Raw genomic sequence first — 56,754 nt, 5'->3', positions numbered from 1 at the left:
ACGACGGCATCGTCCGCGAACAGGGCGAGCCAGCGCTCGGTGTCGGTGGCAATGAACGCGAGGTGATCGTCGAGCACGGCGGCTGCCGTGCGGGAAGCTTGGGGGGTCTCCATGAGCAACGTCTCCTGGCTGCGAGGTGAAGGCAGCATGCCGCGCAGCCGCGGAACCCTCCATGTGCGGGCGTCCAGGAGTCCTGCTCCGGCGTCCAGCCGGGTGACTCAGGCAGCGTGGGACACGGCTGGGCGCGGTGACTCAGGCAGCGTGGGACACGGCGGGCTGTACGCCAGGCTCGCCGCGGCTCTCGCGGGTGAGGCGCGCTCTGTGCGTGGCGACGAGGCGCTCCAGAGCGATGGCGGCGGCGCGCTCTTCTTTGAGCTGACGGATCTCGGCGGCGGCGCGGCGGGCGCGGTCGCGCATGGCGTCGTCGGCGAGCAGGGTGCGCAGCTCGGCGCGGATGGTGTCGGGGGTGGCCTTGGAGAGCGGGAGGTGGCGACCGAGGCCAGCGCCCTCGACGAGCACGGCGTTGAGAGGCTGATCGCCGAAGAGCGGGATGACCAGCATCGGGAGGCCGTGGAGGAGGGCGCGGCCCACCGTGCCCCAGCCGCCGTGGGTGATCAGCGCCCGGGCCTCGGGGAACACCAGGTCGTGGGGGACGTACTGCTCGATGCGGATGGTGGGGCGGAGGCCCGCCGGGATGTCCTCGGCGCTCGCGGCGGTGGCGAGGACGGGGACGTCGAGGGGGGCCATGGCTTCGAGCACGCGCCGGAACAGGCCGCCATCCCTGCCGGTGGTGGTGGTGCTGACGACGACGGTGCCAGGGGCGAGGTGCGGCGTGTCCGTGTGCGGGGCGGCGGGCTTGTTGAAGGTGGTCGGGCCGATGAAGACCTGGCGGTCGCGCAGGGGCACCTGGCCGGCGAAGCCGCGGTGGGCGGTGACGAGGTGGAGCATGGGGACACCATGGCCTGCGCCATGGCGGAGACGCGCTCGCGGTAGGGGGGAAGGCCGAGGGCCTCGCGGTCGGCGCGGACGGGGAGGAACTTGTCCATGAGCGCGTGGGCCAGCGCGGGGATGCGGGCGACGTGCTTGAAGGGGGGGACGAGGCCGAAGAGAAGGGGAAGCTCGTCGCGGGTGAGGGAGGTGCCCATGTTGCCGGCGCTCGCGAAGGGGATGCCGGCGCGCTCGGCGGCCCAGCCGGCGCCGTACTCGAAGAAGTCGTGGACCACGCAGTCCACCTTCTCGCGGCGCAGGATGGGCTCGACCTCGCGGGCGAGCGGCGCGCCGTTGCCCCGGAGCATGCCGCTGGCGACCGCGATGCCGAGGGGGACCTTCGGGAACCACGACGGCGGCTCCACCCTCCGCAGGGCGGCGATGCGGTCGTGCATGTCGAGGTACTCGGTGTAGGGGATGTGCTCGGCGCCGGCGCGCTTCACCTCGTCGGCAGCGCTGGACCTCGCGAGGAACAGCACCCGGTGGCCGCGGGAGGAGAGCTGCTGCGCGATGTCGAGGACGCGCAGGAAGTGTCCCGTCGCGCTCGAGCTGGTCAACAGGAAGGTGAAGGAGCGGGGTGAAGCGTCGGGCATCGAGGTCATGCGCGTCCTGCTCGGCTCTGGGGTTCGGAGCGTTCGCGCGGAGAGCCCCCGTCGCGCGACGCAGCTTGAAACAGGGCCTGAGGTGTAGCCCGGGCGGCGGGCATCGCAACTGGAAGTTGCAGTGTCGACGCCGGGGTGATGCGGTGAGTCTTCGCGCCAGGTGTGCGATGCCGTGGGCAGCGCGCCGAGGATCAGAGAGGCGGCTGAAGAGGCGCCGCCTCCCTCTCTGTGGAGCGGCTCAGGGCGTGCAGCCGTGGCCGTTGCCGCCGTGGCCGTTGCCGCCGTCGTAGCCGCCGCCGCCGTAGCCGCCGCCGTAGCCGTTGCCACCGTGGCCGTTGCCGTCGTAGCCGCCGGGGTAGTGCTCCGCGGCCATGGGATCGGCGGCCCAGGAGGCTGCCGCGTGCTGTCCGCACACCTCCATGGAGGTGCCGCCCATGGTGCAGACGATGAACTCGGCGTCGATGCGGTGGCGCAGCATCGCCCAGCGCATCCCGGTCACCTCACCGCGGAGCATGTCGTCGTGCACGTGCGGGAGCATGTGGGTGTCGATGAGGTCGAGCATGGCGAGGTGGAGGGCGATCTGGCCGTCGAGGTACGCGTGCGCGTAGGTGCTGCCCGAGGTCGCGCCCACGCCGGTGAACAGGAGCTCGGCGTCGTCCATGAACTCGTGGCAGTGGGCGCTGCCGGCCGGGGTCACACCGATCTGGGTGAACAGCGCGTCGTACCGCGCGGCGGCGCCGGTGTAGTAGTGGATCATCCGCCCGGAGAAGCCGAGCACCTCGCCCCCTCCGACGAGGTTCTGTGCCGTCTGGCAGTGCCCCAGCTCCGCGGCGGCGAAGGTATCCATGAGCCAGGCGATCTCGTGATCGGAGCCGAAGAAGGTGGTGCCAGGTCCACCTGTGCCTCCGCCTTCGGTGTGCCCGCCGGAGTCTGCTCCGGCGCCCTCGACGAGGCTCTCGTCGGAGCCCACCTGGTCGGCTCCTCCGAGATCGTCGTTGCTGCCGACGCACGCCGTCGAGGCGCACAGGCCGACGGCGGCGGTGAAGGCGAGAGACGCGTGTCGAACTGCTGAAGCGAGACGTGACATGACTTCCTCCCCTGCTCCGCAGGCGCTCTGTTCGGCGGCTCCTGAACGGGCCGTGGTGTGCAGAGCGCCTCGTTCTTCGCGCCAGCGCGACGGTTTCCCTGACGCGCTGGCGCGCTGCAGGGAAGAGCAACCCGCGCTCCACGCGAAGAAGCACCAGGGTTGCACGCACGCCCGCTGCCTCTGAACGAGGGACGTGCGGCGCGTCGCGGCGCCGTTCGCGCCTGTGAAGCAGCTATCCGAGCACGCAGGCGGGTGAAGCGCGGCGCTGGTCTGGATTTCTCCACTGCGTCGAGCGTCTCTCCTGGATCGAAGGAATCTTCTGCGGAGGTTGCGCTGTCGTGGGCGGCGTCGAGATCCGAACGTGGAGCGCGTGACGCTCGCCGCTGGCGGCAGACGCGGGGAGCGGATACCGGAGCATCAGAAACAGGTTCTTTCCAGGTCCCGGATCTCTGGAAGAGAAGGAAGGTATCCCGATGAAGAAGGCTCATGCTCTCGTCGCGCTGCTCGCGCTGGCCCCGGTGGTGGCTCCCGGAGAGGAGGTCGCGGAGGCGGCTTCCAGCGGCGCCCTCGCCGCGTCTCGCTGCTCGCAGAGCGCGCTCAAGGTCACCTGCGCGAGGCAGACGCTCTACGTCACCACGGCGCCCGCGATCCAGCGCAAGGTCCACTACCAGACGCCGCTCGGCACCCCGCCTGCCGGGGGGTGGCCGGTGGTGTTCATGTTCCAGGGCTCGCTGTTCTCCTCGGAGCTGAGCTTCGACGCCTCGCGGCTCCATCCCTTCGGCGCGTACTACCAGACGCTCACCCTGAAGAAGCTGCTCGACGCCGGGTACGCCGTGGTCGCACCGGAGGCGCACCTCGGGGGCAACACGTTCTGGGACACGAACGTGCCGCCCTGGAGCGTGGCCTGGTCGGGGTCGCCGGACGACCGGTTCATGCTCGCCATCTTCGACGCCATCGAGGCGGGCACGTTCGGGCAGCTCGATCCGGACCGGCTCTACGCCACGGGGATCTCGAGCGGCGGGTACATGACGAGCCGGATGGCGGTGAGCTATCCCGGGCGCTTCAAGGCGCTCGCGATCCAGTCGGCCTCGTACGCGACCTGCTCGGGGCCGCTGTGCGCAGTGCCCCAGACCTTGCCGGCGGACCATCCGCCGACGCTCTTCCTGCACGGCGCGATCGACGCGACAGTGCCGATCTGGACGATGTACCCGTACCGCGACGCGCTCGAAGACGCGGGCCACGTGGTCTCGACCGTGGTGCACACCACGGCAGGGCACGAGTGGATCCCCGAGGCGCCCGACGCGGTGGTCGCGTGGTTCGACGCCTCACCGTGAAGGAGAGGCCGGTGCACGGGATCGCGCGCGGCGCGCCCTGAACCCCTCGCGAACTCTGCGTCATGCGCGCGGCGCGTGGTAGCGTGCGCGCATGGCGGGTGACGTCCTCGCGTTCACGTCCGAGGCAGGTGTCTCGGTGCTCGTCCAGAAGGAGATCGCGTCGGACGAGGCCTGGAACGCGTACCTGGCCTTCTCCATGCGCGTTCACCAGGGCACGCCGCGGGCGCGGAGCCTGGTGGTGAGCGGGGGGGCGACGCCCACCGTCGCGCAGCGGGGGCGCATGGCCGAGGTCCTGAAGGCGCTGGGGCCTGGCGCGCACAAGCTCGCGCTGGTCACGGACGCCACGTTCCCGCGCGGGGTGATGGTGGGGATGCAGGCGATGGAGTTCGGCGCCGCGAGCTGGGTGGTGCGGGCGTTCGGGAGCGCGGAGATGGGCGAGGCGCTCACGTTCCTGGACGTCCCTGTGGGGCAGCAGCCGGACGTGGAGCGGGCCGTGGCGACGCTGGTGAAGCAGCTCTGGGGGTGAGCGGCGAGATCCCTGGCGCGCCCCTGCGGGAGAAAGGGGTGGGCGAGCTGCGCGAGGTAGCCGCGGGGCCAGGGCTCGGTGAGGCCGAGCGGGTAGGTCTCCGGGTCCTCGGGGCAGTGGTAGGTGCCGAAGATGCGGTCGAGGTAGGGGGCGAGGTTCGCGAAGTTGTGCGCGGTGCGCTCGACCCGGGCGTGGTGCCAGTGGTGAAGCTCGGGGGCGCCCAGGATCCAGCGCAGCGGACCGAGGGGGAGGCGCACGTTGGCATGGATGAAGATCGCCCAGAGGCTGCGCAGGACCACCAGCGCGCCCATGGCCTCGAAGGGGAGGCCGAGGACGACGCCCGGCAGGTTGAGGCAGAGCTGGGTGAGGAAGCCGTCGAGGGGGTGCTCGCGGTGGGCGGCGAGCCAGTCGAGGTGCTCGACGCTGTGGTGCACGGCGTGGAAGCGCCAGAGCAGGTCGACGCGGTGGCAGGCGCGGTGGAACCAGTAGACGACGAGGTCGCCGAGGACGAGCGCGGCGAGGGCCTGGAGCGCGAGGGGCCAGGCGTCGACGGAGGCGCGGAGCCGGGCGAGGGCCTGGAGGTCGAGGGCGCCGGCGACGGTGGTGAGGGCGGCGGTGACGAGGGCCGCGAAGACGAGGCGCTGACCGAGGAAGAAGCAGAGGTCGACAGCAATGGCGGGGCGGCGCAGGCGCTGGCCGGGACGGGCCGGGAAGGCACGTTCGAGGGGCACGAAGACGAGCGCGAGCACGGCGAGGCTGGTGAGCGTGGCCCACGCGAGGTGCGCGGCGGAGGTCACGGCGTGCCCTGAGGGCGGGTGACGGTGACCGCGGGCTCGGAGGTGGGCCTGGTGCCGGCGGTGCCGAAGCCGGGATCCGGCACGGGGAAGACGCCGGACTTGGAGCCGGGGAAGAAGCTTGGAGGCGGTGGCGTCTGGGAGGCAGCGGGCTGGGCGGGCTGCGCGCCGGGGAGCTGCGCGCCCGAGGGCTGCTGGGCGGCGTTCGCGGGGGACGGCGCGGGGAGGATGGGATCGGCAGGGGTAGGTGAGGGGGCAGGGGATGCGCTCCTCGGCTCGGGATCCGCGGTGGTGGTACTGGTGCATCCGCCGAGGCCGGCCTGGGCGACGAGGAGCCCGGCCGTGCCGAGCGAGAGGATCAGGGCGCCGATGCGGGCGAGGACGTGCGGCGTGGTGCTGGGGGATGGGGAGCGCTGCTCGGGATCCATGAAAAGCCTCCGGGGCGGGGGTCGGCGCGTCGAGGGTAGGGCACCGGCGGACCGCGGAGGGGTGAGACGCACGGGGTGGGCCGATCGGGTGATGGGCCACGTCGAATCTGGGCAGAAGAGGGCCAGGTTCCGGCAGGGCTCAGGAGAGCTGGAACCTGGCGCGCCAGGTTTTGATGCTCTGGCGCGGGTCGTCGAGGCGGAAGGCGAGCTTCAGGGTGCCCTTGGGGAGGAGGTGCTGCGGTTGGCCTCGTCGTTGATGCGCGCCGGGTCGATGCCGTCGCCCACGCGGCCCCAGAAGCCGTGGCGCAGGCCGAAGGCGCCCTCGGCGACCAGATGGAAGAGGTCGTGGGGGAGAAAGTGCCCGGCGCTCGGGAAGGTCCAGGAGACCTCACTCCCGTCGCCGCGGTGGACGTAGATGCGGTCGTGCTGGCCCTGCACGCGCACGAACGAGGCTTCGAGGAGGGCCGTCATGGGGAGGGGCTTCCCTGGCGCGGAAGCCGGCGGGTATTTGCATCCCAACTCACCTGCCGGACAAGTCGGAATTCCGCTCCCCCCGTCTCGCCTGCTTGCTGCCCCCTTTTTCCCAGGGACACCGACCGTGGTATCTAGCCACGACCTTTCCCTTGCCCCGCATCCTAGGAGAGCTGCTCGATGGCCTTGCGCATCTTCAACACCGCCACCCGACAGCAGGAGCTGTTCGTCACCGCCCAGCCCAAGGTGGTGCGCATGTACGTCTGCGGCTTGACCGTGTACGCGCCGATGCACATCGGTCACGCCCGCACCTACTGCTTCTGGGACACGTTCCGGCGGTGGATGGAGTACCGCGGCTACCACGTGATCGGGGTCATCAACTACACGGACATCGACGACCGGATCATCGCCGGGGGTGAGGGGGGCCTCGGGTGCGTGGATCTCGCAGAGCGGATGATCGCCGGATTCCGGCGCGACTGCCGGGCGCTGTGCATCAAGGACTATGCGGCGTACACGCGGGCCACGGACTTCATCGAGGAGCAGGTGTCCATGGTGGCGCGGCTCATCGAGAAGGGGCACGCCTACGTGCAGGATGGCGAGGTGTTCTACTCCGTGAGCTCGTTCCCGCGGTACGGCGAGCTGTCGCGGCGCGCGGTGGACGAGCTGGAGGTGGGCGCGAGCGGTCGGGTGGAGGAGGACGTGGCGCGCAAGCGGCACCCGGCGGACTTCACCCTGTGGAAGCCCTCGGAGCCCGGCAAGCCCGCGTGGTCGACGGGGCACGAAGCGTGGCCTTCGGGCCGGCCCGGGTGGCACATCGAGTGCTCGGCGATGAGCACGGCGCTGCTCGGCGAGCACTTCGACGTGCACGGGGGCGGCATCGACAACCTCTTCCCGCACCACGAGAACGAGGTGGCCCAGAGCGAGCCGCTCTGCGGGCACCCCTGGGTGCGCTACTGGCTGCACCCGGAGCACCTCGATCTGCGCGGGGTGAAGATGAGCAAGAGCCTGGGCAACGTGGTGGGGGTGCCGGACCTGCTCGCGCGCCACACCGCCGACGAGGTGCGGTGGTTCTACGCGACGCACCACTACCGGACGAAGCTGCCGTTCGGCTGGGATCTGCTGGAGCAGGCGGCCGCCGGGTACGCGCGGATCAAGCGGCTCGTGGACGTGCTCGCGGAGAAGCTCGTCACCGCCTCGTGCACGGGGGCGGCGCTGCCGCTCGGGGATTATTCGAGCCAGCGGGAGCCGGAGCACCGGGCGGCGCGGCTGCGGCACACGTTCACCTCGGGGGCCTTCGCGGAGCTGAGCGAGAAGTTCATCGAGAAGTTCGCGGCGGCGATGGACGACGACCTGAACGCGCCCGAGGCGATGGCGGCGATGTTCGACTACGTGAACAAGCTCTACGCGGCAGGCGTGGAGTCGCGCACAGACGCTGCCGACCTCCTGCCCGCCTACCGCTGCCTCACGGCGCACCTCGCGGTGTTCGGGGTGGAGGTGGCGCGCCCCGAGCTGTACCCGGAGCTGTGCGTGGACTACGCGGTGCCCCCGACGACCGCGGCCGCGGCCGGGCGAGGCGGCGACGGGGTGGTGGACAAACTGCTGACGATGCGGACCGAGGCGCGCAAGGCGAAGGACTTCGCCAAGGGCGACATGATCCGGAAGCTGCTCATCGAGGCGGGCGTCGAGGTGGAAGACTCGCCGCAGGGGACGCGCTGGTCGGCGAAGTAGCGGGGTCGCACCTTGATGCGCAGCGTCGCTACTTGATGCGCATGTGGAAGTTGAGCGATGGCCTGGAGTCGCCGAACCGCTCGATGAGGATGCTCCACTCGTTGTGGTCCGCTCCGGACGAGGAGCGGGCGATGCGCACCAGGTAGGCAGGGCCGAGCTTCGAGGTCACCTCGGATCCGAACTCGCTGGCTGCGCCCTCGAAGTCGCTCATGGTGGCCTCCTCCTCGCCCGGCGTGAGTCGATCGCCGTAGCCGGTGGTGTAACAGCCGACGCGCCTGTCGCTCTGCCACCGGTCGAAAGCCTCCTTGAGAGCTTCCAGGATCTCCTTCCGACAGGGCATGCGTCCTCCTCGGGGTCGTGGTTGTGCAGTGTCGCCCTTTGGACGAAGGGCAGCGCCGCTGGTTCTTTTCACCTCTCGTGCCAGCGACGATGTCACCGGGGACGGAGGGAAAAGGTCGAGGATAGCGGGTACGGCTGCCGATGGACTGCGCGGCGCAGACCCGCGGATGCGGGGGTCCATCGATGCCTCGCGGGGCGATGCTCTCCGGGCTGGGGGATCCTCGTCTGGTGGCATGATCGGCGACCTCCTGCGCAAACCATCCACGTTGCGCGCTGGATCTGTTGCGCGATGGATCTCTAGGGAACGCCGGCACCCTCGAACAGCACCGGGGCCGCGATGCGCGGCAGGCCCTCGGTGATGAACCCGCGGCAGGCGCGCTCGCCTTCCGGGACGATGCGTACCCCCATCCGCTGGTGCGAACCCGCGTCGCCAGCGGCGATGATCCCGCCGCTCAAGGTGACGCGCTCCACACCGCCGCGGATCTCCAGGCCACCGACGTCGACGCGGACCGCGCGGCCGTTGTCGTGGATCAGGGCGTTGAGGAGGCGAATGCCGGCCGTCCTGGGAGCGCCTGGCGCATGCCCCGGGAGCACCACGTCGCGCACGAGGATGCCCTGGGCGCCGTTGCCGGTGACGACCGCGCCGTCGAGGGTGATCGCTTCCCCGGCCTCGATGAGGATGCCGGTGCCGCGGTTGTCGCGCGCGAGCACGTCGGTGAGGGTGATGTCGCGGGGGACCTCGGGGTAGGCGCTGCCGATGACGACGCCGGTGCCGCCCTCGTCGCCGTTGTCCGAGAACGAGCCGCCGAGGACGCGGATGCGGGTGGCCGGGCCGTGCGCCTGTGCGGCCGGGTAGTAGGCGCCATACGCGGTGGCGGGCAGGCCAGGGACGCGGACTGGTGGGGCGCCGTTGACGCCGATGAGCAACCCTGCGCCGCGGTTGTGGTGGGCGTGGTGGTCGATGACCGTGATGTCGTGCGCGTCGGAGATGGAGAGGCCCGGAGGCGGGGCGTTGATGGGTGGGGTGTTCCAGGCGTGGAGGGTCTCGGAGCTGCGGACGGTGAGGTGGTGGGTGCCGCTCGCGAGGTAGATGCCTGCCTTGCTCACGCCATCGACGTGGAGGTGCTCGAGCAGGCCGCTCGTGCCCTGCGAGGTGGCGAGGCCCGACATCTTGAGGCCGCGCGCGACCTGGGCGCGGGCGTCCATGCGGATGCGGATGTCGTCGACGTGAACGTCGGGGCAGTGGTTGAGCTGGATGGCGCTCGCGTCGCTGAGGCCATGGCCGCCGGTGACCTCGATGGTGAGGTGGCGGAGGGTGAGGCCCTGGACGGGCTGGAGGGGCGCGCGGTCGCCCTTGTTGACCAGGATGGCGAAGGTGTCGGCTTCGAGGACGATGCGGGAGGTGCCGTCGGGCGCCCCGTGGAAGGTGAGGCCGTCCACCTCGGGGCGGATGGGGACGTCGAGGAGCGGCTGCCCCGGGGCGCGGCGGACGACGTACGTGCCAGGGGGCAGGTAGACGCAGGGCTCAGGGTGGGCGCTGGCCGCGCGGATGGCGCGCTGGAGGGCGGGGGCATCACCCTCCGGGGCGCCACGTCCGGCGCCGAAGTCGCGGGCATCGAGGGGCGCGCGGCAGGGAGACTCGGGGGCGAGGGCGCCCGGGCGCGCGACGGCAGGGCGCTCCGGAGGTGGGTGGGGCGTCGTGGTGGGGCGTGCCTCCGGGGAGACGGCGCAGCCTGCAGCGAGGTGGAGGGCCGTGGCGAGGTGGAGGGCCGTGGCGAGCGCGCACGACCCCGCGGCACGGTGATGCCGGAGCGGCAACGGGACGCGGCTGGGCGCGTGGGGCGTCAGGGTGGCGCGGCGAGGCGCGTGGGGCGTCAGGGTGGCGCGGCGGGGCGCGTGGGGCGTCAGGGTGCAGGGGAGGGGAGGCCTTGCCACGAGCGGTCCGGGGAGGGAGGCACTGTAGCGCTGCGCCGCGGGGGGCGGAGGTCCGATGCGACGCGGCAAAGCTGGGACCGGTGGTCGTCCACGATGCCCCGGGCGGGGGGCGCGCGGCTGTCCGGAGGACATCGGCGTGCTGACCCGGGACGGGCGAGGCTGCGCGAGGTAGAGTGAGGCGTGAGTTCCGAAACGCCGACCGAGACGACACAGGAGACCAGTTACCTGGACGCCATCTTCGCCGCCCTGCGCAGCGCCGGGCAGAAGCTCGACGCCACGAGGACCTGGCTGGCGAGCGCGGAGGCCGCAGGGACGCCAGGCTGGCGCCTCCAGGCGCTGTCCGCCGCACGCAACGCCCACGGCGAAGCGCGCGCGTACGTTGCAGATCTGGAGGCGCGCCTCGGGCGGCTCGGGTCCGGGCCCGAGCTGCCGCCCCCCCTCGACGTGCTGCCCGCGCGGCTGGACGCCATCCGCACGGACCTGAAGGCCACCGACGAGCGCCTGCTGCGGGTGGCCGCCGACGCGGCCTCGCAGCCCGTCGGGCAAGCCTGATCGACGCGCTCAGCCGCCGGCAAAGCCCAGGCGGCTGGTGGCGGTGGCGCGCACGGCGTCACCGAAGCGACGCACCTCTTCCAGCCGCTGCTCGTGAAGAGGACCCTCCAGCACCCCCGCGACGTTCTCGCGCAGCTCGGCGAGCGAGCCCGCCCCGCAGAGGGTCGTGTCCACCGCCGGGTGGCCGAGCGCGAAGCGGTAGCACTCCGGCGCCGTCATGGGACCCAGCCCGTCCTTCGGCTTGAGCAGGCCGCCCCAGCGCGTGGCGGTGTAGGAGAGGATGGCGGGGCGCTGCGCGCCGAGGGTCGCGAAGATCTCGCGCTCGGCGCCGCGGTGGGCGGCGTTGTAGCGGCACATCAGGACGTCGAGGGGGTACTCGTCGAGGAGGGCGCGGGCGAGGGGCCGATCGTGCGCGCTGATGCCGAGCGCGCGGACCTTCCCCTGCTCCTTGAGGCGCTGCATGGCAGGCCAGGTGCGGCCGCCGATGTGCCAGCGTCCGCGCACCCAGCCGAGGAGGAAGACGTCGATGACGTCGACGTCGAGGGCCTTCACGCACGCCTTCCACGCGGCCTCGGTGCGGAAGCCGAAGGGGACGCTGGGGGTGGTGGCGAGGACGATGCGGTCGCGGTGCCCGGCGCGGATGAGGCGGCGGATGCCCTCGATGCCGGGAGCCATGCGGGGCGTGACGAAGAAGAGGTTGATGCCGTGGTCGTGGAAGGCGCGCTCCACGCCGTCGGCGTCGATGCCGTAGTTGCAGGCGAGCCCCAGCGGGGTGGCGTGGAGGCCGGTGGAACCGAAGGGGCGAGGGGTGAGCCGGGGAGCTTCGGGCATGCGGGTGGGACGAGAATAGGAGGGGCGGGAGAGCGGCGGAAGAGGCCTCAGGCCACCCTGCCGAGCAGCTCCTTCAGCACCTTCCCGGTCGCCGTCTTCTTTTTCGCGACCTCCCGCGGTGTCCCCTCGGCCACGAGCTGCCCGCCCCCCGACCCTCCCTCCGGCCCCAGCTCCACGATGTGGTCGGCGCGCGCGATCACGGCCGGGTGGTGCTCGACCACGACCAGCGTGTCGCCGCGATCGACGAGACGGTCCAGCACGTCGAGCAGGCGCGCCACGTCGGCAAGGTGGAGGCCCGTCGTGGGCTCGTCGAGCACGTAGAGGGTGGGCTTGGGGCGGATGCCGGCGGTCAGCTCGGTGGCAAGCTTGAGGCGCTGCGCCTCGCCGCCAGACAGGGTGTGGCTGCCCTGGCCGAGGTGGAGGTACCCGACGCCGAGATCGCACATGGTCGCGAGCGGAGCGCGGATCTTCATGTGGTTCGCGAACAGCTCCACGGCCTCCTCGGCGCTCATGGCGAGGACGTCGCCGATGCTGCGGCCGTTGTAGTGGACGTCGAGGGTGGCCGGCTCGAAGCGGCCGCCGCGGCAGGCCTCGCAGACGGTGACGGCGTCGGGGAGGAAGGCCATCTCGTGGCTGATCACGCCCTGGCCTTCACAGGTGGGGCAGCGGCCTCCCTTGGCGGTGTTGAACGAGAAGCGTCCGGCGTCGTAGCCGCGCACCTGGGCGTCCGGGGTGGCGGCGAAGATGCGGCGGATCTCGTCCCAGATGCCGAGGAAGGTGGCGGGGACCGAGCGCGAGGTGCGGCCGATGGGCGACTGGTCGACGGCGAGGGCGCGGGTGAGGCCGCGGGGGATGCGCAGGGCCTCGTGGGGGCCGGGCTCGGGGGCTTCGAGGCCGAGGCCGCGGCGGATGGCCGGGTAGAGGACCTTCTGGACGAGGGTGCTCTTGCCGGAGCCGCTCACGCCGGCGACGACGGTCATCCGGCCGACGGGGATGTGGAGGCGGTCGACGCGCAGGTTGTGGGCGCGGGCGCCGGTGAGCTCGATGTGGGCGTCGGCCGGGGGGCGCGGCGGGCGCGCGGGAGAGGCGAGGGTGGCCTCGGCGGCGAGGGCGCGGCCGGTGGGGGAGGCAGGGGTGGCGAGGACCTCAGCGGGGGGGCCGGCGGCGACGATGCGGCCGCCGCTGCGGCCTCCGGAAGGACCGAGGTCGATGAGGTGATCGGCGGCGCGGATGGTGTCGGCGTCGTGCTCGACCATGAGGATGGTGCTGCCCGTGTCGGCGAGCTTGCGGAGGTTGCCGAGGAGGCGCTGGGTGTCGCGCGGGTGCAGGCCGATGGTGGGCTCGTCGAGCACGTAGAGGGCGCCGGTGAGGCCGCTGCCGAGCTGGGCGGCGAGGCGGAGGCGCTGCATCTCGCCGCCGGAGAGGGTACCCGCGGGGCGGTCGAGGGTGAGGTAGTCGAGGCCGACCTCGCTCACGAAGTCGAGGCGGCGGCACAGCTCCTTGTGCGGGGCCTCGGCGATGAGGGCGCGGTCGCCGGTGAACGTGAGGGTGCGGGCCCATGCGGCGGCGTCTTCCACGGAGTGCGCCGCCGCTTCGTGGTAGCGCTGGCCGGCGAGGCGGACGGCGCGGGGGATGGGGGCGAGGCGGGAGCCCTCGCACACCTCGCAGGGCTCGGGGGTCTCCAGGGCATCGTCGGCGTGACCGGAGACGCCCGTGCCTTCGCACGACTCGCAGCGGCCCTGCTTGGTGTTGAAGGAGAACCAGCGGGGGTCCAGCTCGGGGACGCTCTCGCCGCACCGCGGGCAGGAGCGGGAGGTGGAGTGGAGCTGGGTGTCGCCCTTGGCGTCGAGCACCTTCACCGCCCCCTTGCCGAAGCGGAGGGCGCTCTCGAAGAGGGGCCGGTCGAGATCGGCAAGGCGTCCCTCGTACATCACCAGGTCGATGGTGTGCTCCTTGCGCTTGTCGAGCTTGGGCGGGACGTCGGTCGAGCACGCCACGCCGTCGGCGATGGCGCGCTGGATGCCGGCGCGCGCAGCCGCGGTGAAGACGTCGAGGTAGGTGCCCTTGCGGGCGACGACGGCCGGCGCGAGGAGGGTGCGCTTGCCACGGAGGGCGCGGAGGCTGTCGTAGACCTCGTCGGGAGCGCGGCCCTGGATGGGGATGTCGCAGCGCGGGCAGTGGGCGTCGCCGACCTTGGCGTAGAGGAGGCGCAGGTAGTGGGCGATCTCGGTGACCGTGGCGACAGTGGAGTTGGCACCGGAGCGGGTGCTGCGCTGTTCGAGGGCAATCGACGGCGGGACACCGGCGACGCGGTCGACGTCAGGGCGCGGAAGGGTGGGAAGGAACTGGCGCGCGTAGGGCGTGAGGGTTTCCAGGAAGCGGCGCTGCCCCTCGGCGAAGACCACGTCGAACGCGAGGGTGCTCTTGCCGGAGCCGCTCGGGCCAGTGACCACCACGAGCTTGCCGTGGGGAATGGAGACCGAGACCTCGTGGAGGTTGTGCTCGCGAGCGCCGGTCACGGTGATCTCTCTGGCAGGGCTGGCAGGGCTGGCAGGGCTGGCAGGGCTGGCAGGGCTGGCAGGGCCAGGGCCCAAGAGGGGGCTCCGCCCCCTACGCTCCCGATGGTCGCTACCCTGCGGAGACGTCTCGCCAGCAGCAGGGTTGGTCTCCGTGGCACCGGAGACACGTCGTGCGCGCTTTGAGGTGCTCCCGTTGATGGTTGCGCTCTTCCTCTCGTCGCTCTGCTTCGCCTCTGGCGCTCTCTCGCGTTCTGCGGGGTAGCGACCATCGGGAGCGTAGGGGGCGGAGCCCCCTCTTGGGCCCTGGCCCTGCCAGAACCAGCGCGCCAAGGCCTTGCCGGTGCGGGTGTCGGTGCGGGCCACGTCCTCCGGGGTGCCCTCGGCGACGATCGCGCCGCCCTCGGTGCCCGCGCCGGGGCCGATGTCGAGGAGCCAGTCGGCGGCGCCGATCACGTCGAGGTCATGGTCGACGACGATCACGCTGGCGCCCGCCGTGACGAGCGCGCTCAGGGCGGCGTTGAGGCGCGCGACCTCGCTCGGGTGGAGGCCGGCGCTCGGCTCGTCGAGGAGGAACAGGGCGCCCACGCAGGCGTCGGCGAGGGCACGGGCCACCTTGAGGCGCTGCGCTTCACCGCCGGAGAGGGTGGAGAGGGGCTGGCCGAGGCCGAGGTAGCCGAGGCCGAGCTGCCGCAGGGGGCGGAGGGCGCGCTGGATGGCGCCGTCGCCCGCGAAGACCTCCAGGGCCTCGTCGATGGTCAGGGCGAGGACGTCGGCCACGGAGCGGCCGTCGAGCTTGACCTCCAGGACCACGTCCTGGAAGCGGCGGCCCTTGCAGCTCGGGCAGGTGACCGCCACGTCGGCGAGGAACTGCATCTCGATGGTCTCGCTGCCCTCGCCGGCGCACGCTTCGCATCGGCCCAGGGCGACGTTGAACGAGAAGTGGCTGGGGGTGAGCTTGCGCTCCACGGCGCCGGGGGCCTGGCCGAAGAGGGCGCGGATGCGGTTCCAGGCGCCGCTGTACGTGGCGGGGTTGCCGCGGGAGGTGCGGCCGAGGGGGGATTGATCGACGAGGGTGACGGCGCGGATCCCCGCGGTGTTCTCGACGCGGGTGTAGTCGCCCGGCGCATCGACGTCCTTGTAGCCGCGGGCGCGGGCGATGTGGCGGTAGAGGATCTCCTCGACCAGGGTGCTCTTGCCGGAGCCGCTCGGGCCGGTGACCGCGACGACGCAGCCGAGGGGGATGCGCGCGGTGATGTCGCGGAGGTTGTTGGCGCGCGCGCCGACGATGGTGACCGCCTCGCCGAAGGGGCGCCGCGCGGGGGCGGTCGCGGCCGGGGGCGGGAGGCGCGGGCGGTCCTCGGGCGAGCCGTCGTGGACCACGCGACCCCCCTTGCGGCCGGCCTCGGGGCCCAGCTCGACGACGCGGTCGCTGGCCTCGATGACGAGGGGCTCGTGCTCGATGACGAGCACCGCGTTGCCGCTGTCGGCGAGCTCGCGCATGCAGCCGAGGAGCGGGGGGATGTCGCTCGGGTGGAGGCCGACGGTGGGCTCGTCGAGGACGAAGAGGGCGCCCGTGAGGGACGTGCCGAGGGCGGCGGTGAGCGAGACGCGCTGGGCCTCGCCGCCGGAGAGGGTGCGGGCCTGGCGATCGAGGGTGAGGTAGCCGAGGCCGACCCGTTCGAGGTAGGCGAGCCGCGCCGCGAGCTCGCGGCGGGCCAGCTCGCCCTGGGTGGAGGTCGCGGTGAGCGCGTCGAGGCGGGCGCGGGCGTCACGCAGCTCGAGTGCGTGCCAGGTGGCCAGGTCGAGGCCCGAGACGCGGTAGAGGAGGGACTCGGGGGAGAGGCGCTTGCCCCCGCAGGTCTCGCACGGATCGTAGGCGCGGTAGCGGGCGAGGAGGACCCGCACGTGCATCTTGTACGTGCGCGTCTCCAGCCACTTGAACCACGCCCTCACGCCCGGGTACTTGCCGCCGTGCCAGGAGCCCTCGCCGTCGAGGACCTTGTCGCGCTGCTCCTGGGTCAGCTCGGACCAGGGGCGATCGAGGGGGATGCCCTGGCGCTCGCAGTACTTCTTGAGGACCTTGCGCTCCCAGGTGGTGGACTTGCCGGACCAGGGGCGGATGGCGCCGTTGTCGAGGGAGCGCTGCGGCTCGGGGATGACCTTGTTCCAGTCGATGCCGATGGTGCGGCCGAAGCCCCGGCACGCGGGGCAGGCGCCCGCGGGGCTCTGGTACGAGAACAGGCCGGGGCGCGGGGGCTCGAAGGTGCGGGCGCAGGAGGGGCAGGAGAGCCCGCGGACGACGGGGATGCGCGAGAGCCCGGTGCTGGTCGGCTCTGCGTGCGGCGCAGCCTTCGGTGCAGTCCTGGTGGCCTTGGCGGACTTCGCGGTCTTCGTCACGGCGACCGAGGCATCGTCGAACGCCGTCCTGGCCTTCCTGCCGCGCTTCTTCACCTCGCCGGCGGGTGACTCCGGGGTCGCGCTGGTGCTGGCTGGCGCGGTCTGTGCCGTGTGCGCGTCTTGCGCGTCTTGCGCGTCTTGCGCGTCTTGCGCGTCTTGCGTGGCCTGCGCGGGTTGCGTGGCCTCCGTCGTCCCCCCTGCGGTGCCCCTCACGAGGTGCAGCGCGGCGGTCCCTCCCCCGTGCCGCCAGGCTTCCTCGATCGCGGCGCCGAGGCGGCGGCGGTCACGTTCGCCGAGGCGCAGCCGATCGACGACGACGTCGACCGCGGTGCCCCCGGCCAGGGCCTCGGAGGGCGCGACCTCGTCGACGTCGCGGGCCTCGCCGCGCACCAGGACGCGGCGGTAACCGCTGGCAGCGAGCGACTCGCGCACGTCGAGGTAGGCCTCGGGGCTGAGCACGGGCACGCGGTAGGTGACGAGCGCCGGGGTGCCCTCGTGGGAGGTGGCGACGCGCTCCGCGGCGGCCACGGGGTTGGTGCGCTCCGCGGGGACCTGGCAGTCCGGGCACACCGGGATCGCCTCCCGCGCGAACAGCGCCGAGAGGTACGGCTCCAGGTCGGCCATGGTGGCCACCGTGGAGCGCGAGCTCTTCACGGGGGCGCGGCGATCGACGGCGACGCCGGCAGCGACCGGATCGAGCTTGTCGATGGGGGGACGTTCGAGGCGCTCCAGGAACTGGCGCGCGTAGGGGCTGAAGCTCTCGACGAAGCGGCGCTGTCCCTCGGCGTAGAGGGTATCGATCGCCAGGGAGGACTTGCCGGCGCCGGAGACGCCGGTGATGGCGCAGAGCTCGCCGGGGTGAAAATCGAGGTCGATGCCCTGGAGGTTGTGGGTGCGCGCGCCGCGAAGTCGGATGGGGTGCATAAGAGGAGTCGAGCGAGCTGCCGCGCCGTGGCCTTTGCCATGGTGGCGGGCGGGGGGTTGATTAGCGCCGTTCGGGCGAAAGATCGCGCCCGAAAGTTTCAGCGGTCATCCGGAAGGTGCGGTCTGCTTCAGCACTCTCCGGACTGCCGGGCGCGTCGGGGGCTGCCTGGTGGGGTGGACGCCGGACAGGTCGCGCGCTACGGCGGCAACGTGGGTCGTGGAACGAAGAAAGAAAAGGAGGCTCCCGGCGAAAAGCTCATCGTCCGCAACAAGCGGGCGAGCTTCGAGTACGAGCTGGGGGCCCGTTACGAGGCAGGCATCGCGCTCATCGGCAGCGAGGTGAAGATGCTGCGCTCCGCGCCCGCCGACCTGACGGACTCCTGGTGCTCCATCGACAGCGGTGAGGCCTGGCTGCGGGGCGTGAACATTCCGGAGATGCCGGGCTCGGCCTTCGGGCACGTGGCGAAGCGGCCACGCAAGCTGCTGCTCCACAGGAACGAGATCGACGACATCAAGGAAGCCCTCGCCCGTGACGGCATGACCGTGGTGGCGACGCGGATGTACTTCAAGGAAGGCCGCGCCAAGGTGGAGCTGGCGCTCGCGAAGGGCAAGAAGGCCGTCGACAAGCGCGAGAGCCTCAAGGAAAAGGACGCCGAGCGAGAGGCGCGGGCAGCGATGGCGCGCTCGCGGCGAGGGTGATCCGTGGCGCAGGTGGCATGGACGCGGGGCGGCGAGGGCGATCTGCTGGAGGTCAACGACGACCTCGTGCGCGTGCGGTCGAGCAAGGCTGCAGCGCCGGGGACACCGTTCGAGGGCACGCTGACGGTGGGGAGCCGAAAGCCCCTCAAGGTGAAGGTGGCGCGCTGCCGGAAGGAAGAGGGCGGCACCTGGTTCGTGATCGAGGGGAGGCTCATCGATGCGAACCGGGAGCTGCGCACCGAGCTGGCAGCGCTCGTCGGGTCCCAGGCGCCGTGATGCGCATGATGCGCATGATGCAGTGAGTCGAAACGCGCGGTCGTCCTGAGGCCGTAGGGGCATTCCCGCGCCTACCGGGCATTGCCGCCCCTCTCGGGCCCTCTTACGATCGTGCTCTATGCAGATCGTACGACGTCCTCGGGTCATCATCCGCCGCTGTCCGACGTACGACGTCGAGCGCATCCGCCGCATCGTCCGCGAGGGCATGGAGGAGATGGACCTCCGCCCCCGTGGCCGCACCCTGATCAAGCCCAACACGGTCGCCTCGGGACAGTTCTTCCCGCATGCGTACACGCGGCCGGAGTTCCTGGAGGGCGTCGTCAAAGCCCTGCGCGACAGGGACGATGGGCAGGTCACCGAGCTGGCGGTCGGCGAGCGCTGCGGGATCACCATCCCCACCCGGATGGCCTTCGAGGGCGCTGGCTACTACCCGATGTTCAAGCGCCTCGGGCTCAAGCACTACCACTTCGAGGAGGAGCCCCAGCGCGAGATCCGTCTCGAGCACGAGGGCAGGCTCCGCGACTACCTCTTCACCCCGGAGCCCGTCGCCAAGGCCGACTTCTTCGTCAACTGCCCCAAGTTCAAGTCGCACCCCTGGACCACGGTCACCTTCTCCATCAAGGCGTACATCGGGATCCAGGACGACCGGCACCGCCTCATCGATCACGACCACCGCCTCAACGAGAAGATCCGCGACCTCCAGTTCATCATCCAGCCGGAGCTGATCGCCATCGACGCCATCACCGCCGGTGAGGGCCGCATGCTGACCCCCGTCCCGGTGGACCTCGGCCTGGTCATCCTCGGCAACAACCAGGTCGCCTTCGACGCCGTCTGCTGCTGGATCCTCGGCATCGATCCCATGACCGTGGAGCACATCCGGCTCGCCCACGAGGCGGGGTTCGGCCCCATCGAGCTGGAGGACATCGACATCTCGGGCGACGTGTCGCTGGAGGAAGCCCAGCTCAAGGCCCGCGGGTTCAAGGTCGGGCTGATCCGGGTGGAGAAGTACTTCGAGGGGACCCACATCACCGCCTACGCCGGCCCTCCTCCCGAGGCGGAGCACACCGACTACTGCTGGGGAGGGTGTCCGGGCGCGATCGAGGAGGCCATCGAGGTGCTCCGGCAGTACGACGCCCAGTGCGACGAGAAGCTGCCGCGGCTCCACGTGGTCTTCGGCGCCTACGAGGGGCCCATCGACGCCAGGCCCGGCGAGAAGGTGGTCTTCATCGGGGACTGCACGAACTGGAAGGGGAACCTCAACGGGAAGCTGATCCGCGTGGAGAGCGTGTACCGCGACCGCAGCGAGCGCGATCCCTACACCGCGAAGCACGACGACATCTTCGCGAAGATGGTGAAGGTGACCGGCAAGCTCGCGCTCTCCCGGAACGACGACTACCTGCGCCTGGAGGGCTGCCCCGTGAGCGTCGCCGAGCAGGTGCTCGCGCTCGTGGGGCTCGGAGGGCTCAAGAACCCGTACCTCGCGCCCGACCAGCTCGTGCAGTTCAACAAGGCCTACCTGACCACGCGCGGGGTGACGGCTGCCAGGCGCCTCAAGGGCCAGCCCTACCAGGTGCACGGCCCCTGCGGACGCGGCGGGGCAGCGCCGGAGGAGGTGAAGGCCCCCGCTGCCGCGCCTCCGCCCGGCGGCGAGTGACGAGAGGCGCTACGCGTTCGGCCGCAGGGTGAGGTCGAAGAGCACCTCGACCTCGTCGCGGATCTTGAAGGCCCCGAGCGGGCCCTTGATCTCGGCAATCTTGAGCGCCTTGAGGGAGAGGATGCAGGTGCCCGAGACGGTGACCGCGCCGCGCGCGTCCTCGCGGGTGGTGAGCGCCGCGGAGAACGTCGCCGTGGCGCCCTGGATCTCCACCCGGCCCTCGGCGCGCGCGCGCGTCTTCCCGCTGGCCTGGATGCGCACCTCCCCGGTGCTCCGCAGCGCGTCGACCCGCAGCCGCCGCTCGATCTCGCGGCGGTCGCTCGTCGACAAGCCGCCCGGATCCAGCCTGTCGCCACGCAGCGTGCCCGCGACCTCCAGGTCCGCCACGGTGATGAAGACCTCGGCGGTCCAGGCCTCCCCATCGAGGTGCGCTTGCGCGCGCATCCCCTTGGCCGTGATCTCCAGGTCGTGCGCGAGGCGGGCGAGGACGCCTGCGGCGCGGGTGCGGAGGCGCAGCCGCGAGGCGGCAGGATCGAGGTTCAGCTCGGCCACGGAGGCCATGGTGACCCGCGCGGCGCGGACAGGGAAGGGTGCTCGTCGCGCGGAGCGCCCGATGCGGCGCTCTCCGGATTCGTCCCGGGCTCCTGGAGAGGCGGATCTGTGCAGAAACCAGGGGCCACTGCCAAGGCGCCCATGAGCCGACGGGCCGCGAGGTCGGGGGCGTAGACCTAACGAGGCTCCGCCTCGAGCCGCGCCTTGGCCACAAAGAGCATCTCGCTGAAAGCCACCTTGGTGATCTGCCGGGTCAGGATCTCGACGGGGCGAGCCACGAGGGGCAGGGTGACCTCGAAGCGTGACGACCAGTCCACCTGGGTGCCCTCTCCGCGCGGGATGAAGCGGAGAAGCCCGCCGTGGTGCCGGATCGGCAACGTGGTCTCGCGGAGCCGATATGCGAACGAGGATGGCCGTTCGAAAGCCGTGATCTCTTCGAGGCCGCGGATCCCAGAGCGGACCTGCACTTCGCGGAGGGCGCCCAAGCCGTTGCGCTCCGCAGTCCCCGGGCGGACGAGCTTGGTGCGGGTGCCATCTTCGGCGCGCATGAAGCTCTCGTGGTCGCTCACGATCTCGAAGACCCGCGCGACGGGCGCGTGGATGTACACGTTGACGTGGACCTCATCCATGCTCCGAGTCTGGCACGCCCACCGCGTGAGTGGGGCGGCGCTGGGCTAGTCGCGCGTCCGGAAGGCTGCGAGGAGCCCCAGCACGAGCGCCATGCCCACCAGGATCCCGGCGCTCCCTTGCTGCGCGAGCCCGAGCGGCGCTTCCCCGCCGATCAGGTTCGTCGCGTGGCTCCGGGGCAGCATGGCCCCGAGCACGCCCGCGGACCCACCGAAGAGCAGATCGAGGGCGAGGGGCACGACCCGTCCTCGACCGCGGCGCAGGAAGGTGCTCCCGAGCGAGAACCAGCCGCCGTACGCAGCGCCCGCGAGCGCCCCGACGTAGCTGCTCACGAGGGCGTCCCGGGCGAGCGGTGGGGAGCCCGGACCGTGGGCCGCGAGCACTGCCAGCACCGCGACCAGCCCGGAGACGGCTGCAGCGCCCATCACCGCGGCCAGCACCATCCCGAGCGCCACCCCGCCCCGCCCGAGGCCGAAGCGCGCTGCTGGCCAGGCTGCATCCCGCAGGCGCGCGCGGTCTGCGGCGTCGGCGGTGAGCGCGAAGGCGACGAGGGGGATCACCAGGCGGAAGGTCGCCGTGAGCGCCCGGTCCGTGGCCCCGGCCGGCGCCGTGGACCGCTCGATCACCGCGCTCGTCGCCGTGAGCGCGACCCCGAGCACGACCGCCACCAGCGCGCGTCGCCCGAGGAGGCGCCGCCCCGCCGTGGTGAACCCCGCCAGCACCGCTCCGGCTGCGCTCATCGCCCACCTCCGGGCTGCACTGTCCGCCCCACCTGCCGCCGCGTGGGTGGCGGTGTCGCGGTGCGGATGGAGGCGAGGACCACGCCAGCGCGGGTCGCCGCGTCGAGGATGGAGAGCGACGCCGCATCGAGATCGGCCGCGCGCACCCGCAACGTGGAGAGCGCAAGGGTTGGCGCCGGGGGAGTCGGGTGAGGGGTGTCGCCCCCGGAGGGCACCTGAGGCGCGCGCTGGGCTTCTTCCCAGGCGACGGCCTGCAGGCCAGGAACCTCGGTCAGCGCCGTGGCGAGGGCGCGGACACCGCCTCCTGCGGCCTCTTCACCCGGGCGTGGCTCCTCCACCTGCACCACGATCTCGCCGCCGCGTCCCGCCGGTAGCGCGGGGAGCAGCACGCCCCGATCGAGCTGGTGGACGTGATCCCCGAGCGCCCACGCATCGGTCCGTGACGAGGTCAGCACCAACACGCACGCGCCCTTCTCCGCCAGCGCGTGCAGCTCCACCCGCAGGGCGGCGGCGTCGAGGGAGGTCACCTCGGCGAAGGGCTCCACGAGGACCACGCACAGCGGCTCCGGCGTGCTCAGGGCGAGGGCGAGCTCCACCGCCCGCGCCTCGGCGAACGACAGCGACACCGGCCGCCGTGCGAGGAGGCGCCCGAGGCCCCGTCCATCGAGGAGCGCTGCTGCGGAGGGTCGCGCCTCGCCCCGCGCCCGCTGCGCCATCTCCACGACCGCAGCGACCGTGCGCGTGTCGGGCAGCTCCGGGGCCCCGAGGAGGGCTCCGAGGCGCGCGCGGGTCTTCGCGTGGCGCGCAGGGTCGTGTCCGCCGACGCGCACGCGCCCGCTGGACGGCCGGGTTCGGCCCGAGAGGACGTGGGCGAGGGCCAGCGTGCCGTCCTCGGGCGTGCCCAGGATCATGTGCACGCCCGGCGCGAACGCTGCCTCTGCGTGGTGGAGGCGGCCTCGCGCGTCTCCGTGCGGACCTGCATCGTCGCTGGCCACCACCCGTTCGAGCCGCACGAGCGGCGGTGTCACGGCAGCCAGAGGCGGCGGTGCCTCTGCCTCCTGCGCGGCGACGGCGCCTTGCGCGGCGTCTCCCTGCGAGAGGTCATCGCGCGAGAGGTCATCGCGCGGGGCGCTCCCTTGCGCAGCGTCCCCCTGCGAGGCCTCTTCTTCCGGCAGATCGTCTTCAGGCGACGTCGAGGGCTCTCGCGAGGTCACGCCATGCCTCCGGTGACGAGGAACAGGAACGTGTCGAGCGCCCCCGGGATCGACCACCGAGCGTTGCCCGCGAGATCCGCAAGAGCCCAGGGGACCAGCACCAGCGCCACGAGCACAAGGCGCCCCCGCGCGCCTGCGACGCGCCCGCTCACCGCAGCCAGCCCTCCCAGCGCCACGCCCGCCGCCCCCGCGAAGACCGCGAGCCCCACGCCCACCCCGAGCACCCGGAGCCCCGCCGGCATGGATCCCGAGAGCCCGGCACCGACCACCGCGAGCACCAGCGCGGGCACCCCGATCACGAGCGCGATCATCTGCATCGCCGAGAGCGCCCGCGCCGCGTGCAGGGCGCCCCCGCGCGCGCCGCGCACGGCTGCCAGAGCCTCGATGCCGTCGCGCCGGTCGACGGCCGCGCGGTCGTGGGCTGCCGCGAGCGCGATCGCCCCGCCTCCCACCCACGCCATCCACCGCGTCGCCGAGCGCAGCATCCCGTCGAGGGCGGCAGCCGCGCCCCCGTCCTGCTGCACGAAGGCCAGCACCATCCCGAACCCGAACGCGATCGCCACCACGGCCGCCGTCCCGAACCGCGCCCCGGGGGCCCGGCGCAGCCGCTCCCGGCAGAGGGACACGAGGGCGCGCATCCTCCGCCGCCGTGCAGCCGCCTCTGCAGGTCCGACTCTGTTCAGGCTGCTGCCATCCATGCGTCGACCCATGCGCTGCCCTTCCAAGCAGCGGGGCGCAAGGCTAATGTGGGATCCTCGATGGCCATACAGCAAAGAACGTGGGTCATCGCGTTGACGGTGGCTGGTGCGCTGAGCGCGAGCTGTTCACCCGGGGGCGATGGAGCGCAGGTCACGCCGACCTCGTCGATCTCCTCCAGCGGAGGCGGCCCCGGCACCGGCGGCGAGGGCGGCGCAGGGGCCGCGGGTGGCGCGGGGCAAGGGGGCGAGGGTGGACAGGCCCTGCCTTCTCCGTGCCCACCCGATGCCGACGGCGACGGCATCTCGGACGCGGTCGAAGGCACCGGTGACACCGACGGTGACGGCATCCCCGACGCCGAGGACCTCGACAGCGACGGCGACACGATCCCCGACGCCATCGAGGGCCAGACTGCCTCGCTCGGGTGCGCCTTCCCCCAGGACTCCGACGGCGACGGCACGCCCGACTTCCAGGACACCGACAGCGACAGCAACGGGCTGCCCGATCGACAGGAGGTCTACCCCGACGGGCAGGCCTACGACCCCGCCCGCGCTGCCCCGAACCCCGCCGACACCGACGGCGACGGCATCCCCGACTACGCTGACCCCGACAACGACGGCGACTCGCTCCCGGACACCGTGGAGCTCGACACCGGCGCCCGCGTCGACACCGACAGCGACGGCACCCCCGACCTCGACGACCTCGACAGCGACGGCGACGGCATCGCCGACCTCTTCGAGGGCGTGACGGATCCGGACGGCGACGGCGTCCCCGCCTTCCGCGACAGCGACAGCGACGGCGACGGCATCCCCGACGCCTGCGAGGTCCTGCCCGGGCACACCCTCGCGGACCCGCCGCCCGACACCGACAACGACGGCAGGTTCAACCACCTCGACGTCGACGCCGACGGCGACGGCCTCCCCGACAGCGCCGAGGATCTCAACGGCTCCTGCACCCTCGATCCGGGCGAGACCAGCCCCACGATCGTCGACACCGACGGCGACGGCACGAGCGACTTCATCGAGGTCACCCTGGCCTCCGATCCCGCCGACCCTCAGGAGACGCCGGCGACCCTCGGCAAGTCGTACTTCGTGCTCCCCTACCTGCTCCCCGCGGAGCCGCTCACCCGCATCATCCCGCTGCGCACCCGCCTCAGCCAGGGTGACGTCGCCTTCCTCGTCGACACCACCGCCACCATGGGCGGCGAGATCGCCAACCTCAAGGCGGGCATGGCGACCATCATCCAGCAGCTCTACCAGGACATCCCGGACCTCGCGGTGGGCGTCGCCGGCTTCGACGACTTCCCGACCGGCACCTCCGGCACCCCCGGCCAGGACCTGCCCTTCTACGTCGCCGGCACCACGGGCCACGTCAGCACCACGCTCTCGAACAACCTCGCCGCCGTGCAGGCGCTCAACGTGCACGACGGGCGCGACTTCCCCGAGTCCCAGGTCGCCGCCATGCAGCGCGCCCTCACCGGCCAGTACCTCATCTGGGACTCCGGCCAGATGACCCCCTCCGTCGCCCCTCCGGGCCGCTACGGATCGCTCCACTTCCGCCCGAGCGCGCTGCCCATCCTGGTGCTCATCACCGACGCCTCCTTCCACAACGGCCGCCGCGCCTCGAACCCCACGGTCCTCCACGACCCCTACCCCTTCAACGACCAGCCGCCGTTCCCCACGCCCACCATCGACACCCTCATCACCGAGATGAACGCGCGCGGCGCCCGCTTCGTCGGGATCTCGGTCTCCGACGGCGTGCGCACCGGCGCCGATCCCTACGAGGATCTCGCCTACCTCGCCGACCAGACCGGCTCCTACGTCCCCCCCTCCGTCTTCGGCGGCGCCCAGTGCGCGACGGGCCTCGGCGGCACCTTCGTCGCCACGCCCGACGGACCTGCCAGCGCCGCGAACCCGGGCGGCACCTGCCGCCTCGTCTTCGACGTGACCACGAACGGCAGCGGCGTCTCCACCAGCGTCGTCTCCGGCGTGCAGGCCCTCCTCCGCGGCATCAAGCTCGACCTGCGCGTGCTCGCCGCGCCCGACGGCAGCTCCGTGGACGCCGTGGACAGCTTCATCGAGACGGTCCGGGTGAACGCCTCTGGCGGCAACGACGAGGCCGAGCCGGGCGTGCCTTGCCTCGCGCTCAACGCCCTCGAACAGCTCGCCGACTTCTGGACCGGCCCCAAGGGCCTCGTGCACCAGCCCGATGGCGTGAACGAAAGTGCCCGAGGCGTCGTCCCCGGCCAGAAGATCTGCTTCCAGGTGGTCCCGAAGTCGAACACCACCTTGCCGCAGCAGGCGATGCCCCAGGTGTTCAAAGCGACCCTCTCCGTGAAGGCCCGCGTGGGCACCAACCAGAACGAGCTCCTGCTCGGCACACCCCGCGAGATCGCGTTCATCGTCCCCCCGAGCCCGCAGTGACATGACCCCGGGCCTCCGCGCACGACCGCCCGTGCAGGCGGACCCCGCGACCGCTCCGTCACCTGCCATGCATGTCAAAGCCCTGATTGCCGCGGGCAAGCACGAAGAAGCGCTCGGCGTGCTGCGCGACCTCGGGCGCCGAGGGGATGTCGCGGATGATCCCGGTGAACCGCCTCGAAGCGAAGCTCGCGCGCGTGGGTGCTTCCTCCTCTTCGGGCCGTGAGCCCCGCTGACCACCCGCCTCACAGCCTGATACCTTGCCGCCCATGCCGCGCGCCGTTCGCCGCCTCTTCCCCATGCTCTCCGCCGCGGACTTCTCGCGCTCGGTCCACTTCTACCGGGACCTCCTTGGAGGCACCGAGACCTACCGCTTCCCCGACAGTGGCGATCCCGTCTTCCTCGTGATGAAGCTCGGCGAGTCCGAGCTCGGCCTCGGCGCCATCGGCGCGGAGCCCCCGCTCCACGGCATGCCCCTACGCCCCGCCCAGGGCCACCGCATCGAGCTGTGTGTCTATGTCGACGATGTCGACGCGACCGTCGCCCACCTCCGCGCCTCCGGCGTCCCCATCGTCCTCGAACCCCGCGACCAGCCCTGGGGCGAGCGCGTCGCCTACGTCAGCGACCCCGACGGCAACCTCCTGATGCTCACCCGCTGAGCGTCACCCCTCTCCCACGCTCTCGCCCTCATTCACGCCTTCCCACCCCCCTCAGTCGAACGTCGGCTCCCGCGTTCCCTTCCGCTTCCTCTTCCGCTCCTTGTCGGCGAGCCCGAGCCGGCCCCACTCGTAGCTCACCCGCCGCCGGAACGCGCCCTCGTGGTCGCCGCCGTAGAGGTACAGCTCACGGGCCGAGTCCGCCTCGCCGAGCGTCGGCGTCCACCAGTCGGAGGGCACGAACGACAGCAGCACGGGCCTGTCGAACCGCATCCGCGCCGCCACGATGCCGCAGCGCCCCTTCTGGCCAGGAGGGTGCGCGCAGCCGCCGCCGAGCAAGATCTCCTCGTTCCCGAGCGGGTGCCACACCCAGATCCGCTCCACCGCGAACGGCACCTCCGTGGCCGGCACTCCGGGGGATCCGCTCGTCGCGAGCGCCTCGGGGGTCGCCAGCGCCGCGAGCTGTCCGGCGAGCTTCTCGTCGAGCGGCGTGTTCAAGCGCAGCGGCTGCCCCCGGGTCACCGCCAGCACCACCTCGAAGGTGTTCGGCTCGCCCGCGCAGCAGCGCACCCCCGTGTCGGCGCGCTTCGCCTCGGGCCGCATCCCGCGCCCGTGTGCGCAGCGGCCGATGAGATCTCCGGCGAGCCCGTTGCCGCCGCGCTGGGTGACGAGGCCGGGCTTCGCGTTGCCCCGCTGCCACGCGCTCGACGTCCACGTCCACACGCCCCCGTGCAGATCGTAGACCCCGAACCCGCTCACGCAGGCGCCGTTGTAGCCGTTCGGGATCAGGCTCTTCGCCTGACCCGTGCCGCACAGCGCCGACTTGTAGGCATCCCCGTACTCGTAGACCGTGTTCGACGGGCCCTTGCAGGCGCGCTCCAGCTCCAGCTCCGAGCAGAGCCGCTTGCCTTGTGCCTCGCAGAGCGCGCGGCCCTCCGCCAGCGACACGGCCGTGGTGGGGATGGCCCCCACCTCGTTCGGGTAGGGGTAGAGGTCCATGTAGAACCCCTGCATCACCACCTGCTCGCCAGCCATCTCCTCGTCGGCGATGCGCGGGATGCGATCGGGGGCGGTGCCGGCGAGCAGCACGCCCCCCGGGATCCACGCCATGCCTGGCCGCGGCTCGGGATCGGGGACAGCCACGTCCCAGGGGGGCGCCGCGTCTGGATCTCCGCTCGGCCCCCCGCCGCGGGTGCAGGCGGCGGGCGTCAGGGCGAGCGTGGTGGCGAGCGTGGTGTCGAGCGCGAGGCCCGCGAGTGTTCGCCCCATCCCTCAGTCCGGATCGCGCTCGCGCAGGTTCAGCTCCTTCATCTTGAGCTGCAGACCCTTGCGCGAGATCTTGAGGAGCCGGGCCGCGTGGGTGACGTTGCCGCCCGTCTGCTGGAGCGCGCGCTCGATGAGATCGCGTTCGAGCTTGCTCATCGCGGCCTTCACCTGCTCCTTCAGCCCCTCGGTCCCGCGCTTGTCGGGCGAGCCTCCGGCCGCCGCCCCGGACCCGCTGTCGGGGCCATTCCCCTGAGAGCCCGCGTCCTGCGCCGCTCCGGCTGGCGACAGCGCCGCGCTCACTGCGGCTTGCGGCCTGCCGATGCGCACGTCCTCCGGCAGATCCTCCACCCGGAGCCGCGCCCCGTCGGCGAAGAGCACCGCCCGCTCGATCACGTTCTCCAGCTCCCGGATGTTGCCGGGCCACTCGTAGGAGGTGAGCCGCTCCAGCGTCTCGCCCTCGATGCCCTCCACGTTCTTCTTCAGCCGCGCGTTGAACTTGGCGATGAAGTGCGCCGCGAGGTGGGGGATGTCGCTCTTCCGCTCCCGCAGCGCGGGCAGGGTGATCGGCACCACGTTGAGCCGGTAGAAGAGGTCTTCCCGGAAGGTGCCCGCCGCGATCTCCCGCTTCAGGTCCCGGTTCGTCGCCGCGACGAGGCGCACGTCCACGCGGATGGTCTTGATCCCGCCCACCCGTTCGAACTCGCTCTCCTGCAGCACGCGCAGGAGCTTCACCTGCATCTCGTTCGGGATCTCGCCAATCTCGTCGAGGAACAGGGTCCCGCCCGAGGCCAGCTCGAAGCGCCCGGGCTTCGAGCCCACCGCGCCCGTGAACGCGCCCCGCTCGTAGCCGAACAGCTCCGACTCCATCAGGTCCTTGGGGATGGCGGCGCAGTTCACCTTGATGAACGGCCTCTCCCGGCGGCTCGAGTTGTCGTGCAGCGCCCGCGCCACCAGCTCCTTGCCCGTGCCGCTCTCGCCCGCGATGAGCACCGTCGTCGGGGTGTCGGCCACCCGCTCCAGGATGGCGTAGAGATCCTGGATGGCCTGGCTCTCGCCGATGATCCCGAAGCGGGTCAGCTCCGGTCGGGTCGCCAGCGTGGACAGGTCGCGCGTGTCGCGCGTGGCGTCGGCGCGCTCGAGATCCCGCGTCCGGAGCGCCTTCTTCACCACCATCCGCACCTCGTCCTGATCGGCGGGCTTGGTGATGTAGTCGAAGGCCCCGGTCTTCAGCGCCTCCACCGCGTTGTCGACGGTCCCGTAAGCGGTGATCATCACCACCGGGCGGCTCGGATCGTCGCGCAGCGAGGCGCGGAGCAGGTCCATGCCGTCCACCTTCGGCATCCGCAGGTCGGTGAGCACCAGATCGATGTGGTGCTCCTTGAGGAAGGCGAGCCCCGCCTCACCGTCCTCTGCGGTGTGGACCTCGTAGCCATCCCGGCTGAGCTGGGCGGCGAGCACCCGGCGGAGGTTCGCCTCGTCGTCCACGACGAGAATCTGCTTCTTCTCAGGGAGCATCACGCCGCGCAGCCTACCAGAACCCGGGGCCAGGCGGCCTGCCAGTCGCGCCTCGCCCGCCAGGCTTCTGCTCCCCTCCGGCTTTCACCTCCTCCACACCCCCTTCGGCGCATACTCCCTCGGCGCATACTCCCTCAGCGCATACCCCCTCGGCGCACACCCCCGGATCACCCGCTGTTTCCCCGCTACGCCCCTGTCTTCGCCCTTTGTTCCGTCGGCTACACGATTTCCTCGCGGGTTCGGGAGCGCATCAGTATGCTGCCGCCGCTCCTTTGGAGGTGGAACGCATGCGGGTGCTGCGCGCTTTTCGGGTCGGTATCGGCGCCGGGGTGCTCCTCGCGACCGGGTGGGCCCTTGCGCAAGAGCCAAACCTGCCCGTCGCGCCGAGCAGTGAGGACACCGTCTGCGCCCGCACGCCGACGGAGGCGGATCTCGAGGGCGCCAAGGGTGCTCACAAGGCGGCGATCCAGTTCTACGAGCGCGCGGATTACGACCGCGCGATCCGGTACTGGAAAGACGCCTACGAGTTCGACTGCACCGCGCACGGGGTGCTGATCAACATCGCCAGCGCCTACGAGCGAAAGGGTGACCGGACCGCAGCCATCGAGACGCTGGAGTCCTACCTGACGCGCGCCCCGGACGCCTCCGACGCGATCACCATCCAGGAGCGCGTGCAGAACCTCAAGGCCGCCCTCCGCGCCGAGCAGGAGGCCCGCCCGCCGCAGCGGCCCACGGTCAAGCCCCCGCCGCCCAAGCCGCCGCCGCCCAAGCCGGAGATGGTGGAGCCCTACGGCTACGCCCCGCTCGTCATCGCGGGCGCTGGCGGGGCCGCGCTGGCCATCGGGGGGATCATGCTCCCCATCGGCTTCTCCTCCATCGCCGCCGCGGAGCGGGAGTGCCCCGACCGCACCAACTGCGAGCCGCAGATCGCCGATCGCGGCAACAGCGGACGCAGCCAGGTCGCCGCGGGCGCCGTGGTGATGGGCGTGGGCGCCCTGGCCATCGGCGGCGGCCTCGCCTGGCACTTCCTCTTCAACAAGCCCGTGCCCGTCTACCGCAACACGCCCGACCCCGACGCGGGCAGCGACGCAGGCAGCGACGCGGTGACACCTGCGGATCCCGCATCCCCGGCTCCTTCCGGGTCGCCCGCCGCGCCCCCCGGCGCCGCTCCCGCCACAGTCCCCGCGCCCACCGCGCCGCCCCCTCCCGCCGCGTCGATCTCGCTCTCCCCCTCCGTCGGCTACGGCTTCGGCGGCGTCTCCATCTTCGGCCGCTTCTAAGTCACACGGCAGGGGCTCGCGCCCGCCCCCCGCCGAGCAAAGCTCGTCAGGGCCCCCCACGCCGCGATCCACGCGCGGTTCCCGGAGCGCTCTGCCCCTTCGGGCCTGACGCCCGTCGCCTCGGGAAGCGGACAATGTCCCCGGCCGTATGGAGTAAGACGGCGCACCCCTCCAGTTTCAGGCTCGGAGGATGGTGACCGCCCTCCCGCCTGCGGTCGTCGCCTCCTCGAAGCGCGGCGTGCGGCGCGCGAGCTTTCCCCGCGCGTCGAAGATCACCAGCATCCCCCGGAGCAGCCCGAGCCGCGTCAGGTACTCGTCGAGCTGCGCGAGGCCCTGCGCGCGCGGGTCCTTCTGCCCCCGCCTCCACACCTTCAGCTCCATGGCCCGCCGCTGCACGCCGCTTGACCCGTCGGGCCGCGTGTAGGGGAACCGCACCAGCAGGTCCATGCGTCCGCGCCCCACGCCGTACTCCCGCTCGATGAACCCGCCGCCGTTGATCACCCGGTGCAGGAACGCCATCAGCACGAGCTGCGGCGCCACCTCCGGGTACGGCATCCCCGCCGCGAGCACCTCCCCGTGCTCCCGCCAGAACGCCGCAAACGCGCGCAGGAGCCTCCGGAACGCGAGCCTCCCATCCTGCAAGCGGAACGCGCCCTTCGGCGGCGCCTGAAGCTTCGACTCGGCCGACGACGCCAGTACCCGCACCACGACCTCGCGGTAGATCGGGTTCGCGATGCGCGGCGGCGCGTCCGCGGCGACGAGCCCCAGGTCCCGCACGTACGACGGATCGTCCTCGTACGCATGACCGCCCCCCTCGTAGGTGCCGGCGAGCACGGGCTCGATGATCCGCCGCACCCGCGGCTCCGCGAGCCGGTGCGCGAGCGAGTCGAGGTGCGTGGCCCGCTCCAGGATCAGCCGATCCCTGGCCCGCTCCACCTGCTCGACACCGAAGGTACGGTCCTCCGGGACCGGCATGTTCTCCGTCATCTCGCGGCCCAGCGCGTTGACCAGCCAGGGCTGGCCCGCGCTGACCTCCCAGGCGCGCGCGAGCGCCGCGTCCGTGAAGCCCACCCCCTCGTCGGCCGTGTGCTGCGCGTAGAGCTCCCGCAGCTCCTCCGGCGTGAAGTCGCCGATGCGCAGGGAGCTGAGCTTGACGTTGAAGGGGCTCGAGGTCCCGAGCCGGACCGGATCCCCTCCGCTCGCCGCCTTGTCGTCCCGCACGTCGCGCAGCCCGCACAGGATCACCGACGAGGGAAACGCCGCCGGGCGCTCGTCGTACCCTGCGCGGAGCTGCCGCAGCACGCTCATCAGGCTCTGGCCGCGAAGTGCGTCGATCTCGTCGAAGATCAACACCAGCGGCCGGGGACACCGACGCGCCCACGCCGCGAGCGCGCCCCCCAGCACCGCCCCCGGCGGCGAGGCAGGCGCCGGCGGGGGTCGCAGCTCCTCGGGCAGCGTCGACTCCGCCTTGCGCTGCATGTCCGCGAGGAGGAGCTGCTCGGCCGCGCCGTAATCATCCCCCGCCACCTCCGCCGCCTCGCAGGAGAAGAGCAGCCCCGCGTAGCGCCCCGAGCGCGTGAGCCGCTCCGCGAGCGCGCGCAGCGCCGTCGTCTTCCCGGTCTGCCGCGGCGCGTGGACCACGAAGTAGCCCCGCTGCTCCACCAGGCCTGGCGCCTCGGGCAACCGCCGCTCGGCAGGGATCATGTAGTGCCAGTCCGGTCGACACGGCCCGGCCACGTTGAAACGCCGCTTCACCGCGGGACTGCGTACCCTGAATCAGGGGCCTTGCGGCCCCTACGCTCCCGAGGGTCGCTACCCCTGAGGCTTCGCGTGCGCGTCGCGCAAAGAGCCCTGGGCGGGCTCGGAGACCGGAGGATTAGGGGCGCCGCTGCAGCGAGTGCACCGCGGTGAGCGCCGCGTCCTTGTGCGTCTTGTCGCCCCGCGCGCTCACCGTGTAGATGAGCAGGATCTGGTCCGAGGAGCCCGCGTTCACGGTCGCGTACCAGATGTAGCCGCCGGGCCCGTTGAAGTTGCACGAGCCCTCGCCCATGCGCGCCTTGAACCCTTCCTTGCCGATCGTCCCTCCGGCCGGCGATCCCCAGCCGATGTCGGTGACCCCGAGCGCCCACGCCGCCTTGCTCAGCCGCGCCGTCGACTCCCCGGGCTGATCGAAGGTGGTGAACGCGAAGACCGCCTGACCGTCCGGCGCGCGGAACACGCCCCAGTCCCCCTTGAGCGAGCGCGTCCACCCGGGCGGCGCGATGAACTTCACGTACGGGTGATCGCTCGTGATCCACACCGGCTCGCTGCCCGGCGCCTTGGTGGTGGACGGCTCCGCGGACGGCATGGTCTCCGGCGCCGTGCTCGCGCTCTTCCCGCCCACGTAGAAGCACACGAGGCAGCTCCCGAGCCCGAGCACGCCGAAGGCGATGAGCCCGATGAGCGCGAACACCGCGATCGACGGGCCATCCTTCTTCGGCGGCCCGAACCCGCCCCCCGGCGGCCCATACCCACCGCCCGGCGGCCCATACCCACCGCCCGGAGGCGGCCCATACCCACCGCCCGGCGGTCCATACCCACCGCCCGGCGGTCCTCCCGGTGGCCCGTACCCACCGCCCGGCGGTCCTCCCGGTGGCCCGTACCCACCGCCCGGCGGTCCTCCTGGCGGCGGCCCGTATCCACCGCCCGGCGGTCCTCCTGGAGGAGGTCCATACCCACCGCCCGGCGGTCCGTAGCTCCCCCCGCCTGGCGGTCCCGCGCCTGGCGGTCCCGCGCCTGGCGGCCCGTAGCCCCCTGGGCCTGGCGGCCCTCCGGCCGGCGGCGGTCCATACCCACCGCCCGGCGGCGGTCCATGGCCGCCTCCGGGCGGCGGCGGATACCCAGGAGGCTGCTGCATGATCGACGAGGGGACCAGACGCGAAGCCCCGGAGGCAAGCGTCATCCACCCTCACCTTCGCGATCGCCCCCGCGCTCTGCTCCCCGCGCTGGCCCCGCGCTGGGGCATCACGCCGTCCGCGCGCTGGGGCATCGCGCCATCCGCGCGCTGGGGCATCGCGCCATCCCGGCGATGAGGCATCGCGCCCGGCTGGAGACGCGGTACATCTCGAGATCCCATGCCGCTGCCGCCGGGAACCGAGATCCTCGCGCACTGGGCCGCCTCGCGCCGCCTCTCCTTCACCGCGCACCCCGACGAGGCGTGGTTCCGGCAGTGGGAGCCGTACGCCACCATCACCCCGCCGAGCGCCTACTACAACGCCTGCACCTGGACGGCCTCCGGGAGCAGGCACCTCTGCATCGCCGAGCCCTGGTACGCCCCCGAAGGCGAGGCGCCCCTCGAACGCACGCTCCTTGGCTTCGCCGTGCACCCGGGCATCACCCGCCGCGCCGCCGCGCGCCTCGGCGAGCACTTCCTCACCCGCGTGGTGTTCCTCGAAGGCCCGCCGCCCATCCCGGTCACCCTCGGTGATCCCGCGTGGGACGCCGGCGCCGCCACCTTCGCCTCGTCCCCCGAGGTGGCCGCCGGCGCCTTCCACCCGCGCCTCCGCCGCCTCCTGCACGACCGCGGCTTCCAGGGCCATATCGAGCTGCGCGCGCGCGGCGGCCTCGTCGTGCACCTCGCGGGCGTGCAACCGAACCCCGGCGGCTACGAGCTGCTGCTCGGCGTCCTGCGCGAGATCACCGACGCCGCCGTCGCCGGCTGATGCTGCGCACCCTGGATCAGCGGCCTCTCGGCCCGCATCTTCGTCCAGTAGCCCACCGCCCCTCGGCTCGACTAGGCTCGCGCCGATGGCCAAGGTCCTGGTGGTCGAGGATGAGCCGGCGATCGCCGAGTCCATCGCCTTTTTTCTGCGGCGCGACGGCTTCACCACCACCGTGGTGACCACCCTCGCCGACGCCGAGCGCGAGCTTGCGTGGGCCGACCTCGTCATCCTCGACCTCACCCTCCCTGACGGCAGCGGCTTCGAGCTGCTCAGCCTCGCCCGCAGGAGCGGCGCCACCGCGGCGATCATCGTCCTCTCCAGCCGCGACGACGTCGCCGACCGGGTGGCCGCGCTGGAGACCGGCGCCGACGACTACGTGACCAAGCCCTTCTCTCCCCGCGAGGTCGTCGCCCGCGTCCGCGCCGTCCTCCGCCGCGCCGCCGGCCACGCGGCTGGCAGCGCGGCCACCGCGCAGGCTCCTGGCACTCTCGCCGCTCCCGGCACTCTCGCCGCTCCTGGCACTCTCGCCGCTCCCGGCACTCTCGGCGTCCATGCCTTCCCCGACGCGCGCTCCTTGCCGCTCCAGGTCGACGAGTCCACCCGCCGCGCCCACGTCCACGGCCAGCTCGTCGACCTCACCCGCGTCGAGTTCGACCTCCTCTCCTGCATGCTCGCCGCCCCGGGCCGCGTCTTCACCAGGCCGCAGCTCATCGACCGCGTCTGGGGCGACGGCTTCGCCATCACCGACCGCACCATCGACTCGCACGTCAAGGCGCTGCGCAAGAAGGTCGTCGAGGCGGGCGGCGACGCGGGCCTCATCGAGACCGTGCGCGGCGTCGGCTACCGGGTCACCGACAAACCGTCCCCCGACGCCTCCGACGCGGGCTCCGAGGGCGCGGGTGGCGGCGCGGGTGGCGGCGCGGGTGGCGGCGCGGGCGGCGGCAAGGGCGAGGGATGATCCGGCTCGTCATCACGGCCGTCGCCGCGATCGCCCTCATCCTCCTGGTCTCCTCGTTCGTCTCGCGCCTGGTGCGCGCCCGCACCGCCGGGATGAGCGTACGCATGCAGATCTTCATCGCCCTCGGCGGCGTCATCGGCGCCTTCGCGGTGGGCCTCGGCGTCCTGGTGATCGACCGCATCGAGGCCCGCGCCCGCTTCCTCGCCGAGGGCTCCGCGCGCGACGAGGCCACGGTCTTCGCCGCCCTCGTCGCCACCGAGATGGAGTCCCGCGGCGTCCGTCTCGACGACGTGCGCAGCGTCGACACCCGCGGCCTCGACGTGGTCCTCAACATCGCCTTGCTGGATCCGGAGGGCCGCACCGTGCGCGCGAGCGGCCCTTCCCCCGGCGAGCCCGGCAACGTCTTCGTCACGGTCCCGGTCATCGTCCGCGGCACCCAGGTGGGCGCCGTGCGCGTCGTCAAGCCGACCATCGTCGTCGAGCGCATGGTCGCCGACTTCGCGCCCCCCATCCTGGTCCTGAGCACCGTGCTCGCCGCCGCCGCCGCGGTGTCGTCGCTGCTCATCGGCCGCGCCATCGCCGCGCCCATCGAGGTGCTCACCGACTTCGCCGTGCGCGTCAGCGAGGGCGAGCGCCGCGCCTCCCCGCCCCCCGCCCATGGCCGCGAGGTGCAGCGCCTCGCCCGCGCCATCGACTCCATGCGCCGCGAGCTGGAGGGCCGCCCCTTCGTGGAGACCTTCGCCGCCGACCTCTCCCACGAACTCAAGAACCCCGTCGCCGCCATCCGCGCCAGCGCCGAGGTGCTCGAAGGCGGCGCCCTCGACGACCGCGAGGAGGCAGGCCGCTTCGTGGCCCGCATCCAGGAGTCCACCGCCCGCATCGAGGCCTTGCTCGGCGACCTGCTCTCCCTCGCCCGGATCGAGGCGCGCGGCGTCGAGGAGATGGAGATCGTCGACCTCGGCCCCGTCGCCGAGTCCGCCGCTGCCCGGGCCCGCGAGCGCGGCAGCCAGGTGACCCTCTCCATCACCGCCGACGCCCGCGTCCGCGGCGACGCCCGCTGGATCAGCCGCGCCCTCGACAACCTGCTCGACAACGCCAGCACCCATGGCGAGCCCGAGCAGACCATCCAGATCGAGCTGACCCGCGTGGGCGGCAACGTCGCCCTCACCGTGCGCAACCCCGGCGAGATCAACCGCCGCGTCGCCCCCCGCATGTTCCGCCGCTTCGTGACCACCCGCGCCGACAAGGGCGGCACCGGCCTCGGCCTCGCCATCGTCCGCGCCATCGCCGAAGCCCACAGCGGCTCCATCGAGTGCATCGAGCGCGGCCCCCCCACCGTCTCCTTCTCCCTCCTCCTCCCCTCCATTTAAAGGTCGGCCAGAGGGCTCACGCGGCGACGGCGACACCGCGCGCACCTCACGCGGGCGGCGTTCAGGCGACGGGCGTTGCGAACGCGAGCACGTATCCATCCGCGTCGACGCTGTACGCGGCGCGGTGCCCCCAGCCTCGCAGCGCAAGTGGGCTCAGCTCGCGCGCCCCCGCGGCGAGGGCGCGCGCATGGTGGCCAGCGGGATCTTGCACGACGAGGTAGATCTCTGCGCGTCCCGGGCCGTGGAGCCTGGACGGGTCGACCTCGGGACCGAGCAGGCGCTTGATTCCGGCCTCGGGCATGAGGCCGACGACCATGCCTGGACCGAGCTCGAACTCCGTCATTCCAGGCACATCGAGCGACGGCGCCCTCTGGAGGACGCTCTCGTAGAAGTCGCGGCTCGCAGCAGGATCTCGAACGTAGAGGATGAAATGTGCACGCATCGGTCAGGCCCCTAACTCGGGCCAGCCACCCGCTCAACGGGGCGCATGGACCTCGGCACACGGTGGCCGGCGACCCCGGACGGCCTGGGTCCCGGAGGCCTCGGCCCTCCCTCGGGTGGGGCCGCCGGCCGTCCAGGCGACGTGGACCTTACGGGCACTCCCTGGCCATGCAGGCAAGTGTGCGCGCCCCCCCACCAGGTCCCCCTGGATTGCCGCCTCCACCTCCCGCCCAGCCGCGTCTCTGCGGCGGTGTTCACGCCGCTTTCCTCCGGTTTCCGCTCGGATTTGCTGGGCCCCGTGTACCGACAGTGGCACCCTTCACAAAGACTGCACGGAGCCGTCCTGGTGGGCCCCCGTTCTCCGTCTCCACGAAACCTCCACGATGCCATCATCGTGGGAGCGCACGCGCTGCCTGGTTCTGGTGCACAGTGGGGTCGACCTCTCAGAAGGAAATATCCATGGCTCATCCCAACCTTCCCAGGCACATCGCGATCATCCTCGATGGAAATGGCCGCTGGGCGACCACCCGCGAGTTTCCACGCACGAGGGGTCACGAGGAGGGCCTGAAGGCGGTGCGCCTCTCGGTGCGCGCGTGCAGGGAGCGGGGCATCCAGAACCTCACCCTCTACGCCTTCAGCGTCGCCAACTGGTCGCGCCCCAAGGAAGAAATTGACGGCCTGATGCGCGTCTGCCTGGAGTTCGCGCAGACCGAGGTCGAGGAGTGCGTCCGCCGCGGCGTCGCCGTGCAGGTCATCGGCGACCTCGACGACCTGCCCACTCCCACCCGCCGCGCCGTGGAGCAGATGGTCGAGGCGACCCGTGATGGCAAGGCCATGACCCTCGCCCTTGCCCTCAGCTATGGCGGCCGCCGCGACATGGTGAACGCGATGCGCGCCCTCGCCGCGCGCGCCCAGGCGGGCCTTGTCATCCCCGAGGAGATCAACGAAGCCTCCCTGCGCGGCTTCCTCACCACGAGCGAGCTGCCCGACCCCGATCTCATCATCCGCACGGGCGGCGAGAAGCGCCTCAGCGACTTCCTCCTCTTCGAGTCTGCCTACGCCGAGCTGTTCTTCTCCGACGTCCTCTGGCCCGACTTCGACGAGCCGGTGCTCGACCAGGCCCTCGCTGCCTTCAGCCGCCGCCAGCGCCGCTATGGCCGCACCGGCGACCAGGTCACCCGCGCCGCCCTGCCTTGACGAGCTGACCGGGAAAGCTGCTGCGCGCCCCGCGTCGTCGGTCTGCCTCCCTCGAAATCCAAGAGGATCCCTCGGTCGGCCTTCCTGGCCGCGGGTCGCTCGCGACGCTTTCCCGGTCATCTCGTGAACCCCGGCTCATCGCCCTGTCCACGCGCTTGTCGCACCACCTGTCCTCTCGATTCTGGCGCCGTCTTGCGGTACGAGGGGGCCCTCGTGCTCACGCGCCCGTAGCTCAGCTGGATAGAGCAGCGGCCTTCTAAGCCGCGGGTCGCAGGTTCGAATCCTGCCGGGCGTGCCATCAACCGCGAAGGGGAGGGGAGGGGAAGCACCGCACCGTGGCCAAGCCGAAGCTCTGTCCCTGCACCTCCGGCCGCGCCTACCGCGACTGCTGCGCCTCCTACCATGCCGGGGCCGAGCCGCCGGATCCCAGCACCCTCGTCCGCACCCGCTACGCCGCCTTCGCCCTCAAGGATGCCGCGTACCTCCTCCGCACCCTCGACGCGCAGCACGAGGACCGCGCCGAGGGCCCTGCCGCCTACGCGCGCGCCTTGCAGGGCAACCAGCTCCGCTACATGGGCCTCACCCTCCTCGACGCCTCGGTGCCTGACGACGCTGCCGGCACCGCGCAGGTCCTCTTCCTCGCCAAGCTCTTCGAGCGCGGCCGCGACGTCTCCTTCGTCGAGCTCTCCGACTTCCGCCACGACGGCACCGGCTGGCGCTATGCCTCGGGCTCCCTCGTCGGCGCGCGCGAGCTTCCGGCCGACGGCGCGGGCCTCACCATCGCCACGTTCCCCAGGCGCGCCTGAGCACCACGTCCTGATCGGCAACGCTGCTGCGTGCAGCTTCCAGCGTCTGTGTCTGAGGGGAGGGGAGGAGAGTCGTCAGCGAGGCGTGCGGGTCACGCGCCCCTCACGTCCGTGTTCGCCCCCGCTGCTCCCTGGCGAGGCGCCCTGGAGAGCATCGGGGGTAGCGACCATCGGGAGCGTAGGGGCCCAGAGGCCCCTGATTCGCCGTACGCAGTACTATGGGCCCAGAGGCCCCTGATTCGCCGTACGCAGTACTAGGGGCTCAGAGGCCCCTGATTCGCCGTACGCAGTACTAGGGGCCGCGAGGCCCCTGATTCGCCGTACGCAGTACCGCAGTACCTCAGGAGGCCTTGGCGGAGGTGTTGCTCTTCAGCCACTGCTCCAGTTCGTCGGCGCCGCCGAGGTGCTTGCCGTCGACGAACACCTGGGGGGTCGTGTGGGCGCCGGGGAGGGCGCGCAGGATGCGGGGGGAGCTGGGCAGCTCGGCGTAGGTCAGGTGGTTCTCCTCGAGCAGGCGCTTGGCGCGGGCGCAGTGGCTGCAGCCTGGCTTCGTGAAGAGCAGCACGTCGTGCTGCTGCTGGCCGCCGATGTACTTGTACATCGTGTCGGCGTCGGAGACCTCGTAGGGGTCGCCTTCCACCTCGGGCTCGATGAACTGCTTCTCGATCACCCCGTCGCGGACCAGCATCGAGTAGCGCCAGGAGCGCTTCCCGAAGCCGAGGTTTGCCTTGTCCACGAGCATGCCCATGGCGTCGGAGAACACCCCGTTGCCGTCGGGCACGAAGGTGATGTGGTCGGCCTTCTGGTCTTGCTTCCAGGCGTCCATCACGAACGAATCGTTCACGGACACGCACACGATCTCGTCCACGCCCTTGGCCTTGAAGCCGGGGAACAGCTCGTTGTAGCGGGGCACGTGGGCCGTCGAGCAGGTGGGGGTGAAGGCGCCGGGCAGGGCGAAGACCACCACGGTCTTCCCGCCGAACAGCTCCTTCGTGGTGATGTCTTTCCACTGGCCGTCCTGACGAACGCGCAGGGTCACGTCGGGGACGCGCTGACCTTCTCGAGAGGTGAACATGACAGGCTCCTTTTCTGGGCGGTCCTTATATCGATGGAACAGCCGCTTTGCCACCGCTCCGCGGCGTGCATGTGCGCCTCGGGGCCCTGCCGGGCGTGGGCCCGTTCAGGTTGAGCGGCTTCTGGACGGATCCGGCTCCTGACGGGAGCGAGGCACCGCTGCAGAGGACCTGAAACATGGACATGCAGGCCGAGAAATCAAGGGACGGACGGGGAAGGGAAGGACAGCGCGCGCTTATCATCCCGATAAGATTCCCTGATGGCGGAGAGGCAGCGGCGCGGCTCTGCGGGGAATGTGCGTGCGGACCCTGGTATGCTCCGGGCATGCGCACTCTTGCCGGAAGGTCTCTCCTCGCGGTTGGCCTGGCGCTCCTCGCGGGCGTCGTGGCTTCTGCGGCCTCCTGCACCCTCGACGTGATGGGCACCGGGCCCGATGGCGCCACGGTGGGCGAGGGGGGCGCAGGGGGCGACGGCAGCGCGGGTGGGGGCGGACAGGGAAGCGCTGGCGAGGGCGGAGCGGGGGGCTCGATCGAGGTGCCCGTCGATCCTGTCTGCGGCAACGGCGTGATCGAGGCCCCGGAGACCTGCGACGACGGCAACGAGATCGAGAATGACGGCTGCACCCAGTGTGTGATGGACGACCGTTTCACCTGCGAGAACCAGCCCAGTGAGTGCGTCCCCATCACGCCCATCATCGCGGGCTTGACGGGCCTCGACATCGGCATCCCGGACAACGAGAGCTACAACGGCAGCCCCGACTCGATGGCCTGCATCACCCTCCCGGTCACGGCGGCCGAAGCGCTCCGCGTCCAGCGCGTCGAGCTGCTGGTGGGCATCGAGCACGACTGGGTGGGGGACCTGGTGATCAAGGTCGTCAACCCCGAGGGCGAGGTCACCACCGTCATGAACCGGCCGGTCATGGACGAACCCGTCGACGCGGCCACGGAGCCGAACGGAGCCAATGCGAACATCCGGAAGTCGAACCCCGTCCGCTTCGCCGATGATGCTGCCGCCTCCGCGGAGGACATGGGCGAAAACCTCAGTACAGGGCAGGCGGTCTGCAGGGACGGGGGGAGCCCGTGCACCTACAAGCCCGCGCCGGGCAAGGGACCCGGGGACGGCTTCGCGACGTTCAAGGACAGGGTCACGGCAGGGGACTGGAAGGTGTGCGTGGCCGACGGCAACAGCAACTACAGCGGCGAGCTCGATCAGGCCGAGATCTCTCTCTGGGCCCGGTGAAGTGAGCCGCTTGCCGTCGCGCGCTCCCTGATACGCTGGCGGGATGCGCACCCCTGCCCGACGGTTCATCGCCGCTGCCGGTCTCGCGCTCCTCGGCGGTGTCACGGCCTCTGCGGCGTCCTGCACCCTCGACGTGATGGGCACAGCGCTCACCGATGAGGATGGCGGTGACACGACGGGTGAGGGCGGTGGCGGCGGTCAGGGGCACGCGGGTGGCGGCGGCGCGACCCACACGGGGGGCAGTGGCGGTGAGGGCGGCGCCGGCGGCGCTCTGGCGATCTGTGGCGACGGTGTCCTCGGTGGCGGCGAGAGCTGCGAGGACGGCAACGAGGATGACGGCGATGGGTGCACCGACTGCGTGGTGGACGAGGGCTTCTCGTGCAGCGCTCCGCCCAGCATTTGCACGCCGGTCCCGCCGATCATCGTGGTGGCGGGACCGGATCTGGACCGCGACATCCAGGACAACGAGAGCTACGACGGCACCCTGGCCTCGATGACCTGCGTGCCGCTCGCGGTCGCGGCGTCGCCCGAGGTGCTCGTGCGCCGCGTCGAGCTCGAGGTCGGGATCGACCACAACAAGCTCGGCGATCTGGTGATCAAGCTGATCAGCCCCTCCGGTCAGGAGACGACCGTGATGAGCCGACCCGGGGTGGACGACCCGGTGGACGCAGCTTTCGACTCGAACGAGGCTGACGACTCGAACCTCAAGCGTGGATTTCCTGTTCGCTTCGCCGAGAGCGCGACAGTGTCCGCAGAGGAGATGGGCGCGGACCTCGGCGTCGCCCAGGTGGTGTGTGAAGACGACCAGCTCTGCAGCTTCAAGCCAGCGCCGGAGAGTGGGGAACCGTTCTCGTCGCTCCTCGACGATCCTGCCGCGGGGACCTGGCAGGTGTGCGTGGCCGACGGCGAGAGTGGCAACAGCGGCGACCTGGAACTGGTGACGCTCTCCGTCTGGGCCTGGTGAGCGCCGCGCCCTCGCGCCTCCCTCCCGCCCCTGTCCTCTCGCCCTGACGGCGTCCTCCGGGCCCCTTTTCCCCCTGCGCCAGCCCGGAACTCCCTTCGTTGGACGCCGACCGGTCTTGTTCCAGTCCGGAACCACGCCGGTCGGCCTCCGACCACCGGCGTTGTTCCCCGGGAACTGCCTTGGTCGGGGAGCGCCGACCGGCGTTGTTCCGCCGCTGCACGGCCTAGGGCAGACCGACCGGCCTTGTTCCAGCCCGGAACAGCCTTGGTCGGTGACCCGCGGCCCCGGTCCCGCTCCGGAACAACCTTGGTCGGCCTCCGACTTACCAAGGTTGTTCCCAGGAACAACCTTGGTCGGCCTCCGACTTACCAAGGTTGTTCCCGGGAACAGGACCGGTCGGCCTCCGACTTACCAAGGTTGTTCCCGGGAACAGGACCGGTCGGTCTCCGACCGGCGCACTCCCGCCCTGGAACAAGACCGGTCGGCCTCCGACGGAGCTTGTTCCCGCCCTGCGCCGGGCCTGAAGGTGTCCGGAAAGGAAGATCGCGCGGCTGCACCCGGCGCGCAGGTGCCCAGCAGCAACGCACCCGGCGCCGCACACCGGATGAGGGAGACCCACATCCCCACATCCTCACGCCCCGAACTGCATTGGCGCCGCAAACTTCCGCTTCACGACCGGAAGAGGTCTGCCTAGGTTGTGCCTCGGTTGGAACAATCAACCGGCAGGGGGCGTTCTCCTGCCACACCGGAAAGGCTGGAGGTTTTCCCATGGCCCTCAAGACGCTCAAGGCGCGCTCGGCGATGCTCTCTCTTTTACCGCACCCGACGTTCACCCTTTGCCAGCTCCGCAACCATCCCCTCGGGGCGCCGCACGTGGCGCAGTTCGCGGCGATCAAGGAGCAGGGCAGGGCGGTGCTCGCGGCGGAGCTGCAGCACATGGAGGACATGACCGAGACGCGCGCGCAGGTCGTGGCGATCGACGAACGGCTCGACGCCTTCGCGGCGCGGCTCTCGAAGCTCCTCCACTCCATCGGTGGCGAGAGCTGGAAGAGCGCGCTCCAAGGGCACTACTTCGAGAAGCCCCTGCACGCGCTGACCCGCCCCGTGCTGGGCAAGCAGCTCGTGCAGATGCGCAAGTGGCAGCTCTCGCTCGCGACGAGCGCTTACCCGGCGCTCGTCGCGCTCGCGCCCGAACTTGATGTGTTGCTCACCGAGGCCCACGCGGCGGCGACGGCGTGGCAGGGCGCGAAGCAGCTCAACCGGGAGTTCCGCGACGTGGGCGCGCGACGGCGGTGGATCGATCGGTTGAACGGCGCCCGCAAGGAGGTCCACGGGGCGCTCGCGCGCCTGCCCCACGAGATGCCGCACCTGCCTGCCGACTTCGCGGATCGGTTCTTCCTCACCGAGGAGGAGAGCGGCGCGGACGACGACGAGGACGACTCGGTGGAGGACCTGCAGGCGGAGCTTGCGGCGGCGCAGGAGGCGGTGGTGGAGGTGGAGCGCCGCCTCGCCGAGGCCGTGACCGCGGAGGCGGCGGCGCAGGCGGAGGCCGAGGCGCGCGCGGCGAAGGAGGCGGAGCTCGTGGAGATGGAGCGGATGGCTCAGGAGCTCGCGCGCAAGCAGGAGGCGCTGCGCAAGCAGCTCAAGGGGCCGCTGGGGCCAGGGGCTCGCAGGCCGCGATGAGGTCGCCCTTCAGCGCGGAGGGATCGGCGGCGTCGAGGTAGAGGCCAGAGAGGACGGTGCTTCCGGTGTTGCCGTTCGCCTCGCGCCGGAGGCACCAGATCTGGATGTCGGCCGCCACGTCGCCGCTGCCGTTGAAATCGAGGGGACCCGAGGCGCCGGTCAGGTCGATCTGCTCCCCGTTGCCGAGCCTCGCGACGGTGTCGGGGATCGCGGCGATGCCCGCGTTGACCGGGGTGAAGGGCGTGTTGTTCTCGGGGGGGATGAGCCTCGGGAAGCCCTGGGAGAGGCGGAGCCCCGTGACGGGGGTCTCGGCGGGGATGGTGGCCGCGGAGTATGCGAGCACGTAGAGCGCGTCGTAGGCCTCGGCGGAGCCGAAGAGTTCGGCGTCGGTCGCGGAGTAGCCCGCGTCCTTGTACCGCGTGGTGAAGGCCTGGAAGACCGGGTTCGAGCGGGCCCGGCCCGGCGTGGTGCCGGAGACCCGCTTGCGGAGCGGATCCAGGTTGCCGATGCTTTCCGACAGGCGATCGCCGACCACGCCGTCCGTCATCACGTAGAAGGGCCGGGAGGTGTGCGGTGTCCCGGCGTCTTCGTAGGCATTCTCGAGAGGGCCGAAGAGGTAGTCCACGGCCTCCGAGTAGCCGGCCATCACGACGATGTGCGGGTTGAGGGCGCGGATCTCGTTGATCACCGCGCTGCGATCCGAGGTGTCGTCGGACGCGCCGTAGTCGATGCGGACGTAGTTGCCCGCGTTCTGGGGCTGGGTGGGGCGGTAGCCGTTCAGGAGCAGCTCGCCTTCGAGCGCGATGCCGAGGTCCTTCCCGTAGGCGTCGCTGTGGTGGAGGATCGCCACCCGGAGCGGGGTCTGGTCGACCCAGGTCGCGAGGTCCCCCTCGACGTACCGCGCGATGGCCTGGGCCTGGTAGGTGTCGGGGGGCGCGGTGCGCCAGACGAGGGTCTGGTCGACGAGGTTGCTGAGGGCGACCGCCGTCGCCGAGGGCGAGATGAGGAGCGTGCCGGCCTCGACGGTCCGGGTCGCGATGTCCAGGGTGATGCCGCTGAACGCCGCCCCGATGATGGCGGGGCTGCCTACCGAGAGGAGGTGGTCGGTCGACGCGAGCGCGACGTTCGAGTCGCTCGCGTCGTCGCATCCGACGAGGACCATGGGGCGGGCGCCGGGCGCCGCGGCCTCGCGGAAGTCGTTGACGGCGACGAGGGCGGCGTTCTCGATGGGGATGCCGATGCCGCTGTCGTCGCCGCTGATGGGGCCGATGGAGCCGATGATGATGGCGTCGTTGGTCGCCGGGGTGCCCGCCAGGGGCCTGCACTGGGTCTCGTTGAGGACGAGGCTCTTGCAGGCGCGGGCGTCGCCTCCCGCGGGGGCACAGACGTAGTCGGCGCCGTACCGGTTGACGCAGTCCGAGTTGGAGGCGCAGCCGAGTTCGGCGAGCGAGACGCAGATCTTCTCCGAGGAGCAGATGGCGCCCTCGAAGGCCGCGCAGTCGCCGTTGTTCTCGCACTGCTCCGTGCCATTCTCGACGATGAGCGAGCACCCGGAGCCACCGAGCACCAGGCCGAGCGCCACCGCGGCCACCCCGAGCATCCTGCCGAACGTACGGAGGGAGGGGGCCACCCGGGCAGGCCGGGCGCGGGTCGGCGAGGGAGGCGAGGGGCGCGAGGGGCGCGAGGGAGGCGAGGGACTGAAAGATCGGGCTGGGCTCTGCGGTGCGGCGGCGATGGTCGTCATAAAAGGCACGGTTTCGGGCATCTTACTCGGAACCGGGGGTGCGGGACAGGCGTTCGCCCTGCACGACCTTGCGCAGAGCGTCAGGGGTGGTCAGCCAGTGTGTGGGTGCGCCTGACACCAGATCCTCGCGGGTGAAGGGGCCCCAGAGGGCGGCGCCGGTGTCGACGGCTGCGGCCCGCCCCGCGTGGAGATCGTGGAGGCTGTCGCCCACGAAGAGGGCGTCGTCCGGGGTGACGCCGAGCAGGGCGAGGGCCTTGTCGACGGGCTCGCGGTGGGGTTTGGGGTGGGTCACCTCGTCGCCGCAGATCATCACGGGGAAGGCGGCGTCGAGGCCGGTGGCCCTGAGGCCCATCTCCGCGAAGCGGCGGCTCTTGCTGGTGACCACGCCGAGGCGGATGCCCTGCGCCCGGAAGGCGTCGAGGGCCTCGGGGATGCCGGGGAAGGCGCGGATCATCCGGTCGTGGTGCTCCAGGTTGTGGGCGCGGTAGATGGCCAGCATGGCCTCGGTGGTGGCCGCGTCCGGGGCCCAGGTGGACATGATCTTGGCGAGGGGCGTGCCGATGCCGCGCAAGAGTTCGGCCTCCTCGCGCGGGGGCATGCCGAAGGCGGCGAGGGTGTGGTGGAAGCTGTCGAGGATGAGGCGGATCGAGTCGATCAGGGTGCCGTCGAGGTCGAAGAGGACAGTCCCGTAGGCGCGCATCCGGGGTGCGTAGCCCGCGAAACGGGCGGGGTCGAGGGGGAGAAGGCTGTTCCCCCTGGGGCGCACGCGCGGGTATAACCCGAGGTCATGAGCGATGCTTCGGTTCCCGAGCAGGTGTACGAGGCGGCCGCGGACCGGACGCTCCGGGAGCTGCAGGATCGGATCATGGACCTCACCGACGGGCCCGAGTCGGATCTCGAAGGCGGGATCCTCACCATCGAGTTCGAGGACGGCGTGAAGTTCGTGATCAACAGCCACCGGGCGGCGCGGCAGATCTGGATGGCCGCGGACAGGTCGGCCTGGCACTTCGACTACCGCCACGGCGAGGAGCGCTGGGTGGCCCCGAAGACCGGCGAGGAGCTGTGGAGCGCGGTGGACGCGGTGCTCTCGCGCAAGCTCGGGCGGCCCATCCATCTGGCGCGGTGACCATGCGTCGGCCGGGGCGGGGGCGGTGGACGTGGTGCGCGGCGCTGGCTGCGGCGCTGGCCTCCATCCCGGCGCTCCCGGCGGGGGAGGCTGCGGCGTTCTGCAGGACGACCACCTGCAAGGGGCAGGATGCCTGCAACGGCGAGGAGATCGCCGGGTGCACGCCGCTCGCGTGGAAGCGGACGTGCATCGGGTTCGCGCTGCAGGAGGACGCCTCGGAGAAGGTGCCGCTGGAGGACGCGCGCGCCTCGCTCTCCGACGCGTTCTACATCTGGCAGTCGGCCGACTGCGGAGGGGCGCCGCCGGGGCTCGCCATCCAGGACATGGGGACGGTGACCTGCGGCGAGGTCGAGTACAACTCGGAGGCGGGCAACGCGAACCTGATGGTGTTTCGCGACGGCGTGTGGCCCCACGAGGGAGGGCAGCACAACATCGCGCTCACCACGGTCAGCTACGATCCCAACACGGGAGAGCTGTACAACGCTGACATCGAGGTCAACACCGCGGGGTACGATTTCTCCGGCGAGTTCAGCTACGACCTGACCTGGGTGCTCACCCACGAGACGGGGCACTTCCTCGGCCTCGGCCACTCCGAGCCGCCCGCGATCATGCAACCGTCGTACGACCCGTCGCAGGTGGGCGGGCCGGATCTCTCGCCCGACGACGTGGCGGGCATCTGCGCGGCGTACCCGCCGGCCGATCTGGATCCGGGGCGCTGCAACCCCATCCCGAGGCACGGGTTCGCGCCGCTCTGCGGGGACGCGCAGACGCCCGGGTGCAGCGTCGCGCCGGGAGAGCAGCGCGGGTCAGGCAGTGGCCAGGCGGTGCGCGCGGTGATCGCCGGCGCGCTCGCGGTGGTGGCCGCGGTGGTGGCGCGGGCCGTGCGACGAGCCCGAACCTGAACGCCGCAGCGCGCGCCGTTGTCCGAGGCGACGGACGTCAGGGCCGAAGCGGCACTACGTGCTGGAGGGCGCAGGTGGATCGCGGGGAGTGGGGCCCCGACGGGACTCACTCCCGGCGGGGCGAGGGGGCGCGAGTCCCCTCGTGGAGACTAAAGCCCGAAGCGGATGCCGGCGCGGGTGAGGATGCCGGTCAGCGAGGCGCCGACGGTGAGGTCGATGGCGAAGGCGTTGCTCGGGTGGATGGCGAGGCCGATCTCCGGCAGGGCGAGGTAGGGGAAGAGGGTGGGGCGGTAGCCGCCGGCGAACCAGCTCGGCTCGACGTAGCCGAAGTAGTGGTCGGCGTCGTGATCGAGCTGGTTGCAGTGCAGGAAGGTGCCGGGAGGATCGTTGGGGCCGCGGCACTTGCGCCACCGGTAGGGGTCGTTCTCGGCGCCGGGCTCGGGGTAGGCCTGGGTGCGGTAGAGATCGCCGAGGAAGCTCCAGCCGATGCCGAGGCCGGCGCCGACGCGGACGTGGAAGGTGCCGCGCGCGTCGAGGGGGATGTCCCACGCGACGTGGACGGTGGCGAGGAGGGCCTGCAGATCGCTCTCCAGGATCTCGTAGTCGGTGTCGGGCGCGCCGGTGGGCTTGAACGGGGTCTCGCCGAGGCCGAAGCTCGCGTAGGCGGCGGCGACGGTGATCTCGGGGCCGGAGGTGGGGATGGTGAGCGCGAGGTTGCCGCCCGGCACGAGCATGGTGCGGCCGCCGTCGCCGAAGAAGCCGAACATGAAGGTGGGGATCACGAAGCCCTGGTAGCCGCCGCCGAGCCAGAGGGAGGGCGGGCCGCTCGGCGCGCGGGTGCGGCCGGCGGAGGCGCTGGGGGTGGGCTTCGGCGCGGGCGGGGGGAGGCGGACGAGGCGGATCTGGACGATGCGCTGCTCGCCCTCGCGCAAGGTGAGGTCCGCGCTCTGCTCGTCGAACCCCTTGGCGCGCGCGAGCACGGTGATCTTGCGGTCCGGGGGGATCTGGACGGGCTGGGTGGAGTCGCGGACGAGGCGGCCGTCGACCTCGATCTCCAGCTCCTCGTAGCGCTCCGCGATGGCGAAGGTGACGGTGGGGATCCGCTTGTCGATGGCGGCCGCCTTCTTCTTGGCCTGGCGGAGGGCCGCGTTGTCCCACCAGGGATACTTGCGCCCCGGCGTCTCGCTGGCGAGCGCGTGATACAGCTCACTCGCCCGGAGCAGATCCCCGAGCTTGGCGTGGCAGTCTGCGAGCACGAGCGCAGCGCTGGGGCGGTGACGGATTCCTTCGGACTCCTCCAGGAGAGGGACTGCCTGGACACAATCTCCCCGCTTGGCGAGCGCGATGCCCCGGCCGGCCTGTGCGTCCCCGGGGGCCGCCAAGGCGGAGCCGCCGAAGGCGAGAAACCAGGCCAACGCGGCGAAAACGGCGAGGAAGGAACGCAGGGTGGCTCATCCTAGCGCACGCGCTGGCCAGGGTGGGCGCCGCGGAGATGCTCTGGCACGGGGGGGCGCGCGGCCAGAAACGCCCGGCGAGATGCCCGGCGAGACGCCCGGCGAGGTGGGGGAGCGACGTGGGAACGGCGCGGGGTAGGGATGCGGGGGCAGGAGGTCAAGGGTGCGGGGCCAGGGGGTGCGGAGGAATGCGTGCGGGGAGGCACCGATCGGAAAAGGTCCCACCACGTCGATTTTCCTCCTTCGACGCTGGGCTGTACCCCTTGTAAGCTCCCCCGGAATGGCTTCCGGCGCAGGTTTCGAAGGACCGCACGGCCTCGGTGAAGGCCCTAGGACGCAAGGCTCGGGCGGGATCATGTCCGCGGCCGTGCGACGCACACTCAAGGCGGGGGAGATCCCGAGCACGCTGGTCGAGTGCCAGCACGCAGCCGAATGCGCGGGGTGCCCGCACATCGCGCACGACTACGCGCTGCAGCTCGAGACCAAGCGCGCACGCGTCCGCAGCGCGGTCGCGCACTACCCCTCGCTGGAGCTGCTCTACACCCAGCCCGTGATCCCCGCGGACCCCATCGTGGGTTACCGGGGCCGGGCCAAGCTCATCGTCTCGCCGACGGGCGCGATTGGCCTTTACGGGCGGACCGGTCACCACGAGGTGATCGACATCCCCGGCTGCCGGGTGCTCGCGCCCGCGCTCGCCGTGGTGACGGCGCGCCTGCGCGAGCTCATCGCCGCGCCGCCTCCCGAGGTGAAGCCGCTGCTCCTGCCCTACGATCCGACCAAGGGCGGGGTGCTGCGCGCCATCGATCTGCGCGAGGTGCACCTGCCGCAGGCCTCGCCGCTCTACAAGGAGCTCGGCGCGACGGAGGAGGATCCGGCGTACGTGCTGATCACCTTCGTGCTGCAGCGCGAGCGCGCGGTGACGCGCGAGGAGCTGCGCGAGGCGGGGCGCGCGATCCGGCCGCTCCTGCCCCGGGTGCTCGGGGTGGCCGCGAATTTCCACGACGCGGAGGCGCCGCAGATCCTCGGGCCGGAGACGATCCTGCTCGACGGCGTGTCGCACGTGCCCGACCAGATCGGGCCGACGTACCACATCGCGGCGTTCGGCTCGTTCGTGCAGGCGCACCGGCAGCAGGCGGCGCGGGTGCACGCGATCCTGCTCCGCGAGATCACCTCGCTCGAGCGCGAGGCGCCCACCTCCGACGGGAGCGAGGGCGAGCCGGGGCCGATCTCCATCACCGAGCGCAAGCCGATGCGGCTGCTCGATCTGTACGGCGGCTCGGGGGCCATCGCGCTGGCGCTCGCGCACGGCGGGCACCGGGTGCTCAGCGTGGAGTCGTTCGCGCCGGCGGCGGCGAACGCGCGCACGGCCGCGGAGGCGCAGGGCCTCGCGGGGCTGATGGAGGTGCGGACCGGGGACGTGTCCGAGGTGGTGGCGCAGCTCGCCGCCGCCGGGGAGCGCTTCCACGCGGTGGTGCTGAACCCGCCGCGGCGCGGGATCTCGCCGACGGCGCGCGAGGCGATCGCGCGGCTGGCGGCGCCGCTGATGATCTACGTCTCGTGCGATCCGGACACGCTGGCGCGCGATCTCGATCACCTGACCCGGCTCGGGTACAGCTCGACGGAGCTGACGCCGCTCGACATGATCCCCCTCACCGAGGAGGTGGAGACCATCGTCGCGCTCCGGCGCACGCCGTCACCGCAGCCGCGGGTGATCTACGACGACGACGGGGTGCTGGTGGTCGAGAAGGGCCCGCACGAGCCGGTGGGGCCGCAGCAGGAGTACCTGGGCTCCTTGCTGGCGCGCTGCGGGCGCATCCCGGGGGTGGCCGAGGTGCCCCACGTGGTGCACGCGCTCGACCCCGGCACGAGCGGCCTGTGCATGCTGGCCCGCGACGAGGAGGCGCTGGCGCGCTGGGGCGAGGCCCTGGCGACCACGGGGCGGCTCATCTACGTGGCGGCCGCGAAGGGCGTGACGCCCGGCAAGGGCGCGATCACCCGCGACCTGCGCGAGGGCAACCGGGTGTACTCGGCGCGCACGCGCTACCGCAGGCTGGCGGTGGCGTCGGGGCACTCCATCCTCCGCGTCATCCCCGACGGCGGCAGGACGCACCAGATCCGGCGGCACCTCGCGGCGATCGGGCACCCGGTGCTCGGCGACGAGCGGTACGGGCACGTGCCGACGAACCGTTACTTCGAGGAGAAGCACGGGCTCGACAGGTCCTTCGTGCACCTCGTGCGCATCGAGATCACCCACCCGCGCACCGGGGTGAAGCTGATCATCGAGTCCACGCTCCCCGGCGATCTGCGCTCGGCGCTCCAGCGCTCGACGGGGCCGTCGGTGATCCGCTTCCTGGAACAGAAGCACGCGCTCGGCGAGAACCGGGTGAGCGCCGTGTCGCCAGTCCAGGACGAGCCGGTGCCGAGCAGCAGGTACTACATCCCCGAGGAAGGGGAGCCGGTCCCGCCGTCGATCCGGGTGCCCATGCCGATCTCGATCCGGGTGCCTGATCTCGACGATTCGCCGAGAACGCTCCGACACCCGATCGTCCCGACCGGTGACGACGACTGAGCCTTCGTTGCAACATCGATCTGGTACGCTCCCGCCCGTGTCCGCGCACACGGAAGAACGCCCCCGCATCCTGGTCGTGGATGACGAGAAGGTCATCCGCGACATGCTGGCGGACTTCCTGGGCATGGAGGGGTACGAGGTCCGCACGGCCGAGGACGGCGAGGCGGCGGTCAACGAACTGGAGAGGGGTCACTACGATCTCGTGATCAGCGACCTGAAGATGCCGCGCATGGGCGGCATCGCGCTGCTTGACGAGGTCGCCAAGACCTCGCCGAGCGCGCTGACGGTGATCATGACCGGCTTCGGGACGGTGGAGACCGCGATCGACGCAATGAAGCGGGGCGCGTACGACTACGTGCTCAAGCCCTTCAAGCTCGACGAGGTGATCCACGTCGTGCAGCGCGGGATCGAGAAGAAGCGGATGCAGGCGGAGAACCTGCGGCTGCGCGAGGCGCTCTCGCTCTACAAGGTGAGCGAGGCCATCGCGGCGAGCCTCTCGCTCGATCAGGTGCTGGAGACCGTCGCCGATAGCTGCCTCAACGAGATGAAGGTCGACCTGGTCTCCACCTGGCTCGACGGCGGCGAGGGGAGCCTGGTCGAGCGGCAGCACCTCCGCGCGAGCACGCTGCCCGAGGGCTCGGCGGTGGGGAAGCTGTCGAGCGCGGCGATCCTGGAGCACCTGCGCGCGGAGGCGTCCTTGCTGGAGCAGGGCGCGCGGGGCCTCAGGCTCTTCGAGGAGGCGCCGGACCTGGCGCTCTCGTCGCTGACCGCGGTGCCGCTCCGGGTGAAGAGCCGCGTCGTGGGCTTCATCGCGGTCGCCTCGTTCACGGCGTCGAAGCGCTTCGACGAGGGGCAGCGGAAGCTGCTCAGCATCATCGGCTCGCGCGCGGCGGCGGCGATCGAGAACGCGCGGCTCTACGAGGACCTGCAGGCGACCTTCCAGCAGACCATCGAGGGCCTGGCCAAGGCGATCGACAAGATGGACCGCTACACCGCGGGGCACTCCGACCGGGTGGCGGTCTACGCGGTGATGCTGGCGAAGCAGCTCGGGATGCCGCCGCACGAGGTGGAGATCGTGCGGCAGAGCGCGCTGATGCACGACATCGGCAAGATCGGCTGCGTGCTCAACCTGAACAAGCCAGGGAAGCTGACCAACGACGAGTACGAGGTGTTCAAGCGGCACCCGATCTACGGCCGCGACATCCTCGACCCCATCAAGTTCCTGCACCCGCTCATCCCCGGGGTGCACCTGCACCATGAGCGCTGGGACGGGCGGGGCTACCCGCTCCGCATGCGCGGCAATGAGATCCCGCTCATCGCCCGGATCATCGCCGTCGCCGACACCTACGACGCGATGACCAGCGACCGGTCCTACCGGCGCGCGCTGCCCCACGAGGTGGCCATCGCGGAGATCGAGCGCTGCTCCGGGAGCCAGTTCGACCCGGACCTCTCGGGATCGTTCACGGGCTTCATCGAGGAGTGGCGTGAGGACCAGCGGTCGCAGGGCCGCAAGGTGCCCGAGTGACCGAGGCTCCGGAACGGGCGGTGTCTCCGGAACGGGCGGCGCGGGTCGCGCGGGCAGTATGGCTCGGTCGTCGCCGCTACGGGGTGATGCACGCGCTGCAAGAGAAGCTCGTGGAGGCGCGCGCCAGCGAGCAGGTCGGCGACGTGATCCTGCTCCTGGAGCACGCGCCGGTGATCACCCTGGGGCGCAAGGCCGATCCGGACAACGTGCTGTTCTCCGCGGAGGCGCTCGCGGCGCGCGGGGTGGACCTGGAGGTGACCGCGCGCGGGGGCGACGTGACCTTCCACGGCCCCGGACAGCTCGTGGGCTACCCGATCCTGGACCTGAAGCCCGATCGCTGCGACGTGCGCCGCTACGTGCGTTCGCTCTCCGAGGTGATGATCCTCATCGCCCGCGAGCACGGCGTGGAGAGCGGCGTGGTCGACGGGATGATCGGGGTGTGGGCTGACCGGGAGAAGCCGGGGGAGTGGGCGGGGGCGCCGTGGTCGCACGAGCTGGCGAAGCTCGGGGCGATCGGGGTGCGGCTGTCGCGCTGGGTGACGATGCACGGCTTCGCGCTGAACGCGGAGGTGGATCTGAATGCGTTCCGGCTCATCGTGCCGTGCGGGATCCGCGATCACGGGGTGACGTCGCTGCGCGATCTGACCGGGAAGGCGCCCTCGGTGCGGGAGCTGGCCATGGCGAGCGCGCCGCACCTGGCGCGAGGGCTCGACTGGGAAGTCAGCCCGGTGGAAGACCTGTCCGAGGTGGCCGACCTGGAGAAGGCGCTGCTCGGCGCGTCGGCGCGCGCGCCGGATCCGACGCTCGACGCGCGGCCCTGACGCATCGCGGCGCGTCTTGCCGATCTTTCCGTGACGGATGAGCCATGGCACTCTTCCGTGGTGGGCAAGTCCAGTGCGCCGCCCCCTGATCTGGTGCTCGCAGAAGCGCTGCCCGACGGACGCTGTCCGCGCTGCGGCGGCGTGGGTGGGCCCCCCCGGCGGCGGTCCAATCCCTTCCTGCGGACGCGGTTGACCGAGCACGTCGTCTGCGTGGACTGCGGGCTGGATTTCCAGGGGCCTCTGCGCGACGGCAACGCCCCTTGGGGGAGCTGAGAGCCGATCTCCCCAGCGCGGACCGCGCAGGTGGGCCAGGCTCCAAGGGGCGTACGGGGAAGCGCTGCCAGAGGCGCCGGTAGCACCGTTTCCAGCGACTGTGCTACGGATACGCCGCATGAGCCTCGTCGCGGCATCCCTCCTCGGCCTGGGTATCGGCGCACGGCACGCGCTGGAGGCCGATCATCTGGCCGCCGTCTGCAATTTCGTGTCGCGCGGGGGCGGGGTGCTGGGCGCCGCAAAGACGGGTGCGCTCTGGGGGCTCGGGCACTCGCTGGTGATCGTGGTGGCCGGAGGCGCGCTGGTGGCGACGGGAGCCCACGTGCCCGAGTCGCTGGCGATGCTGCTCGACATGGCCGTGGCCGTGATGCTGGTGGGCCTGGGCGCGGCGACGCTGTTCGCCTACCAGCGGGCGCGCAAGGCAGCGGCGGCGGCGCGCGCGGCGCAAGGGGCACGCGAGGGACACGACGAGGACGAGAGGCACGAAGGACACGCGGGACACGCGGGACACGCGGGAGACGCAGCGCAGGAGGGACATCAGCCTCCGGGGCGGCGGCCGCTGGCCGTGGGGCTGGTGCACGGGGCGTCGGGTACGGCGGCGATCCCGCTGCTCGTGGCGACGACCATCCCGGGGCGCTCGGAAGCGCTGGTGTTCGTGGTGGTGTTCGGGATCGTGTCGCTGCTGGTGATGGCCGCCGTGGCCGCGCTGGTGGCGCTGCCGCTGCGGTCCATGGCGCGGCGCTCTCCCGAGCAGGTGCGCGTGCTCCAGGCGCTGGCCGGCGCGGCGTCGATCGCCGCCGGGCTGGTGGTGGCGTGGTCGACGCTGGGCCCCGAAGCATGAGATGAGGCACGGGGGCGAGGCGGGGAGGCGGGGAGGCGGCGACCAACCGGCAGAACGAGGGGCTGCACGTTGCGGCGCTTTTGCTCTCGGGGTGAGGTCGGGTAGAACCGGGCCCGGTGGTGAAGGCCGCTCTGCGCCGCGTTGCTTCGTTCGTGCCTGGCCGGCGTGCGCTCGGGGTGGGGGCGCTCGTGGTCGGGGTGCTGGGCGCCGGGATCGTTCTCGGGCCGAAGGGGATGGTGGGGATCGGGCGGGAGAAGGCTTCGTCGTGCCTCGCGGCGGTGGAGGCGCCGCGGGGAGCCGCGCTGCCGGCGTGCGGGGAGGAGATGCGGTGGTTCTCGTTGCCGTCGCGGCTGCCGTGGTCGTTCGAGGAAGGCAGCCTCCTCGGGGAGGAGCTGCAGGCGCGGGTGGCGCTCGCGGCGTACATGGACGCGGCGGTGGGGCGGCCGGATCGGGGGGCGCTCGATGAGGCGTCGGGGGGCCTGCAGAACGCGGAGCGGCTGGTGTCGGCAGGCTCGCAGCGGCTGCGCTTCGAGGAGCTGGGGACGACGGCGCCGGTGCCGAAGCTCGGTCGGGAGGCGATCCAGATCGGGGACCGGCGGACGCTGATGCAGCTCGGGGAGCAGTGGGGGGAGTGGCACGTGCGGGTGGCGGCGCTCCGGGCAGCGCTTCAGGAGGGGGATCTGACGCGCGCCGGAGCGCTCGCGGCGCGCTACGCGGAGTTCGATCCGCGCGACGAGGATCTGCGCGGGGCCGTGGCGTCGGTGCTGTGTCTCGGGGACGGGGCGAAGCGCGGGATGGAGATGCTCACGCTGACGCAGGGAGACCGGGCGGCGCGGCGGTACGCGGGGATGGCGCGCGACTGGGGCGACGTGCGGGCGCTGATGGTGGCGTGCGCGGCGCGGGCAGGGGTGGAGCCGCCGCCGCGGCCAGAGAAGGTGGAGGCGGGGGAAGACCACCGGGACGAGGTGCGGATCGCGCTGGCGCTGCGGCTGGCGGCGGGGAGGGGGGACGGGGGGA

At 71.8% G+C, this 56,754-nt stretch carries 49 protein-coding genes and 1 tRNA gene (1 of these 50 only partly in view); 26 read left to right on the top strand and 24 right to left on the bottom strand.

The annotated features are described in order from the left end of the window. Both CAP_RS26255 and CAP_RS26250 read right to left on the bottom strand, forming a co-directional pair. A protein-coding gene (locus CAP_RS26255) for a nuclear transport factor 2 family protein (protein WP_044245890.1) crosses the window boundary here: on the bottom strand, positions 1–113 show its 5' end (the start). The gene continues 310 nt to the left of window position 1, outside the view; 113 of the gene's 423 nt are visible here — the first part of the coding sequence; its start codon is at positions 111–113; its stop codon lies off the left edge, out of view. Positions 114–252: 139 nt separating this feature from the next. Continuing rightward, positions 253–948, bottom strand: a complete 696-nt coding sequence (locus tag CAP_RS26250; protein WP_044245888.1) for a glycosyltransferase — start codon at positions 946–948, stop codon at positions 253–255. A 96-nt stretch (positions 949–1,044) separates the two neighbouring features. Here CAP_RS26250 and CAP_RS26245 point away from each other — a divergent pair, with 96 nt between their 5' ends. Next, positions 1,045–1,401 carry a hypothetical protein gene (locus tag CAP_RS26245; protein ID WP_044245886.1) on the top strand — a complete coding sequence of 119 codons (357 nt, stop codon included), beginning with the start codon at positions 1,045–1,047 and terminating at the stop codon, positions 1,399–1,401. 426 nt (positions 1,402–1,827) lie between these two features. Here CAP_RS26245 and CAP_RS52575 read toward each other — a convergent pair whose 3' ends face one another. Next, complete coding sequence (locus tag CAP_RS52575; protein WP_044245883.1) at positions 1,828–2,676, bottom strand: hypothetical protein; 849 nt, start codon at positions 2,674–2,676, stop codon at positions 1,828–1,830. A 473-nt stretch (positions 2,677–3,149) separates the two neighbouring features. Here CAP_RS52575 and CAP_RS26230 point away from each other — a divergent pair, with 473 nt between their 5' ends. Then, positions 3,150–4,010 carry an extracellular medium-chain-length polyhydroxyalkanoate depolymerase gene (locus tag CAP_RS26230; protein WP_156041155.1) on the top strand — a complete coding sequence of 287 codons (861 nt, stop codon included), beginning with the start codon at positions 3,150–3,152 and terminating at the stop codon, positions 4,008–4,010. A 204-nt stretch (positions 4,011–4,214) separates the two neighbouring features. Here CAP_RS26230 and CAP_RS26225 read toward each other — a convergent pair whose 3' ends face one another. From CAP_RS26225 to CAP_RS26215, 3 genes are all read right to left on the bottom strand, one after another. Then, positions 4,215–5,333, bottom strand: a complete 1,119-nt coding sequence (locus CAP_RS26225; protein WP_063748757.1) for a sterol desaturase family protein — start codon at positions 5,331–5,333, stop codon at positions 4,215–4,217. After that, positions 5,330–5,758, bottom strand: coding sequence for a hypothetical protein (locus tag CAP_RS54020; RefSeq protein ID WP_044245882.1), 429 nt, complete (start codon positions 5,756–5,758; stop codon positions 5,330–5,332). The genes CAP_RS26225 and CAP_RS54020 overlap by 4 nt, the downstream gene beginning before the upstream one ends. A gap of 210 nt (positions 5,759–5,968) precedes the next feature. Next, positions 5,969–6,229 carry a hypothetical protein gene (locus tag CAP_RS26215; protein WP_044245881.1) on the bottom strand — a complete coding sequence of 87 codons (261 nt, stop codon included), beginning with the start codon at positions 6,227–6,229 and terminating at the stop codon, positions 5,969–5,971. Positions 6,230–6,409: 180 nt separating this feature from the next. On the opposite strand from CAP_RS26215, the gene cysS reads away from it, so the two are divergent. After that, positions 6,410–7,957: a cysteine--tRNA ligase gene (gene cysS / locus CAP_RS26210; RefSeq protein WP_044245879.1), complete on the top strand. Its 1,548-nt coding sequence runs from the start codon at positions 6,410–6,412 to the stop codon at positions 7,955–7,957. Positions 7,958–7,985: 28 nt separating this feature from the next. Here cysS and CAP_RS26205 read toward each other — a convergent pair whose 3' ends face one another. Further along, on the bottom strand, positions 7,986–8,297 hold the full coding sequence (locus tag CAP_RS26205; protein ID WP_044245877.1) for a hypothetical protein: 312 nt from the start codon (positions 8,295–8,297) through the stop codon (positions 7,986–7,988). 296 nt (positions 8,298–8,593) lie between these two features. Beyond that, positions 8,594–10,231: a glycosyl hydrolase family 28-related protein gene (locus tag CAP_RS26200; RefSeq protein WP_081865267.1), complete on the bottom strand. Its 1,638-nt coding sequence runs from the start codon at positions 10,229–10,231 to the stop codon at positions 8,594–8,596. Between the two features lie 180 nt (positions 10,232–10,411). On the opposite strand from CAP_RS26200, the gene CAP_RS26195 reads away from it, so the two are divergent. Then, positions 10,412–10,783, top strand: coding sequence for a hypothetical protein (locus CAP_RS26195; protein WP_044245874.1), 372 nt, complete (start codon positions 10,412–10,414; stop codon positions 10,781–10,783). 9 nt (positions 10,784–10,792) lie between these two features. Here CAP_RS26195 and CAP_RS26190 read toward each other — a convergent pair whose 3' ends face one another. Together CAP_RS26190 and CAP_RS54015 are read right to left on the bottom strand one after the other, a co-directional pair. Beyond that, positions 10,793–11,614 (bottom strand): aldo/keto reductase, encoded by an 822-nt coding sequence (locus CAP_RS26190; protein WP_052375961.1) that lies wholly within the window; start codon positions 11,612–11,614, stop codon positions 10,793–10,795. A gap of 47 nt (positions 11,615–11,661) precedes the next feature. Continuing rightward, positions 11,662–17,454: an excinuclease ABC subunit UvrA gene (locus CAP_RS54015; RefSeq protein ID WP_231511706.1), complete on the bottom strand. Its 5,793-nt coding sequence runs from the start codon at positions 17,452–17,454 to the stop codon at positions 11,662–11,664. Positions 17,455–17,664: 210 nt separating this feature from the next. Here CAP_RS54015 and smpB point away from each other — a divergent pair, with 210 nt between their 5' ends. The 3 genes from smpB (at position 17,665) to CAP_RS26170 (ending at position 20,083) form a co-directional block, all read left to right on the top strand. Next, complete coding sequence (gene smpB / locus CAP_RS26180) at positions 17,665–18,153, top strand: SsrA-binding protein SmpB (protein ID WP_044245970.1); 489 nt, start codon at positions 17,665–17,667, stop codon at positions 18,151–18,153. A 3-nt stretch (positions 18,154–18,156) separates the two neighbouring features. Next, positions 18,157–18,429 carry a hypothetical protein gene (locus tag CAP_RS26175; protein WP_044245873.1) on the top strand — a complete coding sequence of 91 codons (273 nt, stop codon included), beginning with the start codon at positions 18,157–18,159 and terminating at the stop codon, positions 18,427–18,429. Between the two features lie 118 nt (positions 18,430–18,547). Beyond that, positions 18,548–20,083: a DUF362 domain-containing protein gene (locus CAP_RS26170; RefSeq protein WP_044245872.1), complete on the top strand. Its 1,536-nt coding sequence runs from the start codon at positions 18,548–18,550 to the stop codon at positions 20,081–20,083. Positions 20,084–20,092: 9 nt separating this feature from the next. Here the strand turns inward: CAP_RS26170 and CAP_RS26165 are convergent, their stop codons facing one another. The 5 genes from CAP_RS26165 to CAP_RS26145 all read right to left on the bottom strand — a co-directional run bounded on the left by CAP_RS26165 (position 20,093) and on the right by CAP_RS26145 (position 23,842). Then, positions 20,093–20,644, bottom strand: a complete 552-nt coding sequence (locus CAP_RS26165) for a hypothetical protein (RefSeq protein WP_231511705.1) — start codon at positions 20,642–20,644, stop codon at positions 20,093–20,095. Positions 20,645–20,811: 167 nt separating this feature from the next. After that, positions 20,812–21,264: an SRPBCC family protein gene (locus tag CAP_RS26160; protein ID WP_052375960.1), complete on the bottom strand. Its 453-nt coding sequence runs from the start codon at positions 21,262–21,264 to the stop codon at positions 20,812–20,814. A 45-nt stretch (positions 21,265–21,309) separates the two neighbouring features. Beyond that, on the bottom strand, positions 21,310–22,002 hold the full coding sequence (locus CAP_RS26155; protein WP_156041153.1) for a hypothetical protein: 693 nt from the start codon (positions 22,000–22,002) through the stop codon (positions 21,310–21,312). Further along, positions 21,999–23,216: a P-loop NTPase family protein gene (locus tag CAP_RS45560; RefSeq protein WP_052375958.1), complete on the bottom strand. Its 1,218-nt coding sequence runs from the start codon at positions 23,214–23,216 to the stop codon at positions 21,999–22,001. Before CAP_RS45560 ends, CAP_RS26155 begins: the two co-directional genes overlap by 4 nt. Continuing rightward, a complete protein-coding gene (locus CAP_RS26145; protein ID WP_231511704.1) occupies positions 23,213–23,842 on the bottom strand; it encodes a hypothetical protein in 630 nt (209 codons plus the stop codon). Before CAP_RS26145 ends, CAP_RS45560 begins: the two co-directional genes overlap by 4 nt. A gap of 132 nt (positions 23,843–23,974) precedes the next feature. Here CAP_RS26145 and CAP_RS26140 point away from each other — a divergent pair, with 132 nt between their 5' ends. Then, entirely contained in the window at positions 23,975–26,335 is a 2,361-nt protein-coding gene (locus CAP_RS26140) for a hypothetical protein (RefSeq protein WP_156041152.1), read from the top strand. Between the two features lie 266 nt (positions 26,336–26,601). Continuing rightward, a complete protein-coding gene (locus tag CAP_RS26130; RefSeq protein ID WP_044245866.1) occupies positions 26,602–26,991 on the top strand; it encodes a VOC family protein in 390 nt (129 codons plus the stop codon). A 51-nt stretch (positions 26,992–27,042) separates the two neighbouring features. Here CAP_RS26130 and CAP_RS26125 read toward each other — a convergent pair whose 3' ends face one another. After that, entirely contained in the window at positions 27,043–28,257 is a 1,215-nt protein-coding gene (locus CAP_RS26125; protein WP_044245865.1) for a formylglycine-generating enzyme family protein, read from the bottom strand. A 3-nt stretch (positions 28,258–28,260) separates the two neighbouring features. After that, positions 28,261–29,769 carry a sigma-54-dependent transcriptional regulator gene (locus CAP_RS26120; protein ID WP_044245864.1) on the bottom strand — a complete coding sequence of 503 codons (1,509 nt, stop codon included), beginning with the start codon at positions 29,767–29,769 and terminating at the stop codon, positions 28,261–28,263. A gap of 287 nt (positions 29,770–30,056) precedes the next feature. On the opposite strand from CAP_RS26120, the gene CAP_RS26115 reads away from it, so the two are divergent. After that, entirely contained in the window at positions 30,057–31,049 is a 993-nt protein-coding gene (locus tag CAP_RS26115) for a tetratricopeptide repeat protein (RefSeq protein ID WP_044245862.1), read from the top strand. Positions 31,050–31,226: 177 nt separating this feature from the next. Here the strand turns inward: CAP_RS26115 and CAP_RS26110 are convergent, their stop codons facing one another. Next, positions 31,227–32,804, bottom strand: a complete 1,578-nt coding sequence (locus CAP_RS26110; RefSeq protein ID WP_081865265.1) for an ATP-binding protein — start codon at positions 32,802–32,804, stop codon at positions 31,227–31,229. Positions 32,805–32,925: 121 nt separating this feature from the next. Then, positions 32,926–33,990 (bottom strand): hypothetical protein, encoded by a 1,065-nt coding sequence (locus tag CAP_RS52570; RefSeq protein WP_197041358.1) that lies wholly within the window; start codon positions 33,988–33,990, stop codon positions 32,926–32,928. Between the two features lie 172 nt (positions 33,991–34,162). Here CAP_RS52570 and CAP_RS26095 point away from each other — a divergent pair, with 172 nt between their 5' ends. The 3 genes from CAP_RS26095 (at position 34,163) to CAP_RS26085 (ending at position 37,078) form a co-directional block, all read left to right on the top strand. Beyond that, on the top strand, positions 34,163–34,750 hold the full coding sequence (locus tag CAP_RS26095) for a hypothetical protein (RefSeq protein WP_044245857.1): 588 nt from the start codon (positions 34,163–34,165) through the stop codon (positions 34,748–34,750). 85 nt (positions 34,751–34,835) lie between these two features. Then, complete coding sequence (locus CAP_RS26090) at positions 34,836–35,708, top strand: winged helix-turn-helix domain-containing protein (protein ID WP_081865263.1); 873 nt, start codon at positions 34,836–34,838, stop codon at positions 35,706–35,708. Continuing rightward, a complete protein-coding gene (locus CAP_RS26085) occupies positions 35,705–37,078 on the top strand; it encodes an ATP-binding protein (RefSeq protein WP_044245856.1) in 1,374 nt (457 codons plus the stop codon). The genes CAP_RS26090 and CAP_RS26085 overlap by 4 nt, the downstream gene beginning before the upstream one ends. Positions 37,079–37,139: 61 nt before the next feature. On the opposite strand, the gene CAP_RS26080 is transcribed toward CAP_RS26085, so the two are convergent. Beyond that, positions 37,140–37,520: a VOC family protein gene (locus CAP_RS26080; protein ID WP_044245855.1), complete on the bottom strand. Its 381-nt coding sequence runs from the start codon at positions 37,518–37,520 to the stop codon at positions 37,140–37,142. Between the two features lie 458 nt (positions 37,521–37,978). On the opposite strand from CAP_RS26080, the gene uppS reads away from it, so the two are divergent. The 3 genes from uppS to CAP_RS26065 all read left to right on the top strand — a co-directional run bounded on the left by uppS (position 37,979) and on the right by CAP_RS26065 (position 39,522). Next, on the top strand, positions 37,979–38,716 hold the full coding sequence (uppS, locus tag CAP_RS26075; RefSeq protein WP_044245854.1) for a polyprenyl diphosphate synthase: 738 nt from the start codon (positions 37,979–37,981) through the stop codon (positions 38,714–38,716). 221 nt (positions 38,717–38,937) lie between these two features. Continuing rightward, positions 38,938–39,014 (top strand) — tRNA-Arg (locus CAP_RS26070). A 37-nt stretch (positions 39,015–39,051) separates the two neighbouring features. Then, complete coding sequence (locus CAP_RS26065; protein WP_044245853.1) at positions 39,052–39,522, top strand: YchJ family protein; 471 nt, start codon at positions 39,052–39,054, stop codon at positions 39,520–39,522. A gap of 340 nt (positions 39,523–39,862) precedes the next feature. Here the strand turns inward: CAP_RS26065 and CAP_RS26060 are convergent, their stop codons facing one another. Continuing rightward, positions 39,863–40,597 carry a glutathione peroxidase gene (locus tag CAP_RS26060; RefSeq protein ID WP_044245852.1) on the bottom strand — a complete coding sequence of 245 codons (735 nt, stop codon included), beginning with the start codon at positions 40,595–40,597 and terminating at the stop codon, positions 39,863–39,865. A 323-nt stretch (positions 40,598–40,920) separates the two neighbouring features. Between CAP_RS26060 and CAP_RS45555 the strand changes: the two genes are divergently transcribed. The 3 genes from CAP_RS45555 to CAP_RS26045 all read left to right on the top strand — a co-directional run bounded on the left by CAP_RS45555 (position 40,921) and on the right by CAP_RS26045 (position 44,482). Next, positions 40,921–41,835: a DUF4215 domain-containing protein gene (locus tag CAP_RS45555; RefSeq protein ID WP_052375956.1), complete on the top strand. Its 915-nt coding sequence runs from the start codon at positions 40,921–40,923 to the stop codon at positions 41,833–41,835. Positions 41,836–41,878: 43 nt separating this feature from the next. Then, positions 41,879–42,799 carry a proprotein convertase P-domain-containing protein gene (locus CAP_RS26050; protein ID WP_044245851.1) on the top strand — a complete coding sequence of 307 codons (921 nt, stop codon included), beginning with the start codon at positions 41,879–41,881 and terminating at the stop codon, positions 42,797–42,799. 768 nt (positions 42,800–43,567) lie between these two features. Then, the gene (locus tag CAP_RS26045) at positions 43,568–44,482 is read left to right on the top strand and encodes a hypothetical protein (RefSeq protein ID WP_044245850.1); all 915 of its coding nucleotides are present in this window, start codon (positions 43,568–43,570) and stop codon (positions 44,480–44,482) included. Here the strand turns inward: CAP_RS26045 and CAP_RS26040 are convergent. Both CAP_RS26040 and CAP_RS26035 read right to left on the bottom strand, forming a co-directional pair. Beyond that, entirely contained in the window at positions 44,442–46,112 is a 1,671-nt protein-coding gene (locus tag CAP_RS26040; protein ID WP_231511703.1) for an ABC transporter substrate-binding protein, read from the bottom strand. The two genes, CAP_RS26045 and CAP_RS26040, sit on opposite strands and share 41 nt — an antisense overlap. A gap of 136 nt (positions 46,113–46,248) precedes the next feature. Further along, entirely contained in the window at positions 46,249–46,926 is a 678-nt protein-coding gene (locus CAP_RS26035) for an HAD family hydrolase (protein ID WP_052375955.1), read from the bottom strand. Between the two features lie 87 nt (positions 46,927–47,013). Between CAP_RS26035 and cyaY the strand changes: the two genes are divergently transcribed. Together cyaY and CAP_RS26025 are read left to right on the top strand one after the other, a co-directional pair. Further along, a complete protein-coding gene (gene cyaY / locus CAP_RS26030; protein WP_044245848.1) occupies positions 47,014–47,352 on the top strand; it encodes an iron donor protein CyaY in 339 nt (112 codons plus the stop codon). 2 nt (positions 47,353–47,354) lie between these two features. Further along, positions 47,355–48,254: a matrixin family metalloprotease gene (locus CAP_RS26025; protein WP_044245847.1), complete on the top strand. Its 900-nt coding sequence runs from the start codon at positions 47,355–47,357 to the stop codon at positions 48,252–48,254. A gap of 149 nt (positions 48,255–48,403) precedes the next feature. Here the strand turns inward: CAP_RS26025 and CAP_RS26020 are convergent, their stop codons facing one another. Then, positions 48,404–49,669: a hypothetical protein gene (locus CAP_RS26020; RefSeq protein WP_156041149.1), complete on the bottom strand. Its 1,266-nt coding sequence runs from the start codon at positions 49,667–49,669 to the stop codon at positions 48,404–48,406. Positions 49,670–50,075: 406 nt separating this feature from the next. Between CAP_RS26020 and CAP_RS26015 the strand changes: the two genes are divergently transcribed. From CAP_RS26015 to CAP_RS25995, 5 genes are all read left to right on the top strand, one after another. Further along, a complete protein-coding gene (locus CAP_RS26015) occupies positions 50,076–52,277 on the top strand; it encodes a pseudouridine synthase (RefSeq protein ID WP_231511702.1) in 2,202 nt (733 codons plus the stop codon). Positions 52,278–52,314: 37 nt separating this feature from the next. Further along, the gene (locus CAP_RS26010) at positions 52,315–53,802 is read left to right on the top strand and encodes an HD domain-containing phosphohydrolase (protein ID WP_044245844.1); all 1,488 of its coding nucleotides are present in this window, start codon (positions 52,315–52,317) and stop codon (positions 53,800–53,802) included. Between the two features lie 20 nt (positions 53,803–53,822). Continuing rightward, positions 53,823–54,623 (top strand): lipoyl(octanoyl) transferase LipB, encoded by an 801-nt coding sequence (lipB, locus tag CAP_RS26005; protein WP_231511701.1) that lies wholly within the window; start codon positions 53,823–53,825, stop codon positions 54,621–54,623. A 391-nt stretch (positions 54,624–55,014) separates the two neighbouring features. Next, entirely contained in the window at positions 55,015–55,737 is a 723-nt protein-coding gene (locus tag CAP_RS26000; protein ID WP_044245842.1) for a HoxN/HupN/NixA family nickel/cobalt transporter, read from the top strand. A gap of 116 nt (positions 55,738–55,853) precedes the next feature. Continuing rightward, on the top strand, positions 55,854–56,754 hold a 901-nt coding region (locus tag CAP_RS25995; protein ID WP_044245841.1), incomplete at its 3' end, for a hypothetical protein.

The sequence above is a fragment of the Chondromyces apiculatus DSM 436 genome (assembly GCF_000601485.1).
Lineage (GTDB): Bacteria > Myxococcota_A > Polyangia > Polyangiales > Polyangiaceae > Chondromyces > Chondromyces apiculatus.
This window is presented reverse-complemented; position numbering and strand designations above follow the sequence as displayed.

Coding starts and splice junctions, on each gene's coding strand:
- CAP_RS26250 (WP_044245888.1), bottom strand. CDS start 948: ATGCTCCACCTCGTCACCGCCCACCGCGGCTTCGCCGGCCAGGTGCCC.
- CAP_RS26245 (WP_044245886.1), top strand. CDS start 1,045: ATGAGCGCGTGGGCCAGCGCGGGGATGCGGGCGACGTGCTTGAAGGGG.
- CAP_RS52575 (WP_044245883.1), bottom strand. CDS start 2,676: ATGTCACGTCTCGCTTCAGCAGTTCGACACGCGTCTCTCGCCTTCACC.
- CAP_RS26230 (WP_156041155.1), top strand. CDS start 3,150: ATGAAGAAGGCTCATGCTCTCGTCGCGCTGCTCGCGCTGGCCCCGGTG.
- CAP_RS54020 (WP_044245882.1), bottom strand. CDS start 5,758: ATGGATCCCGAGCAGCGCTCCCCATCCCCCAGCACCACGCCGCACGTC.
- CAP_RS26215 (WP_044245881.1), bottom strand. CDS start 6,229: ATGACGGCCCTCCTCGAAGCCTCGTTCGTGCGCGTGCAGGGCCAGCAC.
- cysS (WP_044245879.1), top strand. CDS start 6,410: ATGGCCTTGCGCATCTTCAACACCGCCACCCGACAGCAGGAGCTGTTC.
- CAP_RS26205 (WP_044245877.1), bottom strand. CDS start 8,297: ATGCCCTGTCGGAAGGAGATCCTGGAAGCTCTCAAGGAGGCTTTCGAC.
- CAP_RS26190 (WP_052375961.1), bottom strand. CDS start 11,614: ATGCCCGAAGCTCCCCGGCTCACCCCTCGCCCCTTCGGTTCCACCGGC.
- CAP_RS54015 (WP_231511706.1), bottom strand. CDS start 17,454: ATGCACCCCATCCGACTTCGCGGCGCGCGCACCCACAACCTCCAGGGC.
- CAP_RS26170 (WP_044245872.1), top strand. CDS start 18,548: ATGCAGATCGTACGACGTCCTCGGGTCATCATCCGCCGCTGTCCGACG.
- CAP_RS26165 (WP_231511705.1), bottom strand. CDS start 20,644: ATGGCCTCCGTGGCCGAGCTGAACCTCGATCCTGCCGCCTCGCGGCTG.
- CAP_RS26160 (WP_052375960.1), bottom strand. CDS start 21,264: ATGGATGAGGTCCACGTCAACGTGTACATCCACGCGCCCGTCGCGCGG.
- CAP_RS26155 (WP_156041153.1), bottom strand. CDS start 22,002: ATGAGCGCAGCCGGAGCGGTGCTGGCGGGGTTCACCACGGCGGGGCGG.
- CAP_RS26140 (WP_156041152.1), top strand. CDS start 23,975: ATGGCCATACAGCAAAGAACGTGGGTCATCGCGTTGACGGTGGCTGGT.
- CAP_RS26130 (WP_044245866.1), top strand. CDS start 26,602: ATGCCGCGCGCCGTTCGCCGCCTCTTCCCCATGCTCTCCGCCGCGGAC.
- CAP_RS26125 (WP_044245865.1), bottom strand. CDS start 28,257: ATGGGGCGAACACTCGCGGGCCTCGCGCTCGACACCACGCTCGCCACC.
- CAP_RS26120 (WP_044245864.1), bottom strand. CDS start 29,769: ATGCTCCCTGAGAAGAAGCAGATTCTCGTCGTGGACGACGAGGCGAAC.
- CAP_RS26115 (WP_044245862.1), top strand. CDS start 30,057: ATGCGGGTGCTGCGCGCTTTTCGGGTCGGTATCGGCGCCGGGGTGCTC.
- CAP_RS52570 (WP_197041358.1), bottom strand. CDS start 33,990: ATGACGCTTGCCTCCGGGGCTTCGCGTCTGGTCCCCTCGTCGATCATG.
- CAP_RS26095 (WP_044245857.1), top strand. CDS start 34,163: ATGCCGCTGCCGCCGGGAACCGAGATCCTCGCGCACTGGGCCGCCTCG.
- CAP_RS26090 (WP_081865263.1), top strand. CDS start 34,836: ATGGCCAAGGTCCTGGTGGTCGAGGATGAGCCGGCGATCGCCGAGTCC.
- CAP_RS26085 (WP_044245856.1), top strand. CDS start 35,705: ATGATCCGGCTCGTCATCACGGCCGTCGCCGCGATCGCCCTCATCCTC.
- CAP_RS26080 (WP_044245855.1), bottom strand. CDS start 37,520: ATGCGTGCACATTTCATCCTCTACGTTCGAGATCCTGCTGCGAGCCGC.
- uppS (WP_044245854.1), top strand. CDS start 37,979: ATGGCTCATCCCAACCTTCCCAGGCACATCGCGATCATCCTCGATGGA.
- CAP_RS26060 (WP_044245852.1), bottom strand. CDS start 40,597: ATGTTCACCTCTCGAGAAGGTCAGCGCGTCCCCGACGTGACCCTGCGC.
- CAP_RS45555 (WP_052375956.1), top strand. CDS start 40,921: ATGCGCACTCTTGCCGGAAGGTCTCTCCTCGCGGTTGGCCTGGCGCTC.
- CAP_RS26050 (WP_044245851.1), top strand. CDS start 41,879: ATGCGCACCCCTGCCCGACGGTTCATCGCCGCTGCCGGTCTCGCGCTC.
- CAP_RS26045 (WP_044245850.1), top strand. CDS start 43,568: ATGGCCCTCAAGACGCTCAAGGCGCGCTCGGCGATGCTCTCTCTTTTA.
- CAP_RS26035 (WP_052375955.1), bottom strand. CDS start 46,926: ATGCGCGCCTACGGGACTGTCCTCTTCGACCTCGACGGCACCCTGATC.
- cyaY (WP_044245848.1), top strand. CDS start 47,014: ATGAGCGATGCTTCGGTTCCCGAGCAGGTGTACGAGGCGGCCGCGGAC.
- CAP_RS26025 (WP_044245847.1), top strand. CDS start 47,355: ATGCGTCGGCCGGGGCGGGGGCGGTGGACGTGGTGCGCGGCGCTGGCT.
- CAP_RS26000 (WP_044245842.1), top strand. CDS start 55,015: ATGAGCCTCGTCGCGGCATCCCTCCTCGGCCTGGGTATCGGCGCACGG.